The sequence below is a fragment of the Nodosilinea sp. LEGE 06152 genome, assembly GCF_015207525.1.
Classification (GTDB): domain Bacteria; phylum Cyanobacteriota; class Cyanobacteriia; order Phormidesmidales; family Phormidesmidaceae; genus Nodosilinea.
The window spans coordinates 228073-284254 of record NZ_JADEWR010000003.1 but is presented as its reverse complement, the minus strand read 5'-3'; the positions used below and the strand labels follow the sequence as shown (position 1 = coordinate 284254).

Annotated in this window: 52 protein-coding genes, 1 tRNA gene and 2 pseudogenes (2 of these 55 running past the window's edge); 27 read left to right on the top strand and 28 right to left on the bottom strand. The window is 55.3% G+C overall.

The window, feature by feature from the left end; all coding sequences use genetic code 11:
• The 6 genes from IQ265_RS06095 to IQ265_RS06070 all read right to left on the bottom strand — a co-directional run.
• Positions 1-395, bottom strand: the 5' portion of a protein-coding gene (locus tag IQ265_RS06095) for a hypothetical protein (RefSeq protein ID WP_194051565.1). Its footprint begins 340 nt before the window's first position; 395 of the gene's 735 nt are visible here — the first part of the coding sequence; it begins with the start codon at positions 393-395; its stop codon lies beyond the left edge, outside the window.
• A gap of 30 nt (positions 396-425) precedes the next feature.
• Positions 426-1526: a hypothetical protein gene (locus tag IQ265_RS06090; protein WP_194051563.1), complete on the bottom strand. Its 1101-nt coding sequence runs from the start codon at positions 1524-1526 to the stop codon at positions 426-428.
• Positions 1527-1566: 40 nt separating this feature from the next.
• Positions 1567-2289: a hypothetical protein gene (locus IQ265_RS06085; RefSeq protein WP_194051562.1), complete on the bottom strand. Its 723-nt coding sequence runs from the start codon at positions 2287-2289 to the stop codon at positions 1567-1569.
• Positions 2286-5099 carry a hypothetical protein gene (locus tag IQ265_RS06080; RefSeq protein WP_228037629.1) on the bottom strand — a complete coding sequence of 938 codons (2814 nt, stop codon included), beginning with the start codon at positions 5097-5099 and terminating at the stop codon, positions 2286-2288. Before IQ265_RS06080 ends, IQ265_RS06085 begins: the two co-directional genes overlap by 4 nt.
• Complete coding sequence (locus IQ265_RS06075) at positions 5029-5382, bottom strand: hypothetical protein (protein WP_194051560.1); 354 nt, start codon at positions 5380-5382, stop codon at positions 5029-5031. The genes IQ265_RS06080 and IQ265_RS06075 overlap by 71 nt, the downstream gene beginning before the upstream one ends.
• A 69-nt stretch (positions 5383-5451) precedes the next feature.
• Positions 5452-6003 (bottom strand): hypothetical protein, encoded by a 552-nt coding sequence (locus tag IQ265_RS06070; protein ID WP_194051558.1) that lies wholly within the window; start codon positions 6001-6003, stop codon positions 5452-5454.
• A 665-nt stretch (positions 6004-6668) separates the two neighbouring features.
• Here IQ265_RS06070 and IQ265_RS06065 point away from each other — a divergent pair.
• The 6 genes from IQ265_RS06065 (at position 6669) to IQ265_RS06040 (ending at position 13555) form a co-directional block, all read left to right on the top strand.
• Positions 6669-7445 (top strand): AAA family ATPase, encoded by a 777-nt coding sequence (locus tag IQ265_RS06065; protein WP_194051556.1) that lies wholly within the window; start codon positions 6669-6671, stop codon positions 7443-7445.
• Positions 7438-7881 carry a hypothetical protein gene (locus tag IQ265_RS06060; protein ID WP_194051554.1) on the top strand — a complete coding sequence of 148 codons (444 nt, stop codon included), beginning with the start codon at positions 7438-7440 and terminating at the stop codon, positions 7879-7881. Before IQ265_RS06065 ends, IQ265_RS06060 begins: the two co-directional genes overlap by 8 nt.
• Positions 7882-8460: 579 nt before the next feature.
• Complete coding sequence (locus IQ265_RS06055; protein WP_194051552.1) at positions 8461-11958, top strand: hypothetical protein; 3498 nt, start codon at positions 8461-8463, stop codon at positions 11956-11958.
• Entirely contained in the window at positions 11955-12890 is a 936-nt protein-coding gene (locus tag IQ265_RS06050; protein ID WP_194051550.1) for a hypothetical protein, read from the top strand. The genes IQ265_RS06055 and IQ265_RS06050 overlap by 4 nt, the downstream gene beginning before the upstream one ends.
• 168 nt (positions 12891-13058) lie before the next feature.
• Positions 13059-13325: a type II toxin-antitoxin system ParD family antitoxin gene (locus IQ265_RS06045; RefSeq protein WP_194051548.1), complete on the top strand. Its 267-nt coding sequence runs from the start codon at positions 13059-13061 to the stop codon at positions 13323-13325.
• Positions 13325-13555 (top strand): type II toxin-antitoxin system RelE/ParE family toxin, encoded by a 231-nt coding sequence (locus tag IQ265_RS06040; protein WP_194051546.1) that lies wholly within the window; start codon positions 13325-13327, stop codon positions 13553-13555. The genes IQ265_RS06045 and IQ265_RS06040 overlap by 1 nt, the downstream gene beginning before the upstream one ends.
• Before the next feature lie 960 nt (positions 13556-14515).
• On the opposite strand, the gene IQ265_RS06035 is transcribed toward IQ265_RS06040, so the two are convergent.
• The 3 genes from IQ265_RS06035 to IQ265_RS29840 form a co-directional block, all read right to left on the bottom strand.
• Positions 14516-16921 carry a DUF3987 domain-containing protein gene (locus IQ265_RS06035; protein WP_228037628.1) on the bottom strand — a complete coding sequence of 802 codons (2406 nt, stop codon included), beginning with the start codon at positions 16919-16921 and terminating at the stop codon, positions 14516-14518.
• Positions 16922-17251: 330 nt separating this feature from the next.
• Positions 17252-17521, bottom strand: coding sequence for a hypothetical protein (locus IQ265_RS29845; protein ID WP_035984832.1), 270 nt, complete (start codon positions 17519-17521; stop codon positions 17252-17254).
• Positions 17427-17726 (bottom strand): helix-turn-helix domain-containing protein, encoded by a 300-nt coding sequence (locus IQ265_RS29840; RefSeq protein WP_194051542.1) that lies wholly within the window; start codon positions 17724-17726, stop codon positions 17427-17429. Before IQ265_RS29840 ends, IQ265_RS29845 begins: the two co-directional genes overlap by 95 nt.
• 101 nt (positions 17727-17827) lie before the next feature.
• Between IQ265_RS29840 and IQ265_RS06020 the strand changes: the two genes are divergently transcribed.
• Positions 17828-18463 (top strand): S24 family peptidase, encoded by a 636-nt coding sequence (locus IQ265_RS06020; protein ID WP_194051540.1) that lies wholly within the window; start codon positions 17828-17830, stop codon positions 18461-18463.
• A gap of 10 nt (positions 18464-18473) precedes the next feature.
• Here IQ265_RS06020 and IQ265_RS06015 read toward each other — a convergent pair whose 3' ends face one another.
• A complete protein-coding gene (locus IQ265_RS06015; protein WP_194051538.1) occupies positions 18474-19619 on the bottom strand; it encodes a tyrosine-type recombinase/integrase in 1146 nt (381 codons plus the stop codon).
• A 151-nt stretch (positions 19620-19770) separates the two neighbouring features.
• A tRNA-Pro gene (locus IQ265_RS06010) sits at positions 19771-19844 on the bottom strand.
• A gap of 363 nt (positions 19845-20207) precedes the next feature.
• Between IQ265_RS06010 and IQ265_RS06005 the strand changes: the two genes are divergently transcribed.
• Both IQ265_RS06005 and IQ265_RS06000 read left to right on the top strand, forming a co-directional pair.
• On the top strand, positions 20208-21671 hold the full coding sequence (locus tag IQ265_RS06005; protein WP_194051536.1) for a phosphoglucomutase/phosphomannomutase family protein: 1464 nt from the start codon (positions 20208-20210) through the stop codon (positions 21669-21671).
• Positions 21672-21847: 176 nt separating this feature from the next.
• Entirely contained in the window at positions 21848-22852 is a 1005-nt protein-coding gene (locus tag IQ265_RS06000; RefSeq protein ID WP_194051534.1) for a protochlorophyllide reductase, read from the top strand.
• 162 nt (positions 22853-23014) lie between these two features.
• Here IQ265_RS06000 and IQ265_RS05995 read toward each other — a convergent pair whose 3' ends face one another.
• Both IQ265_RS05995 and shc read right to left on the bottom strand, forming a co-directional pair.
• Positions 23015-23650 (bottom strand): HPF/RaiA family ribosome-associated protein, encoded by a 636-nt coding sequence (locus tag IQ265_RS05995; protein ID WP_194051532.1) that lies wholly within the window; start codon positions 23648-23650, stop codon positions 23015-23017.
• Between the two features lie 420 nt (positions 23651-24070).
• Complete coding sequence (gene shc, locus IQ265_RS05990; protein ID WP_194051530.1) at positions 24071-26005, bottom strand: squalene--hopene cyclase; 1935 nt, start codon at positions 26003-26005, stop codon at positions 24071-24073.
• Positions 26006-26173: 168 nt separating this feature from the next.
• On the opposite strand from shc, the gene IQ265_RS05985 reads away from it, so the two are divergent.
• The 3 genes from IQ265_RS05985 (at position 26174) to IQ265_RS05975 (ending at position 28725) form a co-directional block, all read left to right on the top strand.
• Positions 26174-27343, top strand: a complete 1170-nt coding sequence (locus tag IQ265_RS05985; protein ID WP_194051528.1) for a glycosyltransferase — start codon at positions 26174-26176, stop codon at positions 27341-27343.
• Positions 27344-27402: 59 nt separating this feature from the next.
• Positions 27403-27957 (top strand): Uma2 family endonuclease, encoded by a 555-nt coding sequence (locus IQ265_RS05980; protein ID WP_194051526.1) that lies wholly within the window; start codon positions 27403-27405, stop codon positions 27955-27957.
• Positions 27958-28022: 65 nt separating this feature from the next.
• Positions 28023-28725 (top strand): IS1 family transposase gene (locus IQ265_RS05975; protein WP_278002726.1). Its coding sequence is split into 2 segments (ribosomal slippage): positions 28023-28354 and positions 28353-28725, totalling 705 coding nucleotides; the frame shifts between segments, so codons are not numbered across the junction.
• 14 nt (positions 28726-28739) lie between these two features.
• Here the strand turns inward: IQ265_RS05975 and IQ265_RS05970 are convergent.
• Together IQ265_RS05970 and IQ265_RS05965 are read right to left on the bottom strand one after the other, a co-directional pair.
• Positions 28740-29408, bottom strand: a complete 669-nt coding sequence (locus tag IQ265_RS05970; protein ID WP_194051522.1) for a phosphorylase — start codon at positions 29406-29408, stop codon at positions 28740-28742.
• Complete coding sequence (locus tag IQ265_RS05965) at positions 29408-32185, bottom strand: efflux RND transporter permease subunit (RefSeq protein ID WP_194051520.1); 2778 nt, start codon at positions 32183-32185, stop codon at positions 29408-29410. The genes IQ265_RS05970 and IQ265_RS05965 overlap by 1 nt, the downstream gene beginning before the upstream one ends.
• 179 nt (positions 32186-32364) lie before the next feature.
• Between IQ265_RS05965 and IQ265_RS05960 the strand changes: the two genes are divergently transcribed.
• A complete protein-coding gene (locus IQ265_RS05960) occupies positions 32365-33990 on the top strand; it encodes a cyclic peptide export ABC transporter (protein ID WP_194051518.1) in 1626 nt (541 codons plus the stop codon).
• Here IQ265_RS05960 and IQ265_RS05955 read toward each other — a convergent pair.
• From IQ265_RS05955 to IQ265_RS05945, 3 genes are read right to left on the bottom strand one after another with little or no spacing between them, the layout of a single operon-like run.
• Positions 33948-35060: a sulfotransferase gene (locus IQ265_RS05955; RefSeq protein ID WP_194051516.1), complete on the bottom strand. Its 1113-nt coding sequence runs from the start codon at positions 35058-35060 to the stop codon at positions 33948-33950. The two genes, IQ265_RS05960 and IQ265_RS05955, sit on opposite strands and share 43 nt — an antisense overlap.
• 6 nt (positions 35061-35066) lie before the next feature.
• Complete coding sequence (locus IQ265_RS05950) at positions 35067-36455, bottom strand: aspartate aminotransferase family protein (protein ID WP_194051514.1); 1389 nt, start codon at positions 36453-36455, stop codon at positions 35067-35069.
• Between the two features lie 36 nt (positions 36456-36491).
• Entirely contained in the window at positions 36492-37337 is an 846-nt protein-coding gene (locus IQ265_RS05945; protein ID WP_194051512.1) for a phytoene/squalene synthase family protein, read from the bottom strand.
• A 409-nt stretch (positions 37338-37746) separates the two neighbouring features.
• Here IQ265_RS05945 and hpnH point away from each other — a divergent pair, with 409 nt between their 5' ends.
• Positions 37747-38757 carry an adenosyl-hopene transferase HpnH gene (gene hpnH / locus IQ265_RS05940; RefSeq protein ID WP_194051510.1) on the top strand — a complete coding sequence of 337 codons (1011 nt, stop codon included), beginning with the start codon at positions 37747-37749 and terminating at the stop codon, positions 38755-38757.
• A 4-nt stretch (positions 38758-38761) separates the two neighbouring features.
• Here the strand turns inward: hpnH and IQ265_RS05935 are convergent, their stop codons facing one another.
• A complete protein-coding gene (locus IQ265_RS05935) occupies positions 38762-39538 on the bottom strand; it encodes an SDR family oxidoreductase (RefSeq protein ID WP_194051508.1) in 777 nt (258 codons plus the stop codon).
• A gap of 200 nt (positions 39539-39738) precedes the next feature.
• Here IQ265_RS05935 and IQ265_RS30465 point away from each other — a divergent pair, with 200 nt between their 5' ends.
• The 3 genes from IQ265_RS30465 to IQ265_RS30455 are packed head-to-tail and all read left to right on the top strand — an operon-like array spanning position 39739 to position 40522.
• Positions 39739-39906, top strand: a complete 168-nt coding sequence (locus IQ265_RS30465; protein ID WP_194051506.1) for a hypothetical protein — start codon at positions 39739-39741, stop codon at positions 39904-39906.
• Between the two features lie 42 nt (positions 39907-39948).
• Positions 39949-40242, top strand: coding sequence for a hypothetical protein (locus tag IQ265_RS30460; protein ID WP_194051504.1), 294 nt, complete (start codon positions 39949-39951; stop codon positions 40240-40242).
• The gene (locus IQ265_RS30455) at positions 40175-40522 is read left to right on the top strand and encodes a hypothetical protein (protein ID WP_194051502.1); all 348 of its coding nucleotides are present in this window, start codon (positions 40175-40177) and stop codon (positions 40520-40522) included. The genes IQ265_RS30460 and IQ265_RS30455 overlap by 68 nt, the downstream gene beginning before the upstream one ends.
• A gap of 335 nt (positions 40523-40857) precedes the next feature.
• Here the strand turns inward: IQ265_RS30455 and IQ265_RS05915 are convergent, their stop codons facing one another.
• Positions 40858-41400 (bottom strand): type IV pilin-like G/H family protein, encoded by a 543-nt coding sequence (locus tag IQ265_RS05915; RefSeq protein ID WP_194051500.1) that lies wholly within the window; start codon positions 41398-41400, stop codon positions 40858-40860.
• A 409-nt stretch (positions 41401-41809) separates the two neighbouring features.
• Between IQ265_RS05915 and IQ265_RS05910 the strand changes: the two genes are divergently transcribed.
• Positions 41810-42877 carry an IS4 family transposase gene (locus IQ265_RS05910; protein ID WP_194051498.1) on the top strand — a complete coding sequence of 356 codons (1068 nt, stop codon included), beginning with the start codon at positions 41810-41812 and terminating at the stop codon, positions 42875-42877.
• Between the two features lie 65 nt (positions 42878-42942).
• Here the strand turns inward: IQ265_RS05910 and IQ265_RS05905 are convergent.
• Positions 42943-43332 (bottom strand): annotated as a pseudogene (locus IQ265_RS05905) (transposase); the annotation flags it as partial.
• Between the two features lie 36 nt (positions 43333-43368).
• On the opposite strand from IQ265_RS05905, the gene IQ265_RS05900 reads away from it, so the two are divergent.
• Positions 43369-44071 (top strand): IS1 family transposase gene (locus IQ265_RS05900; RefSeq protein ID WP_194051494.1). Its coding sequence is split into 2 segments (ribosomal slippage): positions 43369-43700 and positions 43699-44071, totalling 705 coding nucleotides; the frame shifts between segments, so codons are not numbered across the junction.
• Positions 44072-44082: 11 nt separating this feature from the next.
• On the opposite strand, the pseudogene IQ265_RS05895 reads toward IQ265_RS05900, so the two are convergent.
• The 3 genes and pseudogenes from IQ265_RS05895 to IQ265_RS05885 all read right to left on the bottom strand — a co-directional run.
• A pseudogene (locus tag IQ265_RS05895) lies at positions 44083-44496 on the bottom strand (IS5 family transposase); the annotation flags it as partial.
• An 84-nt stretch (positions 44497-44580) separates the two neighbouring features.
• Positions 44581-44793 carry a hypothetical protein gene (locus IQ265_RS05890; protein WP_194051492.1) on the bottom strand — a complete coding sequence of 71 codons (213 nt, stop codon included), beginning with the start codon at positions 44791-44793 and terminating at the stop codon, positions 44581-44583.
• A 24-nt stretch (positions 44794-44817) separates the two neighbouring features.
• Positions 44818-44976 carry a hypothetical protein gene (locus IQ265_RS05885; protein ID WP_194051490.1) on the bottom strand — a complete coding sequence of 53 codons (159 nt, stop codon included), beginning with the start codon at positions 44974-44976 and terminating at the stop codon, positions 44818-44820.
• Positions 44977-45130: 154 nt separating this feature from the next.
• Here IQ265_RS05885 and IQ265_RS05880 point away from each other — a divergent pair, with 154 nt between their 5' ends.
• On the top strand, positions 45131-45940 hold the full coding sequence (locus IQ265_RS05880) for a hypothetical protein (RefSeq protein ID WP_228037622.1): 810 nt from the start codon (positions 45131-45133) through the stop codon (positions 45938-45940).
• Positions 45941-46173: 233 nt separating this feature from the next.
• On the opposite strand, the gene IQ265_RS05875 is transcribed toward IQ265_RS05880, so the two are convergent.
• Complete coding sequence (locus IQ265_RS05875; RefSeq protein WP_194051488.1) at positions 46174-46698, bottom strand: peptidylprolyl isomerase; 525 nt, start codon at positions 46696-46698, stop codon at positions 46174-46176.
• Positions 46699-46831: 133 nt separating this feature from the next.
• A complete protein-coding gene (gene pruA / locus IQ265_RS05870) occupies positions 46832-49831 on the bottom strand; it encodes an L-glutamate gamma-semialdehyde dehydrogenase (protein WP_194051486.1) in 3000 nt (999 codons plus the stop codon).
• Positions 49832-50074: 243 nt separating this feature from the next.
• Between pruA and IQ265_RS05865 the strand changes: the two genes are divergently transcribed.
• The 6 genes from IQ265_RS05865 to IQ265_RS05840 all read left to right on the top strand — a co-directional run bounded on the left by IQ265_RS05865 (position 50075) and on the right by IQ265_RS05840 (position 53947).
• On the top strand, positions 50075-50314 hold the full coding sequence (locus tag IQ265_RS05865; protein WP_194051484.1) for a hypothetical protein: 240 nt from the start codon (positions 50075-50077) through the stop codon (positions 50312-50314).
• Positions 50289-50648 (top strand): type II toxin-antitoxin system PemK/MazF family toxin, encoded by a 360-nt coding sequence (locus IQ265_RS05860; protein ID WP_347404918.1) that lies wholly within the window; start codon positions 50289-50291, stop codon positions 50646-50648. The genes IQ265_RS05865 and IQ265_RS05860 overlap by 26 nt, the downstream gene beginning before the upstream one ends.
• A 28-nt stretch (positions 50649-50676) precedes the next feature.
• On the top strand, positions 50677-51204 hold the full coding sequence (locus IQ265_RS05855) for a tetratricopeptide repeat protein (RefSeq protein ID WP_194051479.1): 528 nt from the start codon (positions 50677-50679) through the stop codon (positions 51202-51204).
• 117 nt (positions 51205-51321) lie between these two features.
• Positions 51322-52272 (top strand): putative selenate ABC transporter substrate-binding protein, encoded by a 951-nt coding sequence (locus IQ265_RS05850; protein WP_194051477.1) that lies wholly within the window; start codon positions 51322-51324, stop codon positions 52270-52272.
• Positions 52256-53029 carry a phosphonate ABC transporter ATP-binding protein gene (locus tag IQ265_RS05845; RefSeq protein WP_228037620.1) on the top strand — a complete coding sequence of 258 codons (774 nt, stop codon included), beginning with the start codon at positions 52256-52258 and terminating at the stop codon, positions 53027-53029. Before IQ265_RS05850 ends, IQ265_RS05845 begins: the two co-directional genes overlap by 17 nt.
• A 147-nt stretch (positions 53030-53176) precedes the next feature.
• Positions 53177-53947, top strand: a complete 771-nt coding sequence (locus tag IQ265_RS05840; RefSeq protein WP_194051476.1) for an endonuclease/exonuclease/phosphatase family protein — start codon at positions 53177-53179, stop codon at positions 53945-53947.
• A gap of 15 nt (positions 53948-53962) precedes the next feature.
• Here the strand turns inward: IQ265_RS05840 and surE are convergent, their stop codons facing one another.
• The gene (gene surE / locus IQ265_RS05835; RefSeq protein ID WP_194051475.1) at positions 53963-54646 is read right to left on the bottom strand and encodes a 5'/3'-nucleotidase SurE; all 684 of its coding nucleotides are present in this window, start codon (positions 54644-54646) and stop codon (positions 53963-53965) included.
• 109 nt (positions 54647-54755) lie between these two features.
• Between surE and IQ265_RS05830 the strand changes: the two genes are divergently transcribed.
• On the top strand, positions 54756-55298 hold the full coding sequence (locus IQ265_RS05830) for a Uma2 family endonuclease (protein WP_194051474.1): 543 nt from the start codon (positions 54756-54758) through the stop codon (positions 55296-55298).
• Positions 55299-55364: 66 nt separating this feature from the next.
• Here IQ265_RS05830 and hemB read toward each other — a convergent pair whose 3' ends face one another.
• Positions 55365-56182, bottom strand: the 3' portion of a protein-coding gene (hemB, locus tag IQ265_RS05825; RefSeq protein ID WP_194051473.1) for a porphobilinogen synthase. It continues 163 nt past the right edge of the window; the window shows 818 of its 981 coding nt (coding positions 164-981); its start codon lies beyond the right edge, outside the window — the gene reads right to left on this strand; the stop codon is at positions 55365-55367.

The window sequence follows — 56182 nt, the reverse complement described above, 5'->3', positions numbered from 1 at the left end:
TCGGAAAAGGCAAAGCTAGCCTGCCAACTAGCGGTGGCAATATTGCGTCTGCCCCGTTCCACCTCAATCGGTAGGCCAGGGTCGGCCCTAAGCTGGTTGGCCTCTTCTGCCGTGGTCGCAGGCAGGCTGCCGCTCCAGTTGAACATCAGCACCAGGGTGTCGTTGACGAAGCGCCGGATCGTGTCTGGGGTGCGCTCCCGAGAGCCCATGGTGCCGACTCGAATGGCCTGCCCATCCTGCATTTGCACCAGGGTGGGGGCATCCTGTCTGCTGAGACGGCTTAGGGCACCGGCCTGAAGAAACAAGACCACCAGCATCACCAGCTGCAACCCCACGCTGCCCAAGACAAATAGGGGTAGGTAGTTTGTGTTGCGTTTCTCAATCAACTGCACCATGGGGTGTTTCCTTGTGAGTGAGGGATGAAGTCAGCGACGCACGCGATAGGCTCGACGACGAGCCGAGTAGCCAGGGGCACGGGCAATACCACCCATGGCTCCCGTCCCCGCAATCACCCCGGCGGTACTGGTCAAAGCTCCAAAGACCGTCATGCCACCGCCGGATGCCAGCGCTAGAGAGAGAATGGGAGCCAGCAGGCCCAAAAAGAAGGGGGCAATCAATGGGTGAGAATCCCCGGCATTGAGCACCGCTAGAGAGACCAGGCCCGAGAGGATGTTGAAGCTGAGTTTGGCTATGGCCAAAGAAAAGAACCCCGTCAGCCAGGCGAACAGCGGTTTGGCCCCCACCGGCAGTAACGAGCCACCCACGGCCAGCGGCCCCAGGGTAGCGGTCAGCAACAGCGAGGCTTCAATCAGCCACTGAAAGGCAATATGCAGCGCCATCAAAAGACCTCGGGTCACGGTCTGAAAGCCCGAACCCATCAGCGCCCCTCCGAACCTAAGGCCCGAATCGAGGGGATTGTCCCCAGCCTGAGCCGACTCCAACGCACGGGACAGGGCATTGGGATTGCCGGTTCTGGCACGGTAGTCTTCGATAAACTCTCGGGCTTCAATCGCCGCTAGTTCAATGCAATTCGCCCGCTCTTCGGGGTTTTGCAGTTCATAGCACTGGTTGCGGCGCTGGATTATGGTATGCTCCACCGAGCCCTCTAAGACCGCCGCCTGATAGGCCTCTTGCAGGCGGATATCAGCCGCCGTGTAGGACAAGACATCCTGGTTGACCTGGTTGATGTAGTTGCGGATGTCTAAAGTAATGGCCGCCAGGCGATCGCCATTATTAGAGAGCAGCACAATCACCAGCAGCGGCCAGATGAAGTCAGCGTAAGCCCGGCTACTTTCCCCTTCCACCATCTGCCGTGTCCATTGGGTCATAAACAGGAGCAGGGTAGCCACGGCAAATAAGACCCCCACCCGAGCCAGGGCAAAGTAAAGACCCCCCTGAAGCACGCTCTCCCAGAGCTGGTTCCAGCTTTCAGCCACGGCTTCAGACGCGACAGCGCCGCCCTCAATGATGTCGGCAGTGTCGCGGGGTAACTGGGCGATGGGTGAGACGGGCCAATTCAGCAGCATGGGAGTTCACATCTAAATTGACGTCATGACTGACAGACGTCTAGAACAAACGGGCCTGAGCGCTAATTTGCAGGGTGTCGAGGGCATTGCCCAACTCTTGGAGGCGACGGGCACGGGCCTCTTGATCCAGGTTCTGCGACATGTTGGCCAGGTTGAGGTTGGTCAACTGAGCGTCCTGGCGAGATTGCAGCAGTTCTGACTGCACCGCCCCCAGAATCTCTGACTGACGCGCATTTTGCTGCGCCATCTGTTTGATCGCCGCCTGGGTAGAGACAGCAGTCTGGGCTGAATCGGCGTGCTGCTGCACCTGGCCAATGGTGTCCTCAATCCAGGTGATTTTGTCGCGGGTGGCGGCTTGTCCGCTCTGGCCCAGCACCGCATCGACCTGGGCGCGGGTGAGCTGCCGATCCACTTCGTTGGCAGTTTCAATGCCTGCATAGATGCTGTCGGACTGAGCTAGATCACCCTCCAGGATGGTCGCCAGTTCCGTCGAGATTTCAGAACGTACCCGATTGGGGTCAACCAGGCCCAGATCCCCCAGGGCGTTTTGGATCACGCCCTCTAAATCACCGGGCAGCGGCGTGAGCAGGCCAGAGAGGGTTTGCTCGATGTAGGTTTTGCTGGTCTCGAAGGCCTGGCGGAAAATGCTGAAGATATCGGTGAACGTGGTATCGACCTGTGAGGCGGCGGCAGGTCTCATGGGTGCCACCAGCAGGGTGGTAGCCAGGATGGGGATTAGGGCAACGCGAAAGCGATGGTTCATGAATGACCTCCAGTAGGCAGCGAATTGAGCGGAAACAGGGGAACTTCAGGATGAGGATTGCGCTCGGCGAACCAGCGCTCGGTGATCACCGATAGGGGTTCACCCGACTGAATTGAGAGCACCAGCAGCCGGGCAAATTCCGCCAGGCCTGTGAAGGTATCGGGGGCGTGGCGCAGCACCAGGTCTCGGGTCGTCTGCTCATCAGGGTTATTGGCTACCGCAGCGAGCTGGGCAAAGGCGGGATAGTAGCGGCAGTAGGTGTAGAGGCCGTTGTTATCAAGTAGCCACTGACTGTAAATCCCCTCCCGTTTGGGAAAGAAGCTCTCGCTGGCGTTGCGGCTGATGACAGCCTTGGGATATTTGAGAATGCGCTCAAAGCTATCCACCGCCATGGGCTGAATGCGACCAATCAGCCGAGTGGTCAGGTTTTGAAAGATCTTGGCGCTGGCGGGAGATTTATGGACAGTATCGGGATCTTGAGCCGAGATAATTACCCGGATTCCAGCCTTGGCCCCGTTGGCGCAGAGTCGGCCAATCAAGGCTCCAATTTCATCAAACTCAAACAGGATGGGGGCTTCATCAATAAAGAAGATGGACGCCGGGGCTTCCAGGGCTCGCCGCAGAGCAGCGGCATAGGCGGAAAGGGCCAGCACAGCGGCATCTTCTTCGTTGGATAGATTCCGCAGGGCAAAAACCAGCAGTTGGGCATCGGTGGGAAAGCTGGAGGGAGCAGAGATCGCTCGTCCCACCCGGCTGGAGAGCCAAAACCTGAGCCGTAGATCGATCATGTCCAGAGCCTTCGCGATATTGCCGCCCACCTGGTTCAGATCCAGCTTTTCTGGGGTGCAGAAGTCGAGAAAGTCAGCCAGGGTGGGCATCTGTGCCCAGGCCGTTGAGCCTAAGCGCCCTTCCATCGCCTCCAGGTAGCGTCGCTGAATCGGGGCGTCGGCAAAGAAGGCATTGAGCGCCAGCACCAGAATCGAGCGAATGGTCTGGGTCATCACCGAGCTATTGGCTCCCGAGCCCACAATCATGGTCAGTAGGGCCGACTCCAGGAACGACTGAAAGTCGTCGAGACGTTCTTTGCGCTCGTCACCCGGCAGGTGACGCAAGTCGGGCAGCTCGAAAAGGTTGTTGGATTCGCGGGAGATGTCGAAGTAGGCCCCGCCCACCAGCTGGGTGTAGTCGGTGAAGGTGGAGGAGCCATCGGGCTTGGGAAAATCAAGCGCCACCACCGGAAATCGGTGGGCCAGCGCTTGAGTCAAAATGCCAGAGACCAGTACTGACTTCCCGGCTCGGGTGGTGGCAAACAGGCCCAGGTTCTGGTGTTGGTTGAACAGATCCAGGTGGATGGGTTGCCCGCCTTCCTCGGCAATCAGTTCAAAGCCGCTCCTATCGCAGGGCTGGGTCACGACCAGCGGCATCAGCCCCGGTGCTTCGCCCGTGAGGTAGAGCTGCCGTCGCCCAAAGGGAGTCGCCATCAAGGCTTCCCAGACAATGGGTAACGTCTGAAGCCACACTTTCCAGGCGTAGTCTTGCTCGCGCTCTACCCAGGCCGGGCGGCGAAAGCAGCTCTGAATATAGCGGCAGGCTTCATCCAGCTGCTCCAGATCCGGGCGATGCACCAGGAACACAACAGCCGTGTGAATGGGTAGGGCACCCTCAAAGAGTTCCTCCTGGGCCTCAATCGAGCGCTTCATTTTCAGCTCAGCGGCCACATCCACCGAGTGACTGTCTTCAGCTAACGTAGCCGTCAGGTTTGACTGCTTCAGCATCCGCTGCACGGTGGTTTTTACCAGGGTTTCGTTGGCCCGAGTCAGCTGGCAGAAGATTTCGGTATCGGCCACCGTCTCGCGGGAGAGGATCTCCCACAGGTAGCGCAGTTGAGCCGCCTCACTGGCCCAGCCTCCCGGCTTTTCGAGAAAAGTTAGCGGGGCCGCATACTGGCCCTTGACCTTGACCCAGGTTTTCCCAGCAGTGGGCACCCCCGCCCGCGTTAGCAGTGTGGTGCTGTGAATGTCGGAGTTGACCTGCTCGTGCAGACCGTCTCCATCCAGGATGATCAGCTGGGGAATGTCGATGGGGTCACTGGCGTTAAAACGGTTCCACAGCAGCGTCCACAGATCACCTTCACCCAGGGGTTTGACCGAGAGCCCCATCTTGGTTGAGAGCACCTGCTCCCAGAGCAAAAAGCCGTCGGTAAAGGCCTTCGTGATCACCGTTTGCAGGCGCTGGTTCTTGGCCTGGCGCAGCTCACCCGTAAACGACTTCCAGAGGGTTTCGCCCCTGCTGATCACCTTCTCGATAATGTCCTGGGCTCCTTCGGCACCGCTCTGGACGGTGTAGGTGACGTACAGCCGCAGAAACTTGGGTTTGCGCAGGCCTTGTTGGGTGAGTTGTTGGACTCGGGCGCGTTCAGCGGTAAGCAGGAACTTGAGGGCAGCGCTGGGGGCACCGCTAGATAATTGAGCTAGATCCTGCTGTCGCTTACAGTCCGCCGAAAACGACCCCAGATGAATCGTTAGCCGCTCACCGTTGGGCAGATCCTTAAGCCCCGATTCCAGCTGGTCAAAGACGATCTCCACCTGCTCATCGGTCAATGTGTTGTGGATGCCCCGGCAGTCGAAGCCAAACACAAAGCAGAGGTGCTCGCGGTTCTTGCCCTTCGTGAGAACGTAGGCTCCAACCTGTCGCCCCCGCAGCTCGATCCGCACCATAGCGGCGAGATTGAGTGCATCTTCAAAGGGCGTCAACGTGCTGACGAACTGGCTGCCGAGCTTGAGTCGGTGTTTGCCAATGGTCTGTTTCATCGTAGGTAAACCTCAGATATCGGGCATAGCCGCGACTCCAAGTGGGAGTCGGCACAAATTTTGCGGTGAACTTCCAGCTCTGCCCCCCGGTGAGAATCCACCAGGTAGACATGCCCCAGGCGGCAATGAAACCTATGGAAATCCAGCTGAGGCTGAACCCGCGACCCAGCAGGTAAGACGCCCCCATGATGCAGAACCAGGGAATGATCTGGTCGGCTGGAATGGGGCCTAGCCGGGGTTGCGCCCCCAGAATGGAGTTAACGGGACGAAATTTAGATGCCATAAGTCGCTAGCAGTGCTGAAAGGACGGTGTAGAGCTGCACCCTCGATCTGAATGGCCACACGGCGACAACTAGCCAGTGATTAGCGACGTCAGCACATCGCCAGCGGTGACGGCGATAATGATAATCAGCGGCGTGCGGGCAATCGTTTGCCAATCTTCGTCGTTGCGAGCGCTGTTGATCACCCGCACCAGCGAGATGCCGACGTAGAGCAGAAACAGGCCCCGCAGCACGTTAAACACCAGGGGAATGGCGTCGCCAGCCGCCGTACCAAAGTTGGTGGTCATCCAGGTTTCAGCATCGCCGAAGAACTGGGCCTGGGCAGGGTAGGCCAGCAGGGTAACCAGCCAGAGCAACCCCAATCCCAGGAGCCGCGCAGCCTTTCGCTTGAAACCCTGGGCTTTAGAAACCCGCCTGGATAGGGAACGGGAGGGTGTTATGTCCTGCCTACAGGCAAGGCCTGTAAACCCTGCCACGGCCAGCATCATGAGTAAGGCGGGGCCGTGGATGAGGACGTCTAGAGCAATGCACTGGAACGCTACGAGTAATAGCGGCAGGTCTGGAAGAGGATTCATCCGGCTCACCAGACGTTCCATCAGCGGAAAAATGTAGAGAGTTTTCATGGCTCAAATGAATTGAGTCTGACTGATGATTGAAGTCTCCTGAAATCAGTCAGATGACATGACTCGCGTGCTCACCAATGAGTGAAGTATTCAACTCGAATTACGTAAAGATTTGATCAATATAGCAATATTTTTCAACGGTGGGGAAATGAGAAACTAAATTGCGAATTCAGGCTTAGACAGCTCGAATCCATGCCTAAAGCCTATACAAGACAGCGAATATCGTGCCTTATCCTGTAATCTTGCGTGATGTTAATCAAGCTATTGACCAGTCTATGTATATTTTCAAGGCAGGAACACTTTTTATACTTAAGTCATACATAATTCCCATCACTTGAAAGTATTACTGCTACTTATAAACGCGATTATCTAAACGCAAGAACTCTATAGTTGCAATCGAAATTGATCTATAAAAAATGTCAAAAGCGACGTTTTGCCATGTTGATTAGTTCCCTTTCTCCACAGGAATTTTCAACTTAACCGTCAAGTTTTAACGGACAAAATCACATGGCAACTAATTTACAGACACAAAAATAAACGTATTGACGTCAATACGTCTTGATGCCTATTGTCTCACGAGCTTAGATGACGGCCAGATCGCTGGTGGGTCATGGCATGTCGAGATAGGCAGAGGCTAAGTGTTGTACGGGGAGTGAAACACGGCTATGAAGACGGTAAGTTGTTTGTCGCTCTCTGGGGGGCAAGGGAAAACGTCGGTCTCGCTGCTGCTAGGGCAGCTCTTGGCACACCGGGGCCAGAAGGTGCTGATGGTGGATGCCGATCCGCAGGCGAATCTCACCTTTTATCTAGGCCATGACGTTCAGGCAAATGAACCCACCCTGCTGGAGGTGCTGAAGGGCCAGGTGGAAACAGCCGATGGGATCTATCCGCTGGCGACGGCGAATCTGTTTCTAATTCCGGCTGATGAGGGGCTGCACAAAGCCCAGGAATACTTGGCCACCATTGGGATGGGGGCGTTGGCCTTGCGCCATGCCCTCGAAGCAGTGGAGGAGTTGTTTGACGTTTGCATTATCGACTCGCCGCCCCAGCGCACCCAGATTTGCCTGTCAGTGGTGGGGGCCTCGGAATGGGTGCTAATTCCAGCGGAGGCCTCAACCAAGGGGGTAAATTCACTACTGTGCAGCCTAGAACTGCTGGAGGAAATGGGGCGCATACGGGCGTTTAAGGGCCAGGTGCTGGGGGTGTTGCCGTTTCGCGATAAGTGGTTTGGCCGGTCGCAGGCAACGGATAGCCGAGAGGCCATAGCGGCCATGCAGCAGGTGGTTGGGGCTATCCCGGTGCTGCCGTCAATTGTGGAGAGTGAGCGCTACAAGCAGGCGATTCGGCAGGGGCAGCGGCTGTCAGAGATTGGGTACGAGGAGTTGGAATTTCCGCTGCACAGGGTGATTGAGGCGTTAGAGCAGGGGCAAGGGAATGGCTGAGGATGCGCTGGAACGGCTGATGCAGCGGCAGCGCCCGAGTGTGCCACCTCGTCCTGATGGGTTGGGGGCAGAGTTACCTGTGAAGTCTCCTCAACAGGTAGCAGTGGGGGGCAATGGGTCGGGATATAGTGACTCTAGCGAGTCTACAGGTGTTGACGTCAGTATGTCTGTTAGCCAAGATGATGAGGCGGAGTTGCCACAGCTAGTGCGGACAACGACCCGGTTGGAGGAAGAGATTGATACGGCCCTGCGCCACCTCTGTATGGATGAGAAGATCACCAAGGAGGTATGGTTTGAGGCGGCGTACCTCTACCTGATAGAGCACCCGAAGGCGATGCAAGCGGTGAATGGAGTGGCGAAGGAGCGCTACCAGCGCCGGAAGCGGGCGGCGGATTTGAGGAAGCTGGAGACGATGCAGAAGCGATTGAGGGGTTAGACGATTGCGTCGGAGCTTACTAAGCGAACGAATTGGGGTCAAGCAAGCATGATGATTTTAGAGTTCAGGATTTTGATTACCCCTGAGCAGGGGGAGGTGTTTAGTCTGCTGAGGCGCGATCGGCAAATAGGTTAACTGAGATTGACTCCCCCTAATTCATGGAGAATCTGGGGATTTTGCATAAAAAGTTTCTTTTGATGGCGAGATCGAGTCTCCAAGCACTCTCACCAGAACATAAATCTTCCATAATAGTCGTACACACTGTTGCAAATTTGGAGATTATCTTGCTTAAGAAGCTATGACAGACGTCTAAAGTGCGTGTTAATTACGCAAGAATATTATGAATACTCTAATTACAGGTCATTGTTCAGCTATCTCAACAAGTTTAGAACTTAGAACCGGAGCAATCCTAAATTGACAAGATCAATTGCATTTTTCTGATTCAGGATTGAATGGACTGAACTAAATATCACGGCAAGTTAAAGCTCTAACGTTCAAGGAAGAGAAGTGATCAATCATTGCTGCTAGTTAAGCTTTTGATTTTTTGTACCAGGTGCAGAACGCACCAAAGGAAAACTAATGAAAACAAAGAGTGATGAACTTTATGAAAAATTACATCATGGAAGACCTGCCTTTTTGTTTTTGGGGCAACGTTACTTATCACTAGAAACAGGACGGGATCCACTGCTTGCAGAAATCATTAGGAAGTATGGAGATGGTGTCAATGAACCTGAAAATTATTGGCAGATGCTTGGCAGCAGTGCTTATGAATCCCCAGAATCTGCTTTAGCTTGGATGCAGGAAAGATGTAACCGATTTCCCAAGCCCGAATGGTTAGAAATCGTTGCCAGTTTTCCTTGGAGTGGCGTTTATACTTCTGCAATAGACAGTATTTGGCAAAGCGCCTTCCGAATGTCTTGGCGAGACTTACAACCATTATATGATGTCGATTTAAATCCTTTAGATGCTCGAAATCGCCACCATTTGCACTGCACTTTCTTATATGGTTGTGTTAATCAAAATGAGCCTAGAAAGCAACCCCCATTAGAAGAAGAAAATCTCGATATTCGACAGGCAATAGCTACAAGCTTGAGTCTCCGATTGCCGGAACTTATTACACCACTGGGCATACTAGTTATTGAAGGATACGCAGGGGATGCTGACTGGTTTCAACCTGAGAAGTTTGCTGCAATCCTTAATTCTCTTAATATTGAACAAGTTCATTTATTTAGCGCAACTGAGAATCTTAGGCAAAACAGGAGACTAAGCCGTTTTGCTCAAAAGGGTAAGATTGTATTTCATACAGAAAGTCTATCTACTTATTTGATCCAAGCATCTGAAGCAGGTAAGTTGGTACTCGGAGAGCCACCTGAACAAGAAGAGTATGGGAGGCAAATTCGATTAGAGTCTAAATCACTAACAGTTCCACTAGAGCTTTGGAATCAAGTTTCTAGAACAGCTATTATTTTAGACGACACAGTTGTAGCAGAACCTAGTAATATCAGCGAGAATCGCTTGTATACTGAATTTAGGCGTTTTCTTGCTGAATCTAGTATAAAACCTATTTGGACAGGCTATTACAGAGGCTTTGCTTTCCAAAGAGACTTCCACAAAAATTTATATGATTTCACAATCAAAAAACTTGCCTCCAACGAACTTCAAGAAGAACCTATACTACTTTATGGATCGCCTGGAACAGGTAAGAGCATAGCTTTAGGGTGGCTTGCCTATCAAGTACGCCAAAATCAACATTACCCAGTCCTGTTTATAGCGCATAAGTCTAGAGCACCGCTTTACTCAGATTTAGAAGCGTTTTGCAGCTGGGTCGAGGATAGTGGTGCATCATCAACCTTAATTGTCTGGGATGGAATTGTAGACCAACCTCAGTATTATGAATTGGCAAAATGGTTGGCAGGACGAGGCCGTAAAGCTATTTTAGTTGGCAGTATTTACCAACAGCAAAGCGAGAATCAGATTACTAATAGCTCTGTAGAGGCACCGGCAGTATTGAGTAAAGCTGCTCCTGAGGGGTCAATTTCCGAAAAAGATAGATTCATAAAATACCTTGAAAGGTTCGCGCCACAATCTGAGCAAATACTCCGGAGTTCTCATTTCCTTGATAGTGATCGCTTTTTAGTAGCGCTCTACAGGTTATTACCACCTACTCGTGGACAAATTCAAGAGAGTTTAACGCGAGAAGTTCGTTTTGTAGAGCAAGATCTTACAGCCAATTATTCACAATCTTCACCTAAAACTTCTTTTGCTGTTGCATTACTTCAGGCTGGTTTTATTCAGAAAGAGCAACTTATCGATTTAGAAACAGAAGATATTGCAGGTGAAACAGTAACACAATTACAAAAGCTAGTTCGCCTTGTTATGGTGCCAGGACGATTCGGATTAAATATACCGCTTGAAATCTTGGCACGCGTTCTCAGCGGAAATAACATCACTGATTTAATTGGCTTGATCAAGCAACTTAAAACTGATATTATTTGTTGGTACGAGGATGAAATTGGCGATATTGAACTAGGCCCACGTCACCGACTTGAGGCAGAACAGATTGTTCGTTCTTTGCTTGGAAGTGCGGAATCCGAGGTTGAGTATGCAAAAGAGCTATTTCTGAAAATACGTGAAAGAAGTTCAGGTCGTAGTGAGCCTGAATTACTATTTGCTCTTAATCTTATACGGAGCATGGGACCTAACGGCCTTGACCCACATTATTTTACTCCTCAATATGAGAAACTTGCTGATGTTTTAGAACAAATGAGAACTCAGCAGGGAATCCAAAACACAAGTTTAATGTTGCAAGAAGCAACCCTTTTAAGGGAATCAGTTATACAAGCAACTAGGAGGTTGCGCGAACATCCCGAGCAAGATTTGCCCCAGTTAATCAAATGTGAAGCTCTACTCAATAAAGCAGAGAGAGTTTTGAAGGAAGCTTTGGACTCTTTAGAGTCAGATGTATTCAATAAGCAGCGGCGAAATCGCTTATTAGTTGAATTGTCGGCAGTTTTGGGAACAAAATTTAAGCACTTCTTGGAAGATAGAAACAATCCAACCATAGCCAAGGAATGTTTGAGTAATTCTCATCAAATGGCATTTGAAGCCTTCAAGCTAGATCCCGAAAACTATTATCCAATTGACATTCTAAGTTGGACAAGTATTACTGCTTTAGACAAAATGGCCTCTGATCCAACCTTGAAAATAGAAGTTGAAGCGAATATTTACCATGCTTTCACATTAGCAAGCTTAGAAAACTTTCCACCTAAGCAGCAAACTGACTTTCAGAAGCGACGAAGACAAGTTGCAGAACTAACTGGAAAAGTCGAACTGTCTGAGAGTGCGATGCAAGAGCTATTAAAACTGGATCCTGCAGCGGCTTATCATTTAGAAGGCTATGAAAAAGTTCATGATTTTCTATTTGAGGATCAGCTTTCTCAAGCTCAAATCCAGGAATGTTACATAGTTCTCGATCAGCTAAAAGAGCATTATGATGTGCTCAAGAAAAATGCAAAAGCGCTTTATTTTTTATTGCGAATATGGTGGCTTAGTAAAACTGGGCGGCGCTTGTTTTATGATGAGCGCCAAACATTGCCATTTAGCACGAAAGATTGGAGGTATCTTTCTGAACTTTTGAAAGATCTAATGTTAACTAATGAGTTTTATGAGAACTCTTCTCTCACATATCTTCAGGGCATAGCAGAATTCCACCTTAATCATATTGCAACTTCTTTAGAAGTCTTTAAGCAATTAGAGGTTTCTGAGACTGGGACAGGAAGAAGACGCATTATTCGTAGTTATCTTGCAAGTGATACTGCTGGAAAACCCAAGCTTTATAGTGGGACTGTTGATTGGCGACGGGGAAATCCAAGGGATCCTGGCTTGATTTATGTGGCAGAGCTTCAACGTCAGAAGATCAAATTTGTGCCTCAGCAGTTTGGCAGGCCAGATATTCGTCCTGGAGAAGTGATAAATGAGTTTTATATTGCTTTTAACTTTCTCGGCCCGATTGCAGATCCAGTTGGATACTACAAACAATATACGGAACGTAAGCTAAAGCCTGTACATAAGCGATGAAACAATCCTTCGAATATCCTGTTTTGCTACAAAGCTTGCTGAATCGGCAGCAAACACTGAACAAATTTGCAACACAACTTGATAACAGTATCCAACTGTTTGGCTTGGCGAGTATACCACTTTCTCAAGATAGTCTATGGGAGTGTCAATTTCAGCGCTTAGTATCATGGCTATATGTTCTTTATTGGGAATTTGGTAAAAAGGCTGATATTCAATTTCTTATTGATTTATTCCAAGCTTATGGGCTCGATCCAGATGGCTTGTGTAGAGAACATCCAAAACTGGTACGAGCACTAAGAACTATTGCCCAGCACAGCGTAGTTAGTCATAATAGTGAACCTGACCGCCGAACCCATCAAGTTTGCCAGAAATGGTTTGATTCAACCTGTAGACTTCTTGCTCCAAGCGAGGACAAGGACTGGCAAATATGTTTACTACAGCTTGTTAATGAAGCAGAGAAATTTTTTGATGCTTTACATCAATGCTTATTATTTATTAAGGATGATGAGTCTTGCAATGAAATGTTGGAGCAGTGGAAGTTAAGGCGAGAAAAGAGACTTTCACCTTGGGATTATGACGCTTTAATTCGAGAACTAATGAGTGACTTGGGCATTGAAGGTCAAAAGCAAGTTACAACCATTCGAAAACGCTATCAAAGCCAATGGGATCGATACTTACAATCACTTACTAATTCGGATGACTTTAAAGAGAATGTGAAAAGATGTATTCTAGATACATTGCTGGATAAAACCGAAATTTTGATGCCACTTGGCACTGATGATATTATTCAGGTTTTTCATGTTGAAGCTGGTGATCGAGAAATTGGAAAATTACTTGGATTAGCCCGAAACTTATTTCGGAATAATTCATATTTAACAAAAGATGAGCTCTTGAATGAGCTAAAAAAAAATAAGATAAAGGACAAGGGTTAACCTTCTTGTTTCTTCGTTAGCTAGACTGCCGTGAAAGAGGGGTGAAACCCAAATTCTACCATTGCCGGTCAAAATCTGTCCTGAGTGTTGGTATTGAGTAACGCTACTCAGCTAATATCCATAAAGGTTACAATTGAAAATAAGTTCAGCTACTCTATTGAAGTCTCTATGCAAATAGTTCTTCCCTCTGAACTAGAGCAACTCATCCAACGCCAGCTTGCCTCTGGCAAATACCAATCTGCCCTAGACGTCATCACGGCAGGCATTCACCTACTCGACCAGCAAGACGACATTTATCAAGGGCGACTCCCCGAACTCCAGCAAGATGCCCAGATTGGTTGGGAAGCAGCCCAGCGCGGCGAACTCGTTGAAGGCCCCACCGCCATGGCCCAGATTCAAGAAAACCTGCGGTCTCGCCACGCCTCCGCCAAATAATGCCCCCTCAGTTTTACCTAACTCAGCCTGCCATTCAACACATTGAGGCTATTGCAGACTACATCGCCGGTCAGACTGGGCTCCAACAGGCCGAGCGCTTCCTCTCAAAGCTCAATGCCAAATACGCCAGAATTACCCAATTCCCTAACATGGGGCGACCACGCGGCGAAATTCTCCCAGAGCTGCGCAGCCTCTCAATGGAGAGCTACCTCATTCTCGGCGTTGCTTAACGCAAGTATGATTTGCCCCCCCAGTCCCCCAATTTTGGGGGGAGCCAGAGTCTCAAAGCCCCCCAGAATTAGGGGATTTAGGAGGCCATGCGGGGTGCCCTGGTTGTAGCCTTTTAACTCAAGGGCTAGGTCAACTTCTTCACCTCTGTAGGTGTTGTTGACCTCGTACCCATCGTGCTTGTTGCCCAAGACATCGTATGAGAAAGTCTCCCAGCGGGTCATAATTTTAGCCATTACTCCTCTTTGCTCTTGCTAACACTAATGGCTTGCTGCAGTTCTCGAAGCAGGACAAGTACTGTTCGGTCCTCACTTGATAAAAAGGCTTGGTCACTCAAAGCCTTCACTGACTTATCTACGGTGGGTACTAAATGGTCGGGAAATTCGATCTGCATGTGATCTCTCCTACTTAAGCAGTGGTCATTGCATCATTGAGAGCGCGTTGTCTCGCATCCTGATGCTCTTTTGTGCAGCCGTATACTACGTTCAGCCTATAACCTAACTCTTCTAATTCTTCTTTGAGATTAGTGAACTCAGGCTCTGTGCACTCGGTGGTCATCAAGAAGATTGCTTTAAGGCTGCACGCGCCGTGTTGGCCTACGTGCTCGTAGCTTAGGCGGCGTTGCTGAATGGCAGTATGAATTTGCGAAATCCGGAAGGAGTTTTCAAAGATTTGAGCCGTCGCTTCATACCCTGAATCAGCAACGCCTCATTCTCTTTACCGCAACCGAATCTAGAGTAGACATCTTGCGAGTCGTCAGTGGCTACCGCGACCTAACGAGTTTGTTCACAGACAACGACGAGGAGTAATCGACTTTCGGTAGACACGGTAGACGCCCGGTAGACACCCTGTCTACCGGGCAAAAGCCTTTATCCACAATCTCTTCAGCCATTTCGGTAGACGGTAGACACTTTCCTGGCAATTCCCCCTTGGTAAACCTTGTCTACTTGTCTACCGTTTCGCTATAACCCTTGCCCATCAACACCTTCAGCGGTAGACACCCCGTCTACCGTTTCCTCAAATCTGTCTACCGCGTCTACCGTTGCCCGCCACCGCAGCCGATTCCCCATTCCCTGGGTTTCCCCATACCCCATCGCCTCCAGCTCCAGAAAATGAGCACGAATTACCTCCACTCCCGCCTTCCGTAAGCTGCGCTCATAATTTCGCACATCCTTTGCCCGCAGCCAGCCCCGCACCCGCGAGAGCTGAATCAGCTTCGTATAGACCGGCTCCAGCGCCCCGTCTACCGTATTCCCGTCCGCATAGAGCAGCTTCACCTGGCCAATGAACCAACGCCCCAGCTTAATTGCCGATTGCATCTGGCTCACTTCCATTGCATGGTTCGGCAAACGCCCCTCCACCGCCGCATTCAGGCAGTGCAGAATCAGCGCCAGCCGCCCCGTGTAGCCCTGCATTTTGGAATAGACCGCCTGCAAGCCGGGGTGCGTTTCCGTCACCCGCAGCTGATCCAACTGGTCATACCAGTCTGCAAACAATGCCTTGGCCTCAGGGCTCAGCCGGTAGCACTGGGCCGTCAATCCCTCCAACTGCTGGTAGAGGCCATAGAGCCGCTCCGACACGTCATGGCGCACCGTCTGCCGGGGAAAGGGCGCAGGCTTCAGCGGCAGTAAACACCATAAAAAACGCGCCCACTGTCCACTGGCATCCGAGCAATCCCCCATCATCTCCCGCAGAATATCGGGCTGAATCGTCCCCGTCAGGCTCAGACTGGTGCGCGGCAGGCTGATGCGCAAACCGCTAGCCCGATCCACCTTCAGCCCCGAGCCATCAAAGGCCGTCAGCAGCGACTCCTTATCGTTCCCTCGACCATTGCGATACTGGTTCTGCCCCTTGAACAGACCTGCCAGCTCATCCGGCGTCACCAAAATGCCCCGCTCCGGCTGCTGGGACTGGATACGAGCGATCGCCTCCCGTGTCGCATCCGAGGTGTGATACTCCCGTGGCATCGGCTTCCTCGGGCGAATGCCCCTGTCCTCTGCTCGGGTTTGCTCCCAATCCCGCAGGTCAACCTCATACTCCGAAGCTGCATACGCATAATCCTGATCGGCCTCCGCCTGGAGCAGTGAGAGCGGCCCCAAAATCTGTCGCTGAATTGGGCTCTTCTTACTGCCCGAGGGGGCCACCAGCCCCGTGAATACAATCGGCGGCACGGAGAACCCCATCCCAGCATCAATCTCTAGCTCCGTACCCACCCGCAGCAATGATGCCGCCACCGGCAGCAGCGTCACCAGCATCGCCGCTGGCGTCGCCCCAATCCAGTCCGCGATCTGCTCCAAGGGTTCTGCCAACTCAGCGTGAAGATACTCCCCCAGGCACAGCTGGTAGTCGCCAATTTTGAGCAGCTGGTGAATCTCGGCTCGGCGATCGTCCCGCTCTTCGGTTTGCTCCAGTTCCGCCTGCACCAGGGTGACCAGGTTACCGATATCCCTGCCTGATAGCCCCGTCTCCTGGTGCCACTGCACCACCTGCGCCGCCAGGGCCAGTTCGGTGGGGCTGGTGCCCAGATAGGTGCGAATCTGGTCTTGCAAAGCCTGCACCGTCAATCGCCTGGGGTCTTGAGTAGAACTGACTTCCAGCTGCCGCCGGTCTTGCACCGCCGCTCGAATCTGCTCCGCTGTGGCCCCATCGTGAATCCAGTCCACCACGTCCAGCCCGCCATGCTTCGGCAGGTTTTGCCAACGCAGGCTGTCAGGGTAGGGGTAGCACCACTGGGCCGAGGGAAAGTCTTGGGCGACTTCCGCCATGTGAGCAATACCGACCTGGTCGCGATCTGGGCACAGCACCAGATGGGCCATCTGCAAATCTTGACGGTAATCGCCATAGCTGCGGTACTTCTTCGAGCCACCCAGAGTAGTTGTTGCAGGAATGCCAATGTTCCATAGGGCATCCGCGCAGCCTTCCCCTTCCACCATCCAGATGGGTTGACCGATGGATATGGCATTCTGGACATCGCGGTACCGGTAAATTGGCACCTGGGCTCGAATCTCAGGGGTCAGCCCCTTGACCCACTGCTGCCCATTCCAGTGGTACTGCACAAAAAACTTTGCACCATTGCCCCGATCCACCCGAGTCACCTTCACCAGCGGCTGCCCGGTTCGGCTGGGATAGAAATAGTCCTGCCGCTGCTGGGGGCGAACCGGCTTCTCGGGTGAGGCGGTGGCTGCAAAGTATTGCCCCCACATGCCATCGGCTGTTGGGCCTCGATAAACATAGCCGTCTACCGCTTCATCCTGGTCTACGTGGGTGTGGCAGAACACCACCTCCTCATTCCAGCGGCAGTCTTGGTCTTTGGTGCGTCCACAGATTGGACAGGAGCGCGATCGCCCCGAGTAAATGTACTGTGCCATGGTTAGCTCCTAAATTTAGGAGCCAGGCCATCACAATCGACCAGCTGTTTTTAACCGTAAGCTGTGCCCAGAGTGGACATTTTCAATGTCTTTGCTATAGTTGAAGACACTACTTCTAGCAGCAGATTAATGCCCTGGCTGGTTCGGCGAAAACCACATCAGGATGTTGATTAGCCTGGCTCAGAAAATAAACAAAGAAAGTCCGACACCCTGACTGCGTTGTAGTTAGGGTGTTTTTTCCTAGGCCTCAAGAATGAGATGCTAAACCTAGCTCTTCATCACATACTTGATGGACTATCGAGATATCAAGGCAGCTTGATGTCCCTGAGGTTATCGACGATTAGACCGCTGTGGAACTTTTCGCTGGTTACTCAACAAACTGGCCTGATAGACTTCGATAGCTCGCTGATGGGCCACTGGGTCATGGCGGTTTTGGAGCCAATCTTTGATGAGTTCCAAGTTGTAGCGGGTACAGCGGCTATTAATGCGAACCCAGTGAATGCCCTCAATTAACAGGCCCTGCAATCTGTATTTTTTTAAGGTAGTGCTGCTGAGATTGAGGTACTGTAACGCTTCCTGCTTGCTGACAAACTGATTCATGGGTTGCCCCTCCTTTGTAACGTTGAGGCCAGATCTCCCGAGGAGACAGGCCGAGCTTGGCCGCGATCACTTTTTCAACCCTGCGAGACCGTTGTCTCGTCAGGGCATGGGAAATGGCAGAAGGCCCCACACCGAGTTCCTTAGCAATGCCAGCTAATGTCCAGCCTTGCTTACGAAGAGCTGCCTTAATGTCCTCTACGTGCATAAGATCAACAAAGCTCCATCAATTTGTATATCGATGAAGCTAACAATTAATAACGCGCATGTCAAGCGCTATGATTTGCAATAGTAATCCCTGGACTTACAATGGATAACACACCTTCTGATGAGGGGCAGGCAGTATTAGCCGACTCAAACAGTTTCCCACAGCGATTAAAGCAAGCTGTAGGAGAGAATAGCATTCGAGGATTTGCACGAAGTTGTGGATTCTCTGACACAGTTTTGCGCCAATACCTCAACGGCCAAAGCGAACCTACCCGACCCGCACTGCTCGCCATAGCACGCACGGCAAACGTCAGCGTAGAATGGCTGGCTGGCGGTCAGCCTAGTTGCAGCAGCTTGAGAGAAGGAGAATCCAAAGAGTATATCTATAAGGATCCGCTAGCTTTCCAGACGGACTGGCTAAAGTCTGAGTTCCCAAAGTCTTATGACCATTTACTCCTCACCCAAGTTCAGGATGAAAGCATGGAGCCTACCCTGGTTCTCGGAGACCTAGTACTAGTAGATACCAGCGTTAGGGAGTTAGCGGCCATCGACCATGGACTTTTCCTGTTTAAGCTAAATGAGCGAATTTTGATTAAGCGCTTGCAGTACATCCCCGAAAATAACTTCCGGGTGCTAAGTGATAACCCTGCCTACGAAGCTTTTTCCTTAGACCTGTCTAGCAAGTCGAATGGCCTAAGCATCATGGGCAGGGTAGTTTGGGCCGGACACAAGCTATAAAGCTAGCGCTTTAAAATTCCACCATCACGGCAGATTTCTGAATGACGGAGGCATAGTGTTTGAACAAAATTTGAGGATCGTGACCTGTTTGCTCTGCTACCGCTAGAGGATTTGCGCCATTCGCTAGAGCATGGCTAATGGCAGTATGGCGGGTAGAGTAAGGTTTCCGATAGGTGATTTCGAGCCGGGTCAAGATTTTTGTCCAGGCTCGGCGACGAAAGGTATGGTCGTTGAGGAGCTTTCCCTTCGGCGATGGAAAAACTGATGCTTCAGGATCCACGTTGGTAGGTTTTCTAGCAGATAGCATCTCTGCCACCGTGGGGGTAAGGGTTATCGTCCGATCCTTCCCCGTTTTGGTGGTCTTACGGACTCCTCTAGAAACAGATTCGCCAATCCATACCGTTGAGTAGTCATCGGCAATGTGCTTCCATTTTAGGGCTACAGCTTCCCCAAAACGACAGCCTGTACCGAATAGGAACGTCACAAAGTCGGCGTAGTGCTGGTAGTAACGATCCGTTCTAAACGCCGCCAAGATAGCTTGAACCTCAGCCAATGTAAATGGCTTAACCTTCTGCTTAGGGGCTGGTTTCACCCTCTCTAGAACGGATGCCCAGGGGTTTTGTCCGAGTGTCTGCTCAGCCCAGTTCCAACAGGACTTAACTAGGGTTAGGTAGTCTTTGGCCGTTCGTTCGACCACTCGCTTTCGCAAGTACTCGGCAAAAGCGGTGGCACTGTCCTCATCCACAGCGTCTGCTGGCTTAGTTAAGAAAAATGCGTCTAAATGTCGCCGCGTAGCTCCATATCGGCACAGACTGCCCACCTGTAAGTCTTTGGCTTTGGTCTGAACCGCTGTGAATTTCTCAAATAACCCAGTCACGGTGGTTGCCTCGCGCTTTTTAGCGACAGCTTTGGGTGGCTTGTACTTCCTGAGGGTCTCATCAAAGTTGCCGGAGGCAATATCCAGTTCGATCTGAGTCGCCTTCTGCTGGGCCACGATGCGATTAACTCGGGAATCAGGCAAGCCAACGGCTATGTAATGGCGTGTGCCTCCATAGGTAAAGCGTAATCTCAGCCTGCCTTTATCGCTTTCTACTTTGACAAGGCTTCTATCTAGGTCGCGGATCAGCGTCGGGCGTGCCGCTACGGGGGGTTGCATAGTAGTCATCTTCCTACCAATTTCCTACCACTCAGACGTCCAAAAGCGTCCAAAAGTAGCCAACCTCACCCCCCCTATTGACAATATGTTAGGGTCATCAAAAGGTTGATGCGTCGGCTACAAGGCGCTTCCGCAGTAGGTTTTAGAAGAATCGGGATGGCGGGATTCGAACCCACGGCCCCTTCGTCCCGAACGAAGTGCGCTACCAAGCTGCGCTACATCCCGTTTTTACTTGACTAGGGTAGCACAGCAGACCCCCCCCGTTGGCAAATAGTTAGGTCGGCAGCGGCAATTCGTAGCGTCTAAAGCCTGTGACATTCCACATTTAGCTCAAATATCCGCCTCGCCTGAGATCCAGACCGGCCATCATTCCTTGTTAAGCAGTGGCGCTGCCCGCCAACGCACCTAGCATTTGCGCCCGGGCCGCGATCGCTTCAGGACAATTCACCAATCTTTCAACCCTTTCCGGCAAAACGAGCGGGTTCGGTAAATTGTGCGTAGTGCCGCAGCCGCAGCCGTGTCACCGCCGAAGTAAGCGGGTAAACTCAGAGAAAATCTGCTCTTTACCCTCGACATTTGGAATCTGCTATGGCAGCACCCTCAGGCCCCATTCCAGCTACCCCAAAGCCCATCAAATTTGGCACCGATGGCTGGCGCGGCATTATTGCCGCCGACTTCACCTTCGAGCGGGTGGCTCAGGTGGCGGCGTTATCGGCCCAGGTCTTGCACCGCTGCTTTGGGGCCGAAACCGGCAGCCGCACCGTGGCGGTGGGTTACGATCGCCGCTTTTTGGGGGCTGAGTTTGCCCGTACCGCTGCCGAGGCGATCGCGGCTCAGGGGTTTGACGTACTGCTCTCCCAAGACTACGCTCCCACCCCTGCCTTTAGCTACGCCGCCAAGCACCAGGGGCTGCTGGGGGCGATCGTCATCACCGCCAGCCACAACCCCCCCACCTACTCAGGGCTCAAGATCAAAGGAGCCTTTGGCGGCTCGGTTTCCCCTGAGGTGACCAAGCAGGTAGAGGCGCTGCTGCCCAATCCGCCCGCCCCCCTCGGCAAACCCGGCCAAATCGAAACCTTTGACCCCTGGCCCGCCTACTGCGAAGCGCTCCAGGCCGAGGTCGATGTGGCCGCTATTCAAAAGGCGATTTCGAGCGGCCAGCTCACGGTGTTTGCCGATGTGATGTACGGGTCTGCCAGTGGTGGTCTGCCCCGTCTGCTGGGCGAAGCCAGCGTTCACGAGCTGCACAGCGATGCCGACCCGCTGTTTGGCGGTAACCCACCCGAGCCCCTGCCCAAGTACCTGGGCGAAATGCTGGAGACGGTCAAGGAGTATCCGGCCCAGGCGGGCGTTAAGGTCGGGTTGGTCTTTGATGGCGACAGCGATCGCATTGCCGCCGTCGATGGCCAAGGCAACTTCCTCAGCTCCCAGATTCTGATTCCCATCCTGATCGACCACCTGAAGTCGCGGCGCGGCTACAGCGGCGAAATTGTCAAAACCATCAGCGGCTCCAACCTGATTCCGGCGGTGGCTAGGCTCAACGGTCTGGAGCTGTACGAAACCGCCGTAGGCTACAAGTACATCGCCGATCGCATGCAGGAGGCCAAGGTGCTGCTCGGTGGCGAAGAGTCGGGCGGCATTGGCTACGGCCACCACATCCCCGAGCGCGACGCGCTGATGTCGGCCCTCTACGTGCTAGAGGCCGTCGTCGCCTCTGGCATGGACCTCAGCGACTACTACCGCACCCTGCAGGAGAAAGTTGACTACTTCTCCGAGTACGATCGCATTGACCTGCCCCTGGCCAGCATGGACGTGCAGGCCAAGCTGCTCGAATCTCTGGCTACTGCACCGCCGACCGAGGTCGCGGGCAAAGCCGTCACCCACATCCTCGACATCGACGGCTACAAGCTCACCCTGGCCGACGACAGCTGGCTGCTGATCCGCTTTAGCGGCACCGAGCCCGTGCTGCGTCTCTACAGCGAGGCCCAAACCCTCGACGAGGTTCACAAGCACCTGCACTGGGCGAAGGATTGGGCGAGTTCATTTACCTAGAGGGGTTCAAGGTATAGGGTTCACGGTTTGGATGTCGGAGTTCTGCCTTATACCCTGCACCTTGAACCCTATACCCTATGTAACAACACCTCAAAAAACGTTAAGACATTGCCTTAGTGTCTGTGCAATCCTTAACACTGGAAAATTACAAGCGATTTTTCAGTCTTTGGATAGTCATGGAACAGCAGAAAACAGTCATCGTTACCGGCGCTTCATCTGGGGTGGGGCTAAACGCTGCCAAAGCTTTGGCCGATCGCGGTTGGCACGTAGTCATGGCCTGCCGCAATATCGATAAAACCAAGCAGGTGGCCCAGGAAATCGGCATGCCGAACGGCAGCTACAGCATCATTCACCTCGACTTAGGTTCCCTGGCCAGCGTGCGCCAGTTTGTCAGCGACTTTCGGTCCACAGGGCGCAGCCTAGAATCGCTGGTGTGCAATGCCGCCGTCTACTACCCTTTGCTCAAAGAGCCGATGTACAGCGAGGATGGCTACGAAATCAGCGTGGCCACCAACCACCTGGGCCACTTCCTGCTGTGTAACCTCCTGCTGGATGACATCAAAGCTTCCCCCGCCGCCGACAAGCGCCTGATCATCCTCGGCACCGTGACCGCCAACCCCAAAGAACTGGGCGGCAAGATCCCCATTCCCGCCCCCCCTGACCTGGGCAATCTGGAGGGCTTTGAGGCCGGGTTCAAAGCCCCCATCTCGATGATCAACGGCAAAAAGTTCAAGTCGGGCAAAGCCTACAAAGACAGCAAGCTCTGCAATGTACTCACCATGCGCGAGCTGCACCGCCGCTACCACGACGAAACCGGCATTACCTTTAGCTCGCTGTACCCCGGCTGCGTGGCCGACACGCCCCTATTCCGCAACCACTTCAAGGCGTTTCAGACCATCTTCCCCTGGTTTCAAAAGAACGTTACGGGCGGCTATGTAACCCAAAAGCTGGCGGGCGAGCGGGTGGCCGATGTTGTCACCGACGCCGAACTCAAAGAGTCGGGCATGTACTGGAGCTGGGGCAACCGCCAAAAGCCCGGTCGCCGCTCTTTTGCCCAAGAAGTCTCAAACGAAGCCCAGGACGACGCCAAGGCCCGCAAACTGTGGGAGCTGAGCGCCCGACTGGTAGGGCTAGATAACGAAACGGCGCAGAACGTGCCCGCCACTGCCGGTTCAGTTTAAGCACGCCTACTTGAGGTGAGGCCTAGAGCTGCCACACGGAGTCCTAGGCCTCACCTGAGGCTAAATTCTGACTGTATACTCTCGCTTTGTAGGGACATTGCACTCCAACGCCCCCCACCAGGTATCGGTTTTGACTCAGAATTTTGTGAGTTGGATTTAGGATTAATCCTGCTGATAGCCCCATCCCTGGGGTTCCTCAATAGGGGCCGGGTCAGAACGATCTTCGGGAGGGCGAATGCCGGGCTTATCCAGCAGTCTCACCGTACTGGCCTGGGGACCATCAATGCCCTCTGAGAGAAAGTACTGAACGCCAGCACCTACAGTTAAGCGGTCGAAGTCGTCGTGCAAAACGCTATTGCTGTGAAAGTATATGTCTTGGCCGTCTAGGCTTTTTAGAAATCCGTAGCCCTGAGAGGGAAACAGCTTGCTAATAATACCACCAACGACCTGTTCAGGATGGCTCTTGGTATGGTTTTGCTGCCTTTCAGTCAGTTCTTTGAGTTGGCGGCGAGCCGCGTCAAAAGCATCTCGAATGACTGTTTCTAAGGAGTCATACTGCACCCCTTCACCAGGATTTTTGGCCACCGCAATTTCGTGGCCTGGGGGCACGGTTAAATCAAGCCGTACGCGGTAGGGCGACCCGTGATTGGGGTGAGAATGGGCGCGTTCGACGGCGATGTGGCACCCCATAATGTGATCACACACATCTTCCAGCTTATCCACTTTAGAGCGAATTAGCGCTTCTAAAGCAGGGGTTTTATCGACATCGCGGTACGTAATATCTAATGGAATTTGCATAACAAATGGTTGATATCAGAACGTGACAGCAGCCCTCACTTTGCTGCGAATTAAGTGTTAATTCGGGTGTCAAAGGGGCTAAGAATACCCGTTGATGGGCACAGTAGATCTCAAATCTGTAGGCTGGCTGCGACGAGAATAACTGATCAAAAAGCGTCAGCAGATCAGGTTGGCGATCGCAGCGATCGCCCAGATTGAGCAGCTATACAGTTGATTTAAACTAACGATTTTCAATCGGTTACACCCTCATCCAGGGGGTGGATATAGCCGTTCACAACAATGGTGCTAATGGGGCATAAACCACAGCCATGAATCACTACACTGAATAGATTGGCTTGCTTGCAAGTGTCCTATGGTTTAGGCCCTTGCTTGGTAGGGGCATTGCAAGCAATGCCCCTACCAAGCAAGGGCTGCGGTACATCAAGCCCGCGCTCGATAGCGGCCTAGCGCCATCAGCGGAAAATGGTGGCGGTACAGGTGATAGCGGATATAGAAGTGGCGGGGGAAGCCAGTGCCCGTAAACTCCTGCTCGTCCCACGTGCCCTCAGCGGTTTGAGTCGTGAGCAAATAGTGAATACCCCTTTTGATGGCTGGCTCTGCGGCGACACCGCTATCCGCTGCGTCGATTAAGCCCAGAAGCGCCCAGGCGGTTTGCGACGGCGTGCTCGGCCCCTGGCCCTTGAGAGCGGGGTCGTCGTAGCTGCGGCAGGTTTCGCCCCAGCCGCCGTCGGGGTTTTGACAGCTGACGAGCCAGTTGGCTCCGCGCGCAATCGCCCCTTGACAGCGTTCTGGCGCGATCAAGGCCAGGGCCGACAGCGCCCCGCTGGTGCCGTAGAGGTAGTTGACGCCCCAGCGGCCAAACCAGCTGCCGTCGGCCTCCTGTTCGTTGAGCAGAAAGGCTAAACCCTGTTCGAGTCGCTGCGCGGTGAGGTCGCTGGCGTAGCGGGCCGCCAGGTCGGGTTCGCGGCAGAGGCGACCGTGCATCTCCAGCACCCGAGCGGTAATGTCGGCGGTGCTGGGGTCGATCATCGCTTTGAGGTCGCCGTAGGGAATGGCATTGATCCACTCCTGGTCGTTGTTGATGTCAAAGGCGGCCCAGCCCCCGGTTTTGCACTGCATGGTGGCGACCCAGCGCACGGCCCGGGCGATCGCCTCACGTTTCAGCGCCTCGTCGGGTAGGGTGACATCCTGCAGCGCCATAGCCACCACCGCCGTATCGTCCACATCGGGGTAGAAGCGGTTGTCAAACTCAAAGGCCCAGCCCCCCGGCTTGCCCTGGGGATTTTTCACGATCCAATCGCCGTAGTCGAGAATTTGCTTTTCCAGCAGCCATTCGCCCGCCCGTACCAGGCTGGGGTGGTCGGGGGCTAGGCCGGAATCGGTCAGCGATCGCATACCCAGCGCCGTATCCCACACCGGGGAGACGCAGGCCTGCACCCAGTAGGTATCGTCGGTCTCGACCGCAAAGTTGTCGATTGCCCGTAGGCCACGCCGCACCACTGGGTCGTTCACATCGTAGCCGAGGCAGCGCAGGGCCAGCATCGAGTTCAGCATGGCGGGAATAATTCCGCCCCAGTCGCCCGTGGCCTCCTGCCGTTCTAAAATCCACTGCTCGGCTTTGCGAATACCCTCGTCGCGAAACGGGGTGAAGTTAATCGACTCGGCAAACTTGAACGCGCCGTCGAGCCAAACGAAAATGTCGCTCCAGTCGCCCGCTTTCGGCAGTTCCCAGCGCACGTTGGCAACACCTTCGGCGTAGAGTTCATCGAGGGTTACGGCAGGCTCGATGACATAAACCGGCTTTTGGTCAAAGACCACCAGCAGCGGCACCGTGCTGCCCCGCGCCCAGCTCGACAGTTCGTAGATGGTGAAGGGCGAGGGCGACTCTAACAGCATGACCCAAGCGGGCAGCGAGGGCAGACCGCGCCAGTCGTAGCAGCCAATCAGAGCCAGGTGCAGCTTGGTGAAAATGCGGGTTTTGCTGATGCCGCCGCGCTGGAGAATAAAGTCTTTCGCCCTCAACAGAGCCGGATCGCTGGCGGGCACCCCCAGCACCCGCAGGGCCATATAGGCCTCGACGGAGGTGCTCAGGTCGCCGCCGTCGCCATGGAACAGTTCCCAACCGCCGTGGGGTCGCTGATGCGATCGCAAGTAGCGCTCGGCCTTAGCTAAAGGACGCCCGCCGTCGGTGCCCCAGATCTTATGCAACAGAATGATTTCAGCGGTAATGGTAACGTTCGACTCTAGCTCGGCCCACCAGTAGCCGTCGGGATGCTGTAGGGCCAGCAGGTAGTTTTGGGCAGCGGCGATCGCCCGATCAACCCCGGTTAGCTGCTGTGGTTCTTGAGTCTGCATGGCCACCCCTCACATCCTGAATGCTGCGATCCTTGAGGCAGCATAATGCAAATGCTCCTGCCAAGGAAAGATAGCTGAAACGGACGGACTTCGATCTGAAAGGATTCGGCAATGGGTTCGCGTTTAGCAACTGATTTATGATGCGGAAGAATTAACCGCAGGCATGGTATGGCGATCTTAGCGTTGAGCTTAACGAGTCTGGCCCTCCTGATTTGGATCGGGATGCTGCTGTTTTGGGGCCAGTTTTGGCGGGCGGACCAGCGGCTTGAACCTGGAAGTTTGCCACTGCCTACCTGGCCCACGATCGCGGTGGTAATTCCAGCCCGCAACGAGGCCGATCTAATTGGGGTAGCGGTGCGATCGCACCTCACCCAGACCTACCCCGGCAACCTATCTGTGGTGCTGGTGGATGACCAGAGTACGGATGGTACAGCGGCGGTGGCGAGGGAAAGCGCGATTGCGGTAAATCAAGCCAACCGCCTTACGGTGCTATCGGGGGTCGCCCTCCCCCCCGGCTGGACGGGCAAGCTTTGGGCGATGGAGCAGGGTTTTCGCCACCTGGCATCGCAGCCTACCCCGCCCGACTACCTGCTCTTTACCGATGCCGACATTGAGCACGATGCCGCCAGCACTCAGCAGTTGGTGACCAAGGCCGAATGCGATCGCCTCGACTTGGTATCGCTCATGGTGCAACTCCGCTGTGAGAGTTTTTGGGAACGGCTGCTGATTCCGGCGTTTATCTTCTTTTTTCAGCTGCTCTACCCCTTCCCCTGGGTGAACAATCCCAAAAAACAGACCGCCGCCGCCGCCGGAGGTTGCGCCCTAATCCGCTTCAGCGCCCTTCAGCGCATCAACGGTCTCCAGGCCATTCGCCAGGCCTTGATCGATGACTGTGCATTGGGGGCAGCGGTCAAAGCCAACGGCCCGATCTGGCTCGGCCTTAGTACCACCATTCACAGCCTGCGCCCCTACCCCGACCTGCACAGCATTTGGAATATGGTCGCCCGCAGCGCCTACACGCAGCTCAACTACTCGCCGTGGCTGCTGGTTAGCACGGTGCTGGGGATGCTGCTGGTCTACCTGGTCTCTCCCCTGAGCGTGGTTTTGGGCCTAGTTGGGGGCGACATCGCCCTGACGCTGACCGGACTGGCGGGCTGGCTGCTGATGGCTATAGCCTACTGGCCCACATTGCGCCTCTACGGCGGCACCCCTCTACTGGCCCTGGCGCTACCACTGATTGCCCTGCTCTACACTCTAATGACGCTCGACTCGGCGCGACGGCACTGGGCGGGCAAGGGCGGTGCCTGGAAGGGGCGAGTTTACAGCGATATGGGGTAGTAGTTCTCCCCGGCAGCACCTCTATACTGATAGCAATAGGACGGTTAAGAGAGCTTTCGATGAAAACCCTCGCTAAATGGTCTGTGGACGACTATCACCGGATGATTCAGGCAGGCATTCTCCAGGCACGCCGTGTCGAGTTGCTGAGGGGAGAAATTGTTGAGATGAGCCCAGAAACCCCAATCCACTACACGACCGCAAAACAGGGGGCAAAATACTTGGAAACATTGCTGGCAGGTAAGGCCGAGGTTCGCTTTAACGGGCCGATTACCCTGGCCAATTCTGAGCCAGAGCCGGATATCGCCGTCGTTCGCCTGCCCGAATCGACCTACCGCGATCGCCATCCCCACCCTGAAGACATTTTTTGGCTGGTCGAAGTTGCTCAAACGAGCCTCAAGCAAGATTTGAACGTCAAAGCCGCTGTCTATGCCGCCGCCGAGATTCCTGAATATTGGGTTGTGAGTTTAGCGACGATGCAGATCACGATATTTAAGCAGCCCGTAGCAGGCCAATATAGGCAGCAAACAACGGTGCAAGACGGGAATATTGTGCCTCTGGCTTTTGACAATGTAGCCGTCTCCGTCAAACGGCTACTGGCGCAGACGAGCGGTTAATCAACCGTCTGAAAGGAACATTATTGGGCGTTGCATAATTAGGAGATGAATTAGGGGAATCTGTGATGCAATGTCCAGAGTGCAGAGCCACTCATATCCGTAAGAATGGCAAGAGGAAAGGTAAGCAGAATCACATCTGCGTAGCCTGCGGTCGTCAGTTTATTGATAGCTACGAACCTCACAGAGGATACTCGGATGAGGTCAGACGCGAGTGTCTCAAGCTGTACACCAACGGCCTCGGGTTTCGAGCCATAGAACGGGTCAAAGGGGTGCATCATACAACCGTGATTACTTGGGTGAAGCAAGTCGGCGAACGCCTTCCTGAGGCCTACGACCCCGAAACGACGCCAGAAGTCGGCGAACTCGACGAGCTGGAAACCTTTGTTGGCTCAAAAAAACAAGATTTGGCTCTGGACAGCCGTTGACCACTTCAAAAAAGGGATTTTGGGCTGGGTACTGGGTGACCATAGTGCTGAAACCTTTGCCCCACTCTGGTCTATTGTCGCCGCCTGGAACTGCTATTTCTACGTTACCGATGGCTGGTCAGTGTATCCCGGTTTCATTTCAGAAGGCGATCAGATTGTCTCCAAGACCTACATGACTCGGGTAGAAGGCGAAAACACACGACTGCGCCACTACCTGGCTCGACTACACCGCAAGACACTGTGCTACTCCAAGTCCGTAGAAATGCTAGCTCACTCCGTTCGACTGTTACTTCACTACCTCAAGTTCGACGATGTCCTAGTCCCTCCACGGTTCATCCCTTAATTCAGCAATGCCCATTATTGATCTGACTTGCAAAGGGTAAGCGTTAGTTTCTCCAGGGCTTTGAGCGCTTGGAGAGAGCCGCTGATAAAGTTTAGAGCTGCGATCGGGCGCTTCAAAAAGCTGCGGGCGAGAATGTTGGCGTGCAGGTTGCCGTCTGGGCCGATCGCACCAGCAATATTCGGCAAGTCGCGGCTACAGTCGTCGCTGATCACTCGCAGAATGGCGACTTTTGCCTGGGGCATGACCTCCAGCAACACCGCGCTTTCCATATCCACCACATCGGCCTGGTAGCGATCGCCCAGCCGCCGCTTTTCTACCACTGTGGTAATCACGCGATCGCACATCACCCCAGTCCCCATGGGAAGCTTGAGCCGCTGAGCCAGGGAGTCGGTAAGGGCGCGATCGCTTTGAAATCCATTTCCTCCAACTACATTCCACACCTGCTCAAGCAGAATAGCGTCACCGATCTGGTGCTGAGGCGACAGGCTGCCGCCTAGGCCCATCAGCAAAATCTCCTGGTCGGCAAAGCGCGATCGGTCTTTCCAGCTCTCCAAAAAGGCGCGAAACGCCGCTGGCCCTGCTGGAATAGGCATTACCAGAGGAGCATCGGAAAGCGCTTTGACGCCGCGCATCACTGCCTGATATTCGGCCCCGACAGGTACGAGAATCACCTGAATTCCCATCAGGTCGACCGCCTGGTGAGCCAGCTCCAACCATCTTCCAGCAGGGTGTAGAGCACCGGCACCACCAGCAGACTCAGCAGAGTTGAGGTCAGCAGTCCGCCGATGATCGCCACCGCCATCGGCTGCCGCAGCTCAGCGCCAGCCCCTAACCCGATCGCGATCGGCACCATGCCCAGGACTGTCGAGGCGGTAGTCATGAGAATGGGGCGCAGCCGCACCAGGCCCGTTTTCATAATCGCGTCGGTGCGCTTTAGCCCAGCGCGGCGTAGCTGGTTAATGTAATCCATCAGCAAAATCGCGTTTTTGTCGAGCAGGCCCAGCAAAAACAGCAGGCCCAGCAGCGAGACAATGCCAAAGTCGCTGCGGGTAATCAGTAGCGCCAGCATGGCCCCCACAATCGAGAGCGGCAGTGACAGGCCCACCACTGCCGGTTCTAGCAGCCGCCCAAAGGGCACCAGCAGCACGAGCATCATGCAGATCACCGCCAGGACTAAAATGCGGCCAAAGCTGCCCAGCACCTCACCGGCCCGCTCTGAGTCGCCCCCCAGGTCGATGCGGACCCCAGGGGGCACCACGGATTCTGCGATCGCAACCACCTGCTCGGTGGCATCGCCCAAGGCTTTGCCGTCGCCCAGGTTGGCGCTGAGGGTGGCGACCCGCTCCCCACCCTGGCGGTTGATTTCGACGATCGCATCGGCGGTATTGTCGGCCCCAGAGATGCGCACATCGGCAAAACCGGGCAGCGCCGCTACCTGGGCCTGAATCTCGGCGGCGGCGGTTTGCAGCGCCGTTACATCATCGCCCAGCAGCGACACCTGGAGCGGTTTTTCGCCGCCAGTATCGACAAACTGAAGGTCTTCGACGCTAGTCTCAACGCCCTCTAGCTCCGGCAAATCCTGGCGCAGCTGAGCCTGAACGGCGGCGGTGTCGCGGTCGCGATCCTCCCGCAGCTTAATGTACAGGCTGCCCTCGTTGGGCCGCCCCCGCCCGCCCACGGTGGTCAGCACCGACTCCACCTCGGGTAGGGCAACCACGGTTTCTTCTAGCTCATCGGCCTGCTGGAGGGTTTGCTGCAAGAGCTGCGATCGCGCTAGCGCTGACTGGTCAGTTCGCACATCCCCTGCCCCCGGCGGAGCGGTTAGGCCGGGGGGCAACTGGCCCGGCGGCAGTTGGCCTTGCAGTTGGCCCAAGTCCTGGCCTTGCCCAGCACCTGGGCCTGGGCCTGGACGCTGGGGCAGCGGTGCGCTGTAATTGAGCAAAAATTCTCCCTGGTCAAGCTGGGGAATAAACCCCTGGGGAATTAGGGGAATGATGGCGATACCGGCAACCAGGCTGGCGATCGCCAAACCCATCACAATCCAGCGGTGGCGCAGCGACCAGGCCAGCACTCGGCTATAAACGCGCTCCAGCCATGAGCTAGGCACCGCATCTGAAACGGGAGCAGCCTGGTCTGAAACCAGAGGGGCACTGGAGTTGGAGGGCCTGGCCCGCAGCCAGTACACGGCCAGCACTGGCGTCAGCGTACGCGCCACCAGCAGCGAGGTCAGCACCGCCGCCGAGACCGTCAGCCCAAAGGGTTTGAAAAACTGCCCCACCGTGCCGCCCATCAGCGCCACGGGCAAAAAGACGGCCACAATGGTCAGCGTCGAGGCCGACACCGTTAGGCCAATTTCGTCGGTTGCTAGCAGCGCCGCCTGGCGGGGAGTTGCCCCTTCCTCCATGTGGCGAATGATGTTCTCAATTTCGACGATCGCATCGTCGACAATGATGCCAATCACGATCGCCAGGGCCAGCAGCGTAATCGTCTCCAGGTTAAAGCCGTAAATGGCCATCACGATCGCCGTGCCCAGCAGCGACAGCGGAATCGCCAGCGCCGTAATCACCGTGGCCCGCCAGCTGCGCAAAAAGCCCAAAATGACCAGCACCGCCAGCACGATCGCCCCTACCAGCGCGTCGATGGTGGCCTGGGTGGCCGAGCGAATGAAGCCAGCCTGGGTGGCGGCCAGCGTCATCTGCACCTGGGGTAGATCGGCGCGCAGCTGCTCTACGGCGGTTTCGACGCGATCGACCACCTCCAGCGTGTTGGCCTCGCCCTGCTTAATCACCTGGATAGCTAGCGCCGCTGCCCCATTGAAGCGAATTAGCGTGGGGGGATTTTGCAACGCGGCGAGAAAACTCCCTTCGCCTTCAGCGGCAGCGGTAGGTTGAGCGCCCGTGCCCCGCAGATCGACGCGCAACACGCCGGGCAGGTCTTGCAGGGGTGGCAAAATCTCCGCCTCGGCCAGCTCAGCCAGTTCCTCTAAGCTCAGCTCGTCATTGGCAAGGGCATAGCTAATCGCCGTCGCCTCATTCAGGTTGAGGGGAATGATTTCGTAATCGGCCTCGCTGGGCAGGTCGGCCTGGGCGATCGCCTCTTCGACAGCGGCGGTGGCTTCTGCCAGACCCCGGTTGACGCTAAAGCCTGTTCTGACTAGGGTTTGCCCGGCAGAGGTAGTTGAGTTGAGCCGAGACAACCCCGCTAGAGGCTGCAGCTGATTCTCTAAAGGAATGGTGAGCTGAGCCTCGGTTTCCAGCGCTGTCTCAATTGGGGCAGTAGCATTGACCAGCACCACCGAAAACGTAATGTCTGGAAACAAGGCATACTTCAGAGAGCTAAACGCGAACAGCCCCGCCACCCCAATCACAAGCCAGCAAAAAACCGTTAGCCCGCCGTTCTGAATGGCTAACCGGGAGATATTCAACCGTTCTCGAAGCTGGCTGAGGTCGGGTCGGGGCATCGATTTAGTTGACGAAGAGAAACGCAGATATCATAGCTTGTTCAACAGGTTCCTCAGTTTACGGCAGTGCCAGTGCCGATCGCCGATGGCCCTAAGGGGCCGGTCTTTGACCATCGCGCCACGTTCGCTGAAGCCAACCTAATCAAACTCCTGGTGCATAACCGATTGGCGGAATTTCCATGAGCTTAGTGTTGTTTCTCTTGCAGACCTCTGGCCTAGCCTTGCTGATCGCCCTGGCCACAGGCCTGGTAAGCGGCGGCTGTAGCGCGGCGCTAATTGCGCTGATCAGCTACTCCATCGCCCAGGAGGCCGTGGGGGTAGTGGTAGTGGCGGCCTTTGTGGGGCTGGGCGCGATCGCCCTGATCACGGCGATGGTGTCGCGCATTTTGCTAGTGCGGTTCTCCCAGGCGGCGGTATTTGAGCTACAGCTTCAGCTCTGCCGCCAGATTTTGGCCACTGAGCTGAAGTCTCTGGAAGCCCTGGGGCTACCTCGCCTGCTGGTCATTCTCACGGAAGATATTCAGGTGATCGCTGCCGCCGCCAGCATTCTGCCCGTTCTGATGATCAACATCGCCGGCACTGTCGGCTGCATGGTCTATGTGTCGTGGCTATCGTGGCAGGTGTTGGCTCTGGTACTGCTGATTACCCTGGTTGCCTCGTTGAGCTGCCGCTGGTTTTTGGTGGCGGGGCGGCGCGGTCTGGCAGCTGCCCGCGAAAACCAGGAACGGCTGTTCCAGCATTTCCGCAGCCTGATTGAGGGCATCAAAGAGTTAAAGCTACACTACCGGGGCCGCCAAGACTTTTTTGCGATCGATCTTCAGCAAACGGCCCACCAGGTCAGGTACTACAACCAAAAGGGGCTGAGCCTGTTTGCCGTGCTCGACAGCTGGGGCAAGTTCATCTACTTTTTTGCGGTGGGGCTGGTGCTGTTTGCCCTGCCCAACTGGATTGGCATCAGTCCCAATACTCGGGTGGCCTACGTGCTCACCTTCACCTACCTGCTGGGGCCAATGGAAAACCTGGTGAATAAGCTGCCGCTGCTGGGTCAGGCCAGTGTGGCCCTCGACAAGCTTGCCGCTCTGGGGTTAACGATCAACCAGTCGGTTGCCGCCTCAGCCCCGTCGCCCGTCCAAAGCTGGCAGCAGTTAGAACTCAGGGGCATCACCCACACCTACAGAACCGATCTAGATGCCGCCGAATTTACCCTGGGGCCAGTCGATCTGACAGTGCATCCGGGAGAGCTGATTTTTATCATTGGCGGCAACGGCAGCGGCAAATCGACCCTGGCGAAGGTGCTGACGGGTCTCTATCAACCCCAATCGGGTGAAATCTGGCTCGATCAGCAGCCCATCACTGAGGAAAACCAGGAGTGGTATCGCCAGCATTTTTCGGTAGTGTTTTCAGATTTCTACTTGTTTGATCGGCTGCTAGGGGTCAGCGGCGACGCCGACGACAGCAAAGCTCAGGATTATCTAAAACAGCTCAATCTCAGCCACAAGGTTCGCGTTGAGCAGGGCAAATTTTCGACGGTCGATCTCTCCCAGGGGCAGCGCAAGCGTTTGGCCCTGCTCAGCGCCTACATGGAAAATCGCCCCATTTACCTGTTTGACGAATGGGCCGCAGACCAAGACCCGGCCTTTAAGCAGGTGTTTTACACCCAGTTCCTGCCCGACCTGAAGACTCAGGGGAAGACGGTTTTTGTAATCAGCCACGACGATCACTATTTTCATGTGGGCGATCGCATCCTCAAGCTCGATTACGGTCAGATCGAGTTTGAGCAAAGCCCCTCGTCCGCCAAGCTGTAGCCCCAGTTTTGAATGTAAAAATTCCAGTGCTTTTCAATGGTTTGAATCGTTTCAGGGTTAAGGGAGTATTGATTTTGGCGGTAGTCTTCCAGACCCGCTAAATAGGTCTCAAAATAGGGAGAAGCTGCCTCAAAATTAGGCAGTTCTAACTGCTCAAACAGCCCCTTTAGCAACGGCAGCGGGGCGGTCTGCAAATCTTCGAAGCGAACTTCTGCAAATTGATTAGGAGGCAGATCCGCCGTATCGGTTTTGAGGGCATCTAACAGAAATGGGTAGCTTTCTAAAACCAGCTCATCAATCGGCAAATCGCCGTAGTCTTGCAGGGTTAGCTCAGGCAGCAGCCGCGTAAAGTAGTGCCGCGCCGAGACAAATACCCGATAAGGGCTGCGGTAGATGTGAATGAATTTTGCCCTCGGCCATAGCTCTCGCAGGTGGCGAATGTAGCCGGTATACACCGGATTTTTAATCAGCAGCGGGCGGTGCCCCTGGTGCACCGAAACTTTTTGCAGCAGATGGCGATGCAGGCGTTTCCACTGCTCCACGTCAGCCTCTCCGCCTTCCCCAAACACCTCCCGCCGAAAGTGAGCCTCAAACTGCTTGGGGAAATACATGCCGTGGTAGTACGAAGTCGCCCCCATCGTCGCCAGGGGAATCGAGTCTTCCTGGGGCGAGGTGGGGGTCACCGCCACATTGTCCACATAGCGGTCCTGGGGTAGGGCCTGCTCTAGCAGCGGCTCTAGCGATCGCACAATCCCCAAAATATCCCACGGCATCCCCGTCGCCAGCGGGGTAATGTAGCCAAAGGCCGGGTACTGGGCCAGCAGATTATGCAGGTGGGTGGTGCCCGATCGCCAGTAGCCGACAATAAAGACGGGGTCAGGCATCGGCCGTTTAGGCGACAGCGCAAACACCGCCTGTTCCGCCATCGAAAAAGGCCAGCGCGCCAGCGACACCGCCAGGGCCAGAGCTGCCTGGGGGCAGCGGTTAAAGGCAGGTGGTCCGTTTTCTAAAAACAGCTTTAGCAGGGTAGGGGGGTTGCTGCCACAGAGCGGATGAAACAGGCTCGCCATGGCTGGCTACCGGGCTCCGGCTTTGGTTTTCATCGCCTGGGTGGCCAGCGTTTTGCCAAAGTCCCAGGCGGCCCCCGGTATGCGGTGGGCATCGGCCACTACATCGGTGACGGCCTCAACAATCCAGCGGCGATCGCTCTCCTGCAGCGTCAGGGGCGGAATAAACTTGACCACGTTCATGCCGTAGCCCGCCACCTGCGACAAAATCCGGTGGCGAGTAAACAGCGGCACCGTAATGATCTGAGAAAACAGGCCCCGGTTGGCAGTTTCCAGCATCTTCCACGACAGCTTCAGAGTCAGGCTCTTGGGTTCGCCAAACTCTAGCGCCATCATCATGCCCAGGCCCCGCACCGCTTTCAGGCAGTCGTACTGGTCAACCAAAGGCTGCAAGTCGGCCACAATCTGCTGTCCCATCTTAGCCGCGTGGTCAATCCAGCCCTCGGTTTCGAGCACATCCAGGGTGGCCAATCCGGCGGCCATCGCCAGGTTGTTTTTGCCAAAGGTGCTGCCGTGGACCACGGCGCGATCCATGCGGTTAAACACCTTGTCAAAAATCCACGAGCGACAGGCCACAGCCCCCACCGGCACAAACCCGCCCGACAGCGCCTTGGCCATACAGAGCAAATCGGGTTCGACACCAAAGTGCTCCACCGCCCACCACTTGCCCGTGCGGCCCAGCCCGGTCTGCACCTCGTCGGCGATGAACAGGCTGCCGTATTTGCGGCAAAGCGCCGCCGCCCCCGGTAGGTAACTGGCCTCTGGGATCCAAACGCCGTGTCCCTGGACGGGTTCAGTGATAAAGGCGGCTACATCCTGTCGGGCAAGCGCCCGCTCTAGCGCGGTCAGGTCACCAAAGGGGACTTCGATAAAGTCGGGCAGGAAGGGACCAAACCCCGCCCTAAAGTGGGGGTCGCCCGTGGCGGACAGGGAGCCCAGGGTGAGGCCGTGGTAGCCGCCTGAGCAGTAGACAATCTTGCTGCGCCCGGTGGCGTGGCGGCTAAACTTGATCGCTGCCTCGACGCTTTCGGTGCCGGAGTTGGCAAAAAAGATGCGGTCTAGCCCCGGCGGCGTGATCTGCTGTAGCTTTTCCGCTAAAAGCCCCGACAAAATCGAGACATCCATCTGCACCAGGTTGGGCAGTTCGGCACTCAACACATCCTGCAAAGCCTGCACGACTTTGGGGTGGTTGCGGCCCAGGGCAAAGACGCCAAACCCACTGAGCAGGTCAAGATAGCGATCGCCCTGGTCGTCAAATAGATACGGCCCCTCGGCTCGCACATAGTGGCGATCGAACCCAATCGTCTTGAGGACGTTGACCATCTGCGGGTTGAGGTACTGCGAGTGCAGCGAGAAATTGTCGCGCTGCCGCTCGGCGATGCGATCCAGAATATTCATGCACTAGGGGGGTAAAGGGGGCAGTATCTGACCTAACTAGACTTTAGTCATAAGTTCGACCGATTTGCCAACCCCGAGCAGCGGCGTCACAATCGCCATTACATCGGCCCGAGTGAGTTTCTCTCGGCCCTGGGCCAGGGCATCAACGGTGGCATGGGCCAGGGCCAGGGGAATGCGGCAGAACAGCATAGCGGGGCCTTTGGGCAGGGCGCAGGTGTAGGAATCGGCCATTTTGAGGTTGCGGCGGGCATAGCGCTGCATGTCGTCCGCTGTCCACCCCTCCGGAAAAAAGTCGACGCCGCGGTCTTTATCCTCCAGGTGGTTGCGCAAAATGTTAACCGATTGCAGGCCGCGCCCAAAGCCAATCGCCTCCATCCGGCTAGTTTCGGTGCCGTCGTACCAGGCCCACAGGTCAGACAGCATCAGCCCCACGGCCCCGGCCACGCTGAAGGTGTAGCGATCGAGATCGGCCTCGGTTTTAATTTGCCAGTTTTGCTCAGCCCAGTAGGCCATGCGATCGGCCATGGTGGCGGTGGCATCCCAAATTCGGGGGGCGATCGTGTCAGGGGCCAGCAAGGCCCATTCGCCAATACGAAGGGTCACCTCATCGAGCTGGTTCTCATAGCCGTCCAGTCCCACGGCAAAATCGTCCACTACTGAAGATTCAGTCCCCGCCTGCAGGTTCAGGCTAATTTGGCGCAGCAGCCTGACCTTTGTGCCGCTATCTAGGGTCGGATGATCCTCAATTTGGTCGATCGCCCTCATGCACAGGTATGCAGACGCAACCGCTTCCTGAAGCGTGGTTGGCAGCAAGCTGATCGGGATAAAGAACGTTCGGCTAGTCTCCCTCAGCAAGTCCAACGCAGATTTAATAGACGGCATTGATCGAACTCCTCACGTTGCTTGATTTTTCAACCATACTGGTTGAATTTCATCCAGTAAGCATTAATAGAGCATTAACGATGAATAAAATCGGATGGATGGTATCTGAGGCTACCAATATCTGGAGCATCTGTGAACTGCCCCTAGCTAGTGGCAGAAGCAGAGGCACATGCATCTTACAACGTCAGACCTGGTTCGAGGTCGGGGGTAAAGGCCGTAAACCGCGACGACATAGGTTATCGGAAGGCATACGTTTAGTTAGAGACAACCGTTTTTGCCAAAATGAATTACGGTAGTTGGGTATTCATCATCAGGGTTCGAATCATCGGCGATCGCTGTGGCCAGGCGCGAACCTGTCCGAGTTAGCGGCTCTGCTTTCGGATCCTCCCCAACCGAGGAGTGAAGAGAAATGGCAATCAGTCTGCAGCAGGCCCTGGGCGTGGGGCAATATTTGGTCACTCAGCGCCTCAAAGGCCGCAAGCAGTATCCCCTGGTTCTAATGCTCGAACCGCTGTTTCGCTGCAACCTGGCCTGCTCTGGCTGCGGCAAAATTCAGCACCCCAAAGAAATTTTGAAGCAGAACCTATCGCCCGAGGACTGCTTTGCAGCGGTCGAAGAATGTGGCGCTCCGGTGGTCTCAATTCCTGGTGGAGAGCCGCTGCTGCATCCTCAGATTGACGAGATTGTGCAGGGGCTGGTCGATCGCAAAAAATTTGTCTACCTCTGCACCAACGGCCTGCTGCTCGAAAAAAGTCTCGATAAATTTACGCCGTCGCCCTACCTCTCGTTCAGCGTTCACCTAGACGGTATGAAAGATCTTCACGATCACTGTGTCGATCGCAATGGCGTTTTCGATATCGCCATTAGCGCCATTCGGGCCGCTAAAGCGCGAGGCTTCCGCGTCACCACCAACACCACCGTGTTTGAAGGCACCGACCCACAAGAGATTCAGGCGCTATTCGACTATCTTACTGAGCTTAAGGTAGACGGCATGATGGTCTCGCCGGGCTACAGCTATGACTGGGCTCCCAACCAGGAGCACTTTCTCAAGCGCGAGCAGACCAAGGCGCTGTTTCGAGAAATTTTGGCTCCGTTCACAGCGGGCAAAAAGAAGTGGGAGTTTAACCACAATCCGCTCTTTTTAGATTTCTTAACTGGTCAAAAAGACTACGACTGCACCCCCTGGGGCAGCCCCAGCTACAGCGTGCTGGGTTGGCAAAAACCCTGCTACCTGCTGAACGAAGGTCACTACGAAACCTTTCAAGAACTGCTCGACAACACCGACTGGGATCAGTATGGCCACAAAAGCGGCAACCCCCAGTGCGCCGACTGCATGGTGCACTGTGGCTACGAGCCTACGGCGGCAGAAGCTGCTATGCAGCCGCAGAACATGCTGCGCGCAATGGGCAGCCTCTTCTAAAGGGTTATAGCCCTGGAGTAGTTTCCTCAAACAGGGCCGCAAAATCGGTTGTGACCACGGCCCCTGGGGTGCCCGCTGGCTTTGAGATGACATCAAAGGCTTTATTGCGGGCATTGGGGGCTATCAAGGCCTGGACAACCACCTCTGCCACATCGGCGCGAGGAATGGAGGTAGGAACGCCATCGGGAGGATTAGCGAGTAGTGCGTCATCTTTGCCGACGATTAGCTCTCGCTGCCCCCCGGGCTGATCCTGTAGCCCCCCGGCGCGAATGATGGTGTAGTCGATGCCAGAGCCGATTAAGTAAGCTTCCGCTTTGCGTTTCCAGATCAAGATGTTGCCGTTGGCCATGCGGTTGAGCGGATGTTGCTCATTGGTGCCGCCCATAGAGCCCACTAGGACAATGTGCTTAACTCCGACAGCCCGAGCCGCCCCAATTTGATTGAGCTGCCCTTGGTAGTCAACCTGCTCCGGCGTGCCGCCCTCGGCATAGACAAACTCGGGCTGCTGACCTGGCTCTGGCGGAGCTTTCATTTGAGGTACAGCACTGGTGAGAATAACCAGGGCATCGCAGCCTTCTAGAGCTGCCTTGAGGCGATCGGGGTCACCGATGTCGCCCAGGTAGACCCCCTCCGTGGTGCCAAAAAGCTCCTTAACCTTTGCTTCCGATCGGGCAAACCCTCTGGCCACAAACTGCTCCGGTCGTTGCTGGAGTTTTTGAACAACAATAGCCCCCGTGCGCCCAGTTGCGCCAGTGACTAAAACATGGAGGGGAGTGGTCATAGGGAGTTGCGGATGGATAACTTCGCAGAGGATTGTAGACGCTATAGCAACTTGAACTGATTCATTAGGATGGGCAGCTTACCCGTTCAGGCGAGACGCTTGCCCTACTACTTTTCAAGATTCGCGCAGGATTGCTACCCCTATAGTTTCACAGTTTGTGACCCTGACGGCGCGATATCTTAAGCCAGAGCTTAGGCCGCTTGAGCTGGCAATTTCCCACCAGTTTTCCCTCCCACAAACCCGAAAACGCGGGCATCATTGGTGCCCTAGTCGGCACCTTCTGGGTGATGATCATCGTCCCTAGCGTGGCGTTTCCAGTAGGCGTTGGGGCAGGGCTATACCTGGAAAAATTTTCTGATGACGGCTAGTTTTCTCGCCTAATCGAGATCAACATCAGCAACCTGGTCGAGGTGTCATCGGTTGTTTACGGGCTGCTGGGGTTAGCCGCCTTCGTGCAAATTATGGAGCCAACTACCGGCGGGCGATCGGTGCTGGCGGGGGCACTTACTATGGCCCTGCTGGTGCTACCGATTATCATTGTTGCCACCCGCGAGGTTCTACACGCCGTGCCCGAGGGCATTCGCCTGGCAGGGCTAGCGATGGGGGCGGCCGCTCGTAGGTGGTGCGCGCAACCATGTGCTGCCCGCCGCCCTCTCTGGCATTCTCACCGGGGTCATTTTGGCCCTCTCCCGCGCCATCGATAAAACCGCACCGCTGATTACAATCGGGGCGCTGACCTTTGTACCTTTTACCCCCGGCTGCACCGAAGAGTTTCCCTACTTCAACCCCTTAGACCTGGTGCGCTGCCCTATTGATGTGGTGCAAAGACCATTTACAGTGATGCCAATTCAAATTCCTAACTGGATCAGCCGCCCCCAAACCGCCTTTCACGAAAATGGAGCCGCCGCCATTATTGTGCTGCTGGTGCTGATGAATAGTATTGCGATCGCCCTGCACGGTCGGTTTCTGGGGCGGCGATCGTAAGTGCAAGCGGAACTCAACAAAGTTAAGCCCTATTAGGTTTCACTGCATTTTATCCAACCTAAAATGACTCAGCAGGATGAACACCGTTTACTCTTCGGTGGCTTTTTGGAATCGGGGTTATTCAATTCAAATTTTTCCGTGACATCTTGTTAGATAGATGGACTCTAAATTATGAAAACTGCTATATAAACATTACTTGAATGGTATGACTCAAAATGGGACATCACTTATAGAGGCGTGGGTGTTCCGAAAAAAATAAGCTCAGTTACCTTTACGGTAACTGAGCTTATAGACTAAAAGAAAACTGCTAGTAACTTAGGCAACGCTTAATCTAGTTACATCTTTTTCCAATTGTTTGCGCAGTCAAGAGAGGCGGCGGTGGCAGTTGCAGAAAAACTGGTTATTGCAGCGCTGGTAGGCGCTGTCGTACCAGCTGCGGTCGCTTCACAAATGATAGCAATGGTGGTAGCCTCTGCAGTGGCGCTGCCCGCATTGAGCTGAACCCCACCAATATAACCCTTAAGGCCTGCGTCCTTAGCGGTAGCTACAGAAGTTGCACCAAAAGAACCAGTGTTAGGAATGGTGTAGGTGTAATAGGTAGTACTGGTAGGAATGCCAATGGCCAGGTTATTAAAATCGGGAGCAAACACTGGATTTTCTAGGCGGTAGGCTTGCTGACCACGGTTCATGGAACCAATGTAGGTTTTAGCTTCAGATTGACGAGCTTTGTTAGCCTGGTTGAGGAAAGAAGGCAGAGCAATAGCTGCCAGAATACCGATGATGATAATAACAACCAGCAGTTCAATCAGGGTGAAGCCGCCTTCTTCTTTTTTGGTGATCAGGTGCTTCAGCAGGTTGGCTTTGAGAGAGGTTTTCATAAGTTTGTGTCTCCTTGAGGGTAGGCGGTAGAGGTGTTGTTTGCGCCTGGGTCTAACTTACCCATTTGCTCTCGTTCAGCGATCACACCCGTCCAAAAAAGTTTTTGAGCAGCAAAGGTGCCTGTGTAATCCAGCCACCGATTTCCGTTTAAGCTCATTAAAGAGCAAGCGCTGGGTTTTATCGCTTGCCGTAGGACTAGCTATAAAGGCCGCTATAACAGCGGCAACTCCAAAAACCGCAATAGCTTACCGCCCTGCTGAGTTAGAGGTTTAGCAGGGGTTGCCATTACCCAATGTACAGGGACAAAACTTGGAATGAAAGCAGAACGCTAGAGCTGAAGGGGATTTGACAGAGCAAGGGAAGAGGCGGTGAGCTAGGAATTACCACACCCCTAGCATCGCCCGCCTCATGAACGAGATTACCCGAATTCAAGCCGCTCTGCGACCCCACCTGCCTTGGCACGGTGCCCGACTGAGGTTTCTAGCCCTCTTTCTAGTTGCGCTGTTTCGCGTCGAGCAGGTGAATTTAGACAAGCTCGCGAGTGTCTTTGCCAATCAGGCGCAGAGTGCCTCCAGCTACAAGCGCCTAACCCGCTTCTTTCGTGACTTTGCGGTTGATTTTGATGGGATTGCGCGAGCGGTAGCAAGTTGGAGTCAGATTCCTGAACCCTGGACGTTGAGTCTAGACCGCACCAACTGGTGCTTCGGGACGCTCAACATCAATATCTTGATGCTCGGGATTGTTCACGAGGGCGTGGCCTTTCCGGTGCTGTGGACAATGCTCGACAAGCGTGGCAACAGCAACAGTGACGAGCGCATAGAGCTAATGGAACGCTTTGGGCGAGTCTTTCCTAATGCCAAGATCCATTGTCTGACGGGGGACCGGGAGTTTGTGGGCAAGGAATGGTGTAGTTTCTTGCTGCTGCCAGAGGCGATCTCCTTTCGGCTGAGGCTCAGACACAGTGACCGTATCAGCTCTCGCTCGGGCAAGCATCGCCAACGGGGCGAGCGAGTCTTTGCCAATTTGGCCGTCGGCGAGCAGCGAGTTCTCTCGGGTAAGCGCTGGGTGTGGGGCCGCCGGGTCTACGTCGTCGCCACCCGCCTTGAGGATGGCGAGCTTCTGATTCTCGCGACCAACCATAACCCAAAGACGGCACTGGTGGACTACCGCTTGCGGTGGGGCATTGAAACCTTATTCGCGGCGCTAAAAACCCGAGGCCTCAACCTTGAATCGACCCATTTTTGCCATGCCGAACGTCTCAGCAAGTTAATCGCGCTGCTCGCCTTAGCGTTCTGCTGGGCCATGCTCACGGGACTCTGGCAACACCAGAAGCAGCCGATTCCCCTGAAGGCTCATGGTCGCAGAGCCAAGAGTCTCTTCCGTCTGGGTTGTGACTTTTTGCGCCGCACCTGCTGTGATCTGACACTGCGCCACGCTGAGTTCAATCAGGTGTTACAACTTTTGTCCCTGTACTGAGGCCATTACCAGTTCTTGCAGCCATCATCTAAGAGGGCGTTTGAAAAGGGCAGGGGTGTAGCGAATTAGGCCAAGCGCCTCAGCATGATGCGAATCATAGCGATCTGGAGCATGGCCTCAGCGTTTTCAGGCAACTGCTCATAGTCTTGAACCAGGCGACGAGACCAGCGCCACCAACCAAAGGTGCGCTCGACCATCCAGCGTTTTTTAAGCAAGACGAAGCCGTTCGATTTCTGAGGACGCAAGACGACCTGGACGATCCAACCCAAGGTATCTATTGCCCATTGCAGAAAGTTGGGGCCGCTATAACCGCCGTCGGCCCAGACCAGATAAACTCGCGCGGCCCGTTCCCCCATGCGATGAAGCTTTTGCAGTGCCTGCTGGCCTCCCGCTCTCTCAGGAACGCTAGCCGCAGTGACCACAACCGCCATCATTAGGCCCAGGGTATCGACGGCGTTGCATAATTGAGAGATGAGTTAGGGTAATTTGCGATGCAATGTCCAGACTGTGGAGCCACTCACATCCGTAAGAATGGCAAGAGGAAAGGTAAACAAAACCACATCTGTGTAGCCTGCGGTCGTCAGTTTATTGAGGCCTATGAGCCTCACCGAGGGTACTCGGATGAGGTCAGACGCGAATGCCTCAAGATGTACGTTAGCGGCGCTGGGTTTCGAGCCATAGAACGGGTCAAAGGGGTGCACCATACGACGGTCATTACTTGGGTGAAGCAAGTGGGCGAAGGCCTCCCCGATGCTTACGCCCCTGAAACGACGCCAGAGGTCGGCGAACTCGACGAGTTAGAAACCTTTGTAGGCTCAAAAAAACAAGATTTGGCTGTGGACCGCCGTTGACCACTTCAAGCAAGGGATTTTGGGTTGGGTCTTAGGTGACCATAGTGCCGAGACGTTTCAACCGCTCTGGACGCTGGTGGCTCGTTGGCAGTGCTACTTTTATGTCACGGATGGGTGGACGGTGTACCCCAGCTTTATTCCAGCGGGCGATCAGATTGTCAGCAAGACCTACATGACTCGGGTCGAGGGAGAGAACACGCGATTACGGCACTATCTAGCCCGCTTGCATCGCAAAACGCTTTGCTACTCTAAGACCGTGGAAATGCTGGCTCACTCTGTTCGATTGTTACTTCACTACCTCAAGTTCGGCGATGTCTCAGTCCCGTCAAGATTCATCTCTTGATTTAGCAACGCCGTATCGACTACCAGATGCCGCTTTCGCCCTTTAGTCGCTTTGGCCACGTCATAGCCCACTGAGCGATGCACCATCGGTGCGGTGGCAACGCTTTGACTGTCCAGAATCACTTCCGACGGACTCTCGGAGCGGTCATGGGCCGCACGTGTCCAGCCTCGTAACCGCTCATGGAGAGCATCCCAGGTACCATCCTTGACCCAGTTACGGTAGTAGGTGTACACCGTTTGCCACGCCGGAAAGTCGCCCGGCAAATCCCGCCAACTACACCCTTGATCGACCAGATAGAAAATTGCATTGAGCACCGCCCACAGACACACACTTCGCGGCCGTCCTCCGGGCTTTGCCACTGGCAACAAGGGCTCAATCAACTCAAACTGGTCACGGGTCAAATTGCTAGTGTAGGCTTTACTCATCGCTCTCACGGGGCTGTAGCTTTAGTAACCTCAGCCTAGACCGTGTGAGCTTTTTTACTGCCCAGTTAACTTCTCAAACGCCCTCTAAACGCTAAAGCGCCAGGAAGCAGTGCCAAAATAAAGTGACGAAGCCAAAACCACATTCCACAAGGCAACGGTTTTGAAGTCGCTGGCCAGACTGCAAATGATCAGGCTGATGCCCCTTGCCGCCACTGTCCAGTCTAGCCCGTGCCCCAAGGGGCGAAAGGGCCGATCGAACTGACGCAGTTGCCCCATCAACCAGAGCGCGATCGCCAAAAACTCCGCCTGCCAAACCAGTACTCAGGGCCATCCCACCATGCGCAGGTAGCTGTGGTGTAGCCAGGTCATCACCACCACCACGACCCCAGCCAAAGCATCCAGCCAGTGCCAATTGAAGGCCCTACTAGTGGCCTCACTGGTAGGGCCACTTGCAGAAGGTTGAGAAGAATCTTGAGCCATAGAGGGCCTGGAGAGAGGGTTGGATTGCTACCCACGTTGGTTCTGTACAGACGTCTGTAGACGCGATCGCGGCTGTGGTGGGTAGACTTATTCTAGAACCACCCCAAAATCAATTGCCTGCACTATAGGTTTCTTACGCTTACCAGAAACACCAATGCTGTCAAGTCTGAGTACCTCCTATCGTCCCCTGCACCGAGCTAAGCGCTTGCTAGTTTGGGCGGTGCCTGTAGTGCTGCTGCTGGGTTTGGTGCCCCTACAGCGGCAGCGCTTAGCAACGCTCCAAGACCGCACCACCGCTAGCCAGAGCCTTGAGCAGCAAGACCAGGCTACCGCCGCGACCCTGGCGCTGGCGCAAAAAATGCCCACCTTTGGGTTCGACAACTTGATGGCTGACTGGTTTTTTCTACGGTTTTTACAATATTTTGGCGATGATGCAGCGCGGGCTGAAACGGGCTACGGCCTGAGCCCAGAGTTCTTCAAAGCCATCATCCCCAACGACCCGTACTATCGAATGTTTTATTTGTTTCTGTCGGGCAGTACCAGCAACTTTGCGGCTCAGCCCGAACAAAGCGTGGCGCTCATTGCCCAGGGGCTAGAGCGGCTCAGTCCCGCCATACCCGAGGATGGATTTTATATCTGGCGCTATCGCGGTGTAGATGAGTTACTGTATCTAGGCGATGCCGAAGCCGCGCAAAAATCCTATCGAATAGCTGCCGATTGGGCTAGACAGTCGTCTCATCCAGACGCCCCACACATTGCCGAAAACTCTCAGCGTACCGCTGATTTTCTAGCTCGTAACCCGCTGAGCAAGCAGGCCCAGGTCAACGCCTGGGCTAGCATCTTGGGAACCGCCTTCGACGATGCTACTCGCCAAGAAGCGATCGATCGCATCAACGCATTGGGTGGCAGCGTCTTCATCAACGAAACTGGCGAGATCAGTATTCAGTTTCCCCCCGACGATTAGGCTAGGGCAATCGGCTTGGGTAAGTAGCTTACCGACAAGATTTGCTGAGCCGTGTAGCTACAAGTGTTGAGCAATTCATCGTAGGTTAGCGGAGTCTCTCGCAATACCAAATCAAGCCCGACTGAAAACCAGTGACGGGTTGATCCTTTGCAACCACTGTGATGCCCTCAGCAAATGACCTGAACCTACGATAGCCCAGGGTCACTTGCTAAGGGCTAGAGTTGATGCAGAACCTATAACTGGCCGCAGTCGGCGATTACCACTTGCTCGGAGGTTTGGCCGCTGCGGCTACCCACCTGCTCCATGGTGCTGACCACGTCCATACCTTCGACTACGCTGCCAAAAACAACGTGCTTGCCGTCGAGCCAGGGGGTAGCCACCGTGGTGAGAAAGAACTGCGACCCGTTGGTATTGGGGCCAGCGTTGGCCATGCTCAGCAGGCCGGGGGTAGTGTGCTTGAGGGTAAAGTTTTCGTCGGCAAATTTCATGCCGTAGATCGACTCGCCGCCGGTGCCGTTGCCACGGGTAAAGTCGCCCCCCTGACACATAAACTCGGGGATGATGCGGTGAAAGCTAGAGCCCTTGAAGTGCAGCGGCACACCAGATGTGCCCATGCCTTTCTCACCAGTGCAAAGGGCACGGAAGTTTTCAGCGGTTTTGGGGGCGACATCGGCCCGCAGCTCCATCACAATGCGGCCTGCAGGCGTACCGCCGATGGTGATGTCAAAAAATACTCTGGGATTAGTTGCTTCAGTCATAAATCGCTCTCTTAGTGCAAGACGTAGGGGGTTGACCCCTGCCATTAACCCACAGTTTAGGCCAGGTGAATACATCCCTGATGGGTAAGGAGAGACCCGGTTTCTCAAAGAAACCGGGTTTCTGACCCCGTGGCTAATCTACCCCTTCGATTGGAGCAAAGCCCTGGCGCTGGACGTTTTCGCTAACGTGGCGGGGTTCCAGGAATTGCAGCAGGTAGTCGGGGCCACCTGCCTTCGAGCCCACGCCCGACATCTTGAAGCCGCCGAAGGGCTGGCGCGAAACGATCGCACCCGTAATGCCCCGGTTGATGTAGAGGTTGCCAACGGCAAACTCGTTCTGCACCCGCTCGATGTGGGAGGGAGTGCGGGAGTAGAGGCCGCCAGTTAGCCCGTAGTCGGTGTCGTTGGCGATGCGCAGGGCTTCGTCAAAGTCTTTTGCCTTGAGCACCGCCAGCACTGGGCCAAAGATTTCCTCCTGGGCAATCACCGCATCGGGTTTGACATCGGTAAAGATGGTGGGGCCAACGAAGTAGCCTTCGGCGGGGGCGGGCATTTCCAGCGCTAGGGTCGACTCGGCCTTGCCCTTTTCGATGTACTCCTTGATTTTGGCCTGGGCGTTGGCGTCGATCACGGGGCCGACTTTGGTGCTCGCTTTCACCGCTTCGCCTACGTTGAGGGAGCGAGTAGCTTCGATTAGGCGATGCACAAAGGTGTCGTACACCGAGGCCACGACGACGACGCGAGAACAGGCCGAGCATTTCTGGCCGCTGTAGCCAAAGGCGGAGTAGACCACCCCCTGCACCGCCTGATCCAGATCGGCGCTTTCGTCGATAATGATGGCGTTTTTGCCGCCCATTTCGGCGATTACGCGCTTGAGGTGGCGCTGGCCCGGTCGCCACTGGGCCGCCTCGGCGTAGATGCGACAGCCCACCTCGCGGGAGCCGGTGAAGGCAATCAGGTGCACGTCAGGGTGGTTGACCAGGTGCGCACCCACGGTGGAACCGCGCGCGGGCAGGTACTGAAATACGCCGGGGGGTATGCCTGCCTCGATCAAGATTTCGGCGATCTTGGCGGCGATTACGGCGGAGTTTTCGGCGGGTTTGAGAATGGTGCAGTTGCCTGTGGCCAGGGCGGCGACGGTCATGCCGGTGGCGATCGCCAGCGGGAAGTTCCACGGCGAGATTACCACCGCAATGCCCATGGGGAAGTAGCGATAGCGGTTGGTTTCACCGGGGTAGTCGTAGGCGTACCCGGTATCCAGCCGCTCCATTTCGTCGGCGTAGTAGCGGCAGAAGTCGATTGCCTCAGAGACTTCTGGGTCGGCCTGACCCAGAGGTTTGCCGACTTCGTACACCATCCAGGCATTGAGTTCGTGGCGGCGCTCTTCCATCAGTTCGGCGGCGCGGCGCAGAATGGCCCCCCGCTCTTTAGCGGGGGTAGCGGCCCAGGCGGGGAAGGCGGCTCTGGCGGCGGCGATCGCCGCATTGGCCTGCTCCTGGCTGGCCAAACCCAATTTCCCAACCAGTTCCGCTGGCTTTGAAGGGTTCACCGAATCGGCGGTGGCCTCGGTATCGACCGCTGTGCCGTTGATGATTGGGTTGTAGCGCCGACCGAGTTGGGCATGAACTGTCTTGAGTGCTTCGGCAGCTTCAGAGCGCTGGGTGGCCACGGCAAAATCGGTATCTGGTGCGTTGGGAAAGGGCACGGCGTAGTCTTTGATCTCGGCCCCTGCCAGGTCTGCAGCGGCAAACTCCGGTGCCGCCAGCAGCGTTTCGACGGGCACGTCTTCCTGGTTTTGGCGCAGGAAGGAGCTGTTGGCGGTGTTCTCTAGCAGGCGACGAATTAGGTAGGACATGCCGGGAATCAGCTCCCCAAAGGGGGTGTAGACCCGCACCCGGTAGCCTTTGTCGGCCAGGGTTTTGGCCAGCTTGTCGGCCATGCCGTAGAGCACCTGTAGCTCAATATTGCGCTTGGGAATATTAAGCTCTTCGGCGATCGCCATCGCGTAGGCCTGTGACCTGACGTTGTGGCTACCAATCGCGGCATAGAGATACTGGTGGTTCTCCAGCAGCAGCCGGGTCATGCGCTCAAAGTTAGCATCAGTCGAGACCTTCTCGCTGTAGACCGGGCTGGGCCAATCGTTTTGCCGCGCGGTAATGGTTTCTTGATCCCAGTAGGCTCCTTTAACCAGGCGCACGGTGACCGGGGTGCCCCTGTTTTTGGCCCACAGCACCAGATCCTTGAGGTCGCTGTAGCTGTCGCGCAAGTAGGCTTGCAGGGTGACGCCCAGATCGTCGCGCTGGCGAAACTCGGCCTCCATCAAAATGTCTTTGAGAATTGCCAGGGTAAGGGCTTTGTAGCGGTACTGCTCCATATCGAAGTGAACGGCCACCCCTAGCTCCTGGGCGCGGCGCAGCAGGGTGCGAATGCGATCGCTCACCTTAGCCCGACTGCCCTCGGCATTGAGCGGGTCAAACTGGGAGTAAAAGGCCGTCAGCTTAACCGAAACCTGAACTTTGGCTAGTTCCTTGCCGTCAGCTCGATCGATTGCATCTACAGTCTTCCAGCCCTTCGCCGCCGCCGACAGCTGCTCCATTAGATCCAGGTAGCGCTGCAGGTAGGCCTGGGCCTCGGCTTCGGTGATCACCGCTTCACCGAGCAAATCCATGGTGAAGGTGAGCTTGTCTTTGCGCATGCGCTCGATCGCCTTGATCGCCTGATCCATCTTTTCGCCGGAGATGTAGCGGTAGGCCAGGGTTTCAACGGCGGGGGCAACGGTGGTGGCGGCCAGCTTGCCGGGGGTGGAGTCGGGGTCGGTGAAGTTGAGCAATCCCTTCAGCACACCCGGCAGCTCAACCTCCTCGGCAGACAGGTACTCCTGCAAGTGACGGGCGATCTCGGGCTTGCTGCGCAGGGACGGCAGGGCATCAATGAAGCGAAACAGCTGCACCTTGAGGCCGGGGTTGGCCATAGCAAAGTCCATAATTTTGTCGTCCCAGCGCATCTGGTCGCGCATTTGGGCGAAGAGGTTCTTCTTCTCGCGGGTGGCCCCGAGCAGGGCCGTGGCGATCGCGAGGGTCTTGGTTTCGTAGGGGTGCGAGTCGGTCTGGGGCTGAATGGCTGGGGCTACCACGGTATATGTCTCCTTATTCCCTACCTCCTATCTTGAGCGAAAAAAAGCTCGGTAGGGTCACCGCGTCATGATACTTTTCCCGCTCAGAGGCAAACGTTCAGTGCCCTATGATAGGAACACCAGCACTTCCACAGGGGGCCTCGTCGTAGAACCAACTGGTTAACCCTGGTCTTAGACACGAGGTAATCGCTAAGCCCTTGGGCTACCCTTAAATTAACCTTGATAAGCCACCCACCAAATTTTATGAAAGCTTACGAGCTACCAGCAACGGTCGCAGCTAATGGTCATTTAACCTGGCCTGAGTTTCAGCTCGATCCTGCGCTCAAGGATGCTCAGGTGAGGGTAATTGTTTTGGTCGAAGAGAGCGCTGACGAAGAGAATGAGTGGTTACAATCCGCTGCTCAAAATCCTGCCTTTAGTTTTCTCTACGATTCCGAAGAAGATATTTACACTGTGAATGATGGTAAGCCCTTCGAGCCCTAGGGGTAAGGTTGTCCTCGTGCCCTTCCCGTTTGACGACTTGTCGGCCACTAAGGTAAGGCCAGCGGTTTGCGTAACTCATGCCATCGGTCCTTATCAGCAGGTTCTGCTGGCATTCATCACCAGCCGCCTACCCGAAAATCCACTGGCAACTGACCTCGTCTTCGATGTATCCCATCCTGAATTCGTTGGCAGTGGGCTGCGTAAGTCATCTGCTTTACGATTGCATTATTTGATGACGGCTCGTACTTCGCTCATTTTGCGAGAACTGGGCGCGCTATCAGAAACAGCCCAGGCAGATATAGCCAAGCGACTGTGCCGTCTTTTTGACAACTAATCTCTGCCCATTCAGTTTTTTGTGCTCCATGACTGAAGACCCGCGCGAGCTTGCCAAAACCCAGTATGCCTACGGCCAAACCGCTTTTGAGCGGGGGAACTACCGCGAGGCCGTGGAGTACTTCGAGGCTGCCCTGGATTTGGCCAAAGCCACAACCCCTCTAGGTGGCCAAATTCAAACCTGGCTGGTGAATGCCTACAGCGCGGTCGGGCGGCAGCAGGACGCGATCGCCCTCTGTCAGGCTTTAGCCCGTCACCCGGATCTAGAAACCCGTAAACAAGGCAAAAATTTGCTCTACATTTTGCAGGCCCCTCAGCTTCAGCGCCCCACCAACTGGATGACGGAGATTCCTGATCTAGACAAGCTGTCTGCCGATGGGGCTCAAAGCTTGGGTCAGGCTGGCTATGGGGGAACTAAGGCGACCTCTCGTCCACGGCCTAAATCCGAAGAACCACCGATTGACCCCAGCGAAATTAACAGCAAAGACAACGGATTTTTGTGGGCGGCCCTGGTCGGGGTAGCTTTGGTTTTAGGTGGCCTGCTCTGGCTGAGCTAAAAGCGTCACGCTCGGCTGGGTTATACAGTGGCCTGCGCCATCCCTGGGGGAGGGCATTGCTTTGGGTAGGATCCACACGTATGATTTAAGGCTGCTGTTTAAGACACTATCTAGATCATGGTGAGCATTCGTCGTTTGTGGATCGCAGGGGCATCCAGCCTGCTACTGCTGCTGCCCCTGGGAGCCTGTGCCCCCTCTGCGCCAGAGCAGGGTGCGGCTGGAGAAAGCGGCGCGACCACCGAGCAAAGCGTAATTCCCCTCACGGCGGGGGCGATTCCCGACCAGGACCCTGAAGAGCTGCAGCGACTTTACACTAAGCTAGCCGACTACCTGGAGGCTGAGCTGGGGGTACCCGTCGAGTACAAGCCCGTGACTGACTATGCTGCTGCTGTCACTGCGTTTAGAGTTGGCGATCTGGATCTGGTGTGGTTTGGCGGGCTGACCGGGGTGCAGGCCCGGCTGCAGGTGCCGGGGGCACAGGCGATCGCCCAGCGCGACATTGATGAACAGTTTCACAGCGTGTTCATTGCCAATACCGCCACGGGGCTAAAAGAATTCACCGATGCCCAGGATCTGGCCCAGATCAAGGGGCGCACCCTCACCTTTGGCAGCGAGTCGTCGACCTCGGGGCGGCTAATGCCCCAGTACTTTATGGAAGAGGCCGGTATCGACATCGCCCAAGACTTTAAGGGCGAAGTGGGCTTCTCGGGCAACCACGACACCACGATTAAGCTCGTCGAAGCAGGCACCTACGAGGTCGGAGCCCTGAATGAGCAGGTGTGGCGCGATCGCGTCAGCGAAGGAGCCGTCGATACCTCTAAAGTGGCCGTCATCTGGCGCACGCCGCCCTACTACGACTACCACTGGGTGATTAGCCCCGAGGTCGATGAGCGCTACGGCGAAGGCTTTGCCGAAAAAGTGCAGGCCGCGCTGATGGCCCTCGACCCTGCGGTGCCCGAACAAAAGGAAATTCTCGACCTGTTTGGGGCTGAGCGGTTTATCGCTACCAGCAACGACAACTACGCCGAGATCGAAGCGGTGGGCCGCAAAATTGGCAAAATTCAGTAGTGGCAAATTTGGTCACTGTGGGGCGATTTTTCAGCTAGAGGGGGTGAGCTGCCGCTTTGGGGCGGTGGCAGCTCTCACCGACTGCAGTCTAGCGATCGCCCCCGGCGAACGGGTAGCCCTGATTGGCCCTAGCGGAGCAGGCAAGAGCACGCTGCTGAGCCTGCTGAACGGCAGTCAGGTCCCGACTACGGGGCGCGTGGTGATCATGGGACAGGATATTAGCCATCTGACCGCTGGAAAACGACGACGAATTCAGCGGCTGGTTGGTACGGTCTACCAGCAGCACCACCTGGTGGGCAACCTGGCTGTGGTTCACAACGTCAACGCTGGGCACCTGGGGCGCTGGTCGTTGCCCAAAGCCCTCTGGTCGCTAGTGTGGCCTTTGGAGACTCAGTCTGCCGCCCTGGCCCTGGCTCAGGTGGGCATTGCCGATAAGCTCTACGCCCGCACCGATCGCCTCTCCGGCGGGCAGCAGCAGCGGGTGGCCCTGGCGCGGGTGCTGGTGCAAGACCCCGCCGCTATTCTTGCCGACGAACCCATCTCTAGCGTGGACCCGGAGCGATCGCGGGCAATGCTGGACCTGCTGCGCCAGCTCAGCGAGACCACCGGCAAAACCCTGGTGATCAGCCTCCACGAGGTCGAGTTTGCGGTCAAGTACTGCGATCGCATTATTGGCCTACGCCAGGGGCAAATTCTCTTCGATGCTCCCACCGAGCAGGTCAGCGATGCTATGCTGGCCAGCCTTTACCAACTTTAGTTGGGGTTTGGAAAAGCTCGCCCACAAACCTTCAAATACGCTAGACAGCCGATTTGTATTAAAGAACATATGCAAGAGGTCCGTTTCCAGGGTTAAGTAGTGGCTGTTACAGAGATTTTCTCTGTTTCACCCGTCTGCCGACCCAGAATGAAAATCGCTACCTGGAATCTTGAGCGCGCGCTACCTCAGTCGGTGCAGGCTGAGCGCCAGCGCCAATGGCTCAACCGCATCGATGCCGACATTTGGATTTTGACTGAAACCCATCTGGACATTGCCCCTGGGAAAAATTACTACTCGGTAGCCAGCGGCCTGCCTGAGCGCCCTGGGGCAGAGGGTGAGCGCTGGGTACAAATCTGGGTTAAAGCGGGCGAACTGGTGCCCCTCACAACCATTGATGAAGCCCGCACCGCCGCCGCCCTGCTCACCTTGGGCAGTGGCCAGCAGTGGGTGGTGTATGGCACAGTGCTGCCCTGGTTGGGCAGTAGTTGGCGATGGTCAAAGACCGGCCAACATGGGCCAATGCAGCCCGCTTCCCAGGGCCAGGCCTTTGCCGCTGCCCTGGCTGCCCAGCAGGCCGATTGGCAACTGCTGCGAACCACCTATCCAAAGGCTATTCTGACAGTGGCCGGAGACTTCAACCAGGACCTGAACGCCCTGCACTACTATGGGTCACGCCGCAACAAGCAGGCCCTACGACAGGCCCTAGACAGCGTGAAGCTAGTCTGCCTTACCGCTGGCGAACATGACCCAGTTCACCAACTCATCGACGGGCAGCACTCCAACATTGACCACATTTGTATCGCTTCTAACGTCGAGGAGCACTTTCAAAATTCCTTTGCTTGGCCCCAGCGGCTCGACGATCTGCGCGGATTGTCCGACCACTTTGGCATTGGGGTCGAACTTGGGTTTGAACCATAGCGGTTGAGGTATCCCCTACCATAGGCAAATTTTCGTGACGGCAATGTTGCCGCCAAAGCAGACCGCCACGTCTGAGTCGGGGTCGCGGCGGCGCTTGCCATAGTCGCCCACGTAATAAAACTGACCCTCTTCCACTTTGAACTCGATGGGCAGGGGCTGGGTACAGGTGGTGCAGAAAACAATTTCCGGGTCGGGGTCGCCCGGCTGTAAGTGAGGCAAATTCACGTTCCAGAAGCAGCCCTGGGGCAGCGCTTCAGCCATAAGCGTCTCAAGCACCTGAGCGGTCAGGCGAGCCGCCATCGCCCAGTCAACGGGGCGGCGGTTTTGAATGTAGTGAGACACGGCGATGCCCGGTACCCGCAGCAGAGCCGCCTCTCGCACAGCCGCAACCGTACCCGACACGTGAATGTCGGCCCCCATATTGCCCCCGGCGTTAATGCCGGAGAGTACCCAGGTCGCATTGGGGCACAGGTGGCTAACCCCAACGCGGGCGCAGTCGGCTGGGGTACCGCCAATGGCAAAGGCGTTTTCTTCCCGCTGGGTAATGGCGATCGGGCCGCCCCGGTTCATCTGGTGGCTACAGCCCGAAAGATGGCGATCGGGGGCAACGACACAGGTAGGATAGCCCCTCAGCGCCTCCCGCAGGGCCGCAATGCCTGGGGCATCGATGCCATCGTCGTTGGTGAGAATAAAGGTCATGGGTGGGCAGCTAGAATTTCTCTGCTTGCAGCATAAGCTGTAAGCTCCCTAGGTGAGCTAGCGATCAGCCCATACAATAGGCTCAGATACCTCTGATCGGAGGCCAACGATGGGTTTAACCGTTCACGAATTAGCCAAGCTGCAAGCCGACTATCCCGACTACCGCATGGAGTTAGTGGATGGAGAGGTCAACGTTATGAGTCCATCCGGCTACGAGGCCGATGAAGTCTCTACTGAACTATCGAGGGTTTTGGGCAACTGGGTTCGCCCCCGGCAACTGGGCCGAGTTACTGGATCAAGTGCGGGGTTTGTGCTGCCAAATTCCGATACCCGCGCCCCGGATGTCTCCTTCGTTAAAGCTGAGCGGCTGCGCCGTAGCCCGCGCTCCTTTGCCGAACTGGCCCCAGACCTGATGGTAGAAGTCAAATCGCCGACCGACAGCGTAGCCAAACTGCGTGCCAAAATTCAAGATTTTCTAGTGTTGGGTACTCAGGTCGGCATTTTGATCAACCCTGAGAGCCGCCGGGTGGAGGTTTACCGGCTGGGGCAAGAGGCGATCGCCCTAAGCAATAGGGACATGCTCACCGTCCCTGACCTGCTACCGGGCTGGGAGGTCGCCGTCGCTGACCTGTGGCCCCTGGTATTTGAGTAACTTCTACAAACAAAGGAACCCGGCTTTTTGAGAAAGCCGGGTTCCTTAACTCCCTAGCGCAATCGGCTACCCAATCCAGCGGGCCACGTCTTTGGCGTGGTAGGTCAAAATCAGGTCGGCCCCGGAGCGCTTAAAGCTGGTCATGGTTTCCATCACCACCTTTTGCTCATCCACCCAGCCGTTGAGGGCGGCGGCCTTGACCATCGAGTATTCGCCCGACACGTTGTAGGCGGCAACCGGCAGGTTCGTCGCCTGCTTTACCCGCCAGATGATATCCATGTAAGCCAGGGCGGGCTTCACCATTAGCATGTCGGCCCCTTCGGCAATATCTAGCTCAATTTCTTTGAGCGCTTCGGTGCCGTTGGCGGGGTCCATTTGGTAGGTGCGGCGATCGCCGAACTGCGGCGCACTCTCCGCCGCATCGCGGAACGGCCCGTAGTAGGCCGAGGCGTACTTAGCGGCGTAGGAGAGAATTGGTGTATCTTCGAAGCCGTGTTCGTCTAGCCCGGCCCGAATCGCCTGTACAAAGCCATCCATCATGCCCGAGGGCGCAATAATATCGGCCCCGGCCTTAGCCTGGGCCACGGCGGTTTTCTTTAGCAGCTCCAGGGTGGGGTCGTTGAGCACGCGCCCGCTGAGGTCGCCTACTTCTAAATAGCCGCAGTGGCCGTGGCTGGTGTACTCGCACAGGCAGGTATCAACAATTACCACCAGGTCGGGCACAGCTTCCTTAACTGCCGTAGTGGCCTGCTGCACAATGCCGCAGTCGTGCCAGGCTCCGGTGGCGTCGGTGTCTTTGTCGGCGGGAATGCCAAACAAAATGATGGCAGGAATGCCCAGGTCGTAGACTTCCTTGGCTTCTTCGACAATCTTGTCGACCGAGA

Bases quoted from the DNA above. Each gene is read 5' to 3' on its own strand.
- surE (WP_194051475.1), bottom strand. From the start codon at position 54,646: ATGACCTTTATTCTCACCAACGACGATGGCATCGATGCCCCAGGCATT.
- IQ265_RS05840 (WP_194051476.1), top strand. From the start codon at position 53,177: ATGAAAATCGCTACCTGGAATCTTGAGCGCGCGCTACCTCAGTCGGTG.
- IQ265_RS06020 (WP_194051540.1), top strand. From the start codon at position 17,828: ATGGATAACACACCTTCTGATGAGGGGCAGGCAGTATTAGCCGACTCA.
- IQ265_RS06080 (WP_228037629.1), bottom strand. From the start codon at position 5,099: ATGAAACAGACCATTGGCAAACACCGACTCAAGCTCGGCAGCCAGTTC.
- IQ265_RS06050 (WP_194051550.1), top strand. From the start codon at position 11,955: ATGAAACAATCCTTCGAATATCCTGTTTTGCTACAAAGCTTGCTGAAT.
- IQ265_RS06060 (WP_194051554.1), top strand. From the start codon at position 7,438: ATGGCTGAGGATGCGCTGGAACGGCTGATGCAGCGGCAGCGCCCGAGT.
- IQ265_RS05875 (WP_194051488.1), bottom strand. From the start codon at position 46,698: ATGACTGAAGCAACTAATCCCAGAGTATTTTTTGACATCACCATCGGC.
- IQ265_RS05945 (WP_194051512.1), bottom strand. From the start codon at position 37,337: ATGCCGTCTATTAAATCTGCGTTGGACTTGCTGAGGGAGACTAGCCGA.
- IQ265_RS05985 (WP_194051528.1), top strand. From the start codon at position 26,174: ATGGCGATCTTAGCGTTGAGCTTAACGAGTCTGGCCCTCCTGATTTGG.
- IQ265_RS06090 (WP_194051563.1), bottom strand. From the start codon at position 1,526: ATGCTGCTGAATTGGCCCGTCTCACCCATCGCCCAGTTACCCCGCGAC.
- IQ265_RS06055 (WP_194051552.1), top strand. From the start codon at position 8,461: ATGAAAACAAAGAGTGATGAACTTTATGAAAAATTACATCATGGAAGA.
- IQ265_RS06000 (WP_194051534.1), top strand. From the start codon at position 21,848: ATGGAACAGCAGAAAACAGTCATCGTTACCGGCGCTTCATCTGGGGTG.
- IQ265_RS06070 (WP_194051558.1), bottom strand. From the start codon at position 6,003: ATGAAAACTCTCTACATTTTTCCGCTGATGGAACGTCTGGTGAGCCGG.
- IQ265_RS05855 (WP_194051479.1), top strand. From the start codon at position 50,677: ATGACTGAAGACCCGCGCGAGCTTGCCAAAACCCAGTATGCCTACGGC.
- IQ265_RS05885 (WP_194051490.1), bottom strand. From the start codon at position 44,976: ATGGCTCAAGATTCTTCTCAACCTTCTGCAAGTGGCCCTACCAGTGAG.
- IQ265_RS05830 (WP_194051474.1), top strand. From the start codon at position 54,756: ATGGGTTTAACCGTTCACGAATTAGCCAAGCTGCAAGCCGACTATCCC.
- IQ265_RS05995 (WP_194051532.1), bottom strand. From the start codon at position 23,650: ATGCAAATTCCATTAGATATTACGTACCGCGATGTCGATAAAACCCCT.
- IQ265_RS06085 (WP_194051562.1), bottom strand. From the start codon at position 2,289: ATGAACCATCGCTTTCGCGTTGCCCTAATCCCCATCCTGGCTACCACC.
- IQ265_RS05850 (WP_194051477.1), top strand. From the start codon at position 51,322: ATGGTGAGCATTCGTCGTTTGTGGATCGCAGGGGCATCCAGCCTGCTA.
- IQ265_RS05860 (WP_347404918.1), top strand. From the start codon at position 50,289: ATGATGGTAAGCCCTTCGAGCCCTAGGGGTAAGGTTGTCCTCGTGCCC.
- IQ265_RS05865 (WP_194051484.1), top strand. From the start codon at position 50,075: ATGAAAGCTTACGAGCTACCAGCAACGGTCGCAGCTAATGGTCATTTA.
- IQ265_RS05935 (WP_194051508.1), bottom strand. From the start codon at position 39,538: ATGACCACTCCCCTCCATGTTTTAGTCACTGGCGCAACTGGGCGCACG.
- IQ265_RS06015 (WP_194051538.1), bottom strand. From the start codon at position 19,619: ATGCAACCCCCCGTAGCGGCACGCCCGACGCTGATCCGCGACCTAGAT.
- IQ265_RS06035 (WP_228037628.1), bottom strand. From the start codon at position 16,921: ATGGCACAGTACATTTACTCGGGGCGATCGCGCTCCTGTCCAATCTGT.
- IQ265_RS05915 (WP_194051500.1), bottom strand. From the start codon at position 41,400: ATGAAAACCTCTCTCAAAGCCAACCTGCTGAAGCACCTGATCACCAAA.
- IQ265_RS06040 (WP_194051546.1), top strand. From the start codon at position 13,325: ATGCCCCCTCAGTTTTACCTAACTCAGCCTGCCATTCAACACATTGAG.
- IQ265_RS05970 (WP_194051522.1), bottom strand. From the start codon at position 29,408: ATGGGAATTCAGGTGATTCTCGTACCTGTCGGGGCCGAATATCAGGCA.
- IQ265_RS05880 (WP_228037622.1), top strand. From the start codon at position 45,131: ATGCTGTCAAGTCTGAGTACCTCCTATCGTCCCCTGCACCGAGCTAAG.
- IQ265_RS06045 (WP_194051548.1), top strand. From the start codon at position 13,059: ATGCAAATAGTTCTTCCCTCTGAACTAGAGCAACTCATCCAACGCCAG.
- shc (WP_194051530.1), bottom strand. From the start codon at position 26,005: ATGCAGACTCAAGAACCACAGCAGCTAACCGGGGTTGATCGGGCGATC.
- IQ265_RS05965 (WP_194051520.1), bottom strand. From the start codon at position 32,185: ATGCCCCGACCCGACCTCAGCCAGCTTCGAGAACGGTTGAATATCTCC.
- IQ265_RS05980 (WP_194051526.1), top strand. From the start codon at position 27,403: ATGAAAACCCTCGCTAAATGGTCTGTGGACGACTATCACCGGATGATT.
- IQ265_RS06005 (WP_194051536.1), top strand. From the start codon at position 20,208: ATGGCAGCACCCTCAGGCCCCATTCCAGCTACCCCAAAGCCCATCAAA.
- hpnH (WP_194051510.1), top strand. From the start codon at position 37,747: ATGGCAATCAGTCTGCAGCAGGCCCTGGGCGTGGGGCAATATTTGGTC.
- IQ265_RS06065 (WP_194051556.1), top strand. From the start codon at position 6,669: ATGAAGACGGTAAGTTGTTTGTCGCTCTCTGGGGGGCAAGGGAAAACG.
- IQ265_RS29845 (WP_035984832.1), bottom strand. From the start codon at position 17,521: ATGAATCAGTTTGTCAGCAAGCAGGAAGCGTTACAGTACCTCAATCTC.
- IQ265_RS29840 (WP_194051542.1), bottom strand. From the start codon at position 17,726: ATGCACGTAGAGGACATTAAGGCAGCTCTTCGTAAGCAAGGCTGGACA.
- IQ265_RS05910 (WP_194051498.1), top strand. From the start codon at position 41,810: ATGAACGAGATTACCCGAATTCAAGCCGCTCTGCGACCCCACCTGCCT.
- IQ265_RS05955 (WP_194051516.1), bottom strand. From the start codon at position 35,060: ATGGCGAGCCTGTTTCATCCGCTCTGTGGCAGCAACCCCCCTACCCTG.
- IQ265_RS05950 (WP_194051514.1), bottom strand. From the start codon at position 36,455: ATGAATATTCTGGATCGCATCGCCGAGCGGCAGCGCGACAATTTCTCG.
- IQ265_RS05960 (WP_194051518.1), top strand. From the start codon at position 32,365: ATGAGCTTAGTGTTGTTTCTCTTGCAGACCTCTGGCCTAGCCTTGCTG.
- IQ265_RS06075 (WP_194051560.1), bottom strand. From the start codon at position 5,382: ATGGCATCTAAATTTCGTCCCGTTAACTCCATTCTGGGGGCGCAACCC.